Source organism: Pseudomonas frederiksbergensis (assembly GCF_001952935.1).
Taxonomy (GTDB): domain Bacteria; phylum Pseudomonadota; class Gammaproteobacteria; order Pseudomonadales; family Pseudomonadaceae; genus Aquipseudomonas; species Aquipseudomonas frederiksbergensis.
Window position 1 is genome coordinate 4,163,614 of sequence record NZ_CP018319.1, and the last position, 57,050, is coordinate 4,220,663.

Genomic DNA, 57,050 nt, shown 5'->3' on the forward strand with positions numbered 1-57,050 from the left:
GCGAGTGGACCTGGCCCCCGAGCTGAAAGCCAAGGTTCAGCCGGGCGACAGCGTCTTCATCTTCGCCCGCGCCACCGCAGGGCCTCCTGCGCCATTGGCCGTCAAGCGCTTGACCGTGGCCGACTTGCCGGCGACCGTCGAGCTGGGCGACGCCGATGCAATGATGCCGCAGTTGAAACTGTCGAACTTCCCTGAAGTCCAACTGGTTGCGCGCATCTCCCGCGCCGGCCAACCCACTGCCGGTGAATGGATCGGTCGCAGCCAGCCTCTGGCGAGCAGCACCACAGCGCAGCAAACACTGACCATCGACAGCCCGGACAAATGACAGGAATCGCCACTATGACCACCATCGCTCGTATCTCCCTGCTCAGTATGGTTTTGGGGTTAAGCGCTTGCGTGGTCCAGCCACAGCAGCCTGAACGGCTGCCACCGATCCCACCGTCGCAGCCACGCCCGACTCCGTCCCCGACTCCGAGCAAACCGAACATTCCGGCCAAGCCCGCCAAACCGCTGCCACGCACCTCCGCCAGCTTCGCGCCGCCACCGGGTGGCAACAGCCATTGGGACGCCAAGCTCGGCGTGTACGTTCTCGATGATCAGACCAACACCTTCTACCGCCAGCGCACGTATTACCGCTGGAATAACGGCTGGAGCCGGTCGATCAGCCCGAACGGGCCATGGGAAGAGACCGACATCCAGGGCGTGCCGGGCGGGTTGGGACGACAATTCGGGCAGTAAACAGAAACGGCGATCCTTGGATCGCCGTTTTGTTTTTTGGAATCTGTGATAGTCGTTTAGAGAATGGCGCGGTACTTGGTCAATGCCTTGCTCGACTGAACCAGGCCTTGGCGCAATAGAAGATCAAGATAGCTGCTGACATTCATCGGTGGCATTTTCAATTGCTTGCGTTGGCGTTGCGCCGCAGTGACCACTGCTGAAGGATCAAGGTTGAAGAGGTTGTCGACGAACTCGTCAGGATGCTGAGCCTCGATACCGAAAGGGCCCAATGCTTCGCTGGGGAAGTCTTTCTGATTGAACGTGACGATGACGCTGGCGTTACAGCGAATGGCGGCTGCCAGTACATGTCGATCATCGATGTCTGGCAGCTTCAACCCTTCGACCAGGTCTTCGTAACCCGTTACACAAGCGTCGGGTAAGGCCTGATCCATCAGCCCGGATGTGCGATCCAGTTGCTCAACGGTCAGATCCGGACGATTTCTCAGCAGATTGCGTTTCCATTCGTTGTGTATCTCCAGGACCATTTCGCTCTGAAACGCCCGGAGAGCGCGAGCCACATCAGAAAATCTCTCAAGGGCGCGGGGTACAACACACATGCATCATATACAGCGGTAAAAGAGGATTGCCTCACTCGTATCCTGTCCTTAACGCTTGTGCCTGCTCGGCGAGAAGCGTCATTGCTTGCTCGCTGGCATTGTCGCGCCGGTTTTTATAGTCCATCAAATCGGCAAAGCGCACACGTCGGTGCTTGCCGGTTTTGTGGTAGGACAAATCGCCAGATTCCAGCAGTTTGATCAGGTGCGGGCGTGAGACGTTTAGCAGGTCGGCGGCTTCCTGGGTGGTCAATTCGGCGTGAACCGGGACCACTTTGACGGCGTTGCCCGCTGCTAGCTCAGCCAGAATGTCGACCAGCAACCTGAGGGCTGAGGTGGGCAATTCGACAGTGTGAGCTTCATTCTGCTCGTCGAAAATCTGGATGTGCTGAGTTTCGAATTGAGTTGCAAGATAAGCCGCCAAGGCGCGTTGCCCCTCGATGGCAGCTTGTACTTCGTGCTCCATAGGCAAGGTGATCGACGGGTGTACGACAGGCGACATGGCAGTTTCCAATATTCTGAATAATCGAAGCTGGCAGGCTATTCGAATTAATCGAAAATCGCAATAAACGAAATAATCGAAACATCAGGTCTCTTTCGTCAGCAACCCCTGCACATACTCCACAAACGCCCGAGCCTTTGCGCTGGCCATTCTGCCCGTGGGAAACACCGCCGAAAGGTCCTGATTCGGCAACGTCCAATCCTTCATTACCTCCCTTACCGCGCCGTTGGCCAGTTCCGGGGCAAACATCCATTCGGATGCCATGGTCAGCCCTTGATGGGCGAGCACGGCTGCACGCAGACCTTCGGCGGCGTTGACGCTGATTCGGCCGTTGATGATCACTGCTTGTTCTTCCAACGCCTTGCGCAACTGCCAATGGGCACCACCGCCCAAGGTGTAGATGACTGCTTGGTGTTTACTCAGATCGGCAGGGCAGGTGGGCTCGCCGTGTTTTTCGAAATAGGCGGGCGTGCCCAGCACCACGCGCCGACACTCGGCGATCTTGCGGGCGGTGAGGCCGGAGTCGCTCAAATCGCCCATGCGCAAGGCGATGTCGACGCCTTCTTCCACCAGATTGACGTTGCGATCGTCCAGCATCAAATCTATGTTCAGGCCCGGGTTCTGATCGAGAAATGGCCCCAAGTGCGGAACGATGTGCAGCCGGCCGAAGGTCACGGCGGCGCAGATGCGCAGGCTGCCGGTCAGGCCGCTGGCGGCACCGCGAGCGGCATTGTCGGCCTCGTTTGCTTCTTCGATGGCGCGCTTGGACCGTTCGAAAAAGGCCAGGCCAGCTTCGGTGGGTGTCAGGCCACGGGTCGAGCGCAACAGCAGCCTGACCGCGAGGCGCGCCTCCAACTGCGCGATGGCTTTCGAGACGGCGGGCTGGCCGATATTCAAGCGCCGGGCGGCGGCGGAAAACGAGCCGGTTTCCACCACGTAGACGAAGGTTTCCATTGCGGCGAGACGGTCCATCCGAAGTCCTTCTACAATTCTGAACATTGTCGGAGATTCAGTGTGGGAGTGAGCCTGCTCGCGATGAAGGCGCTGCGGGTTATCAGTAAAACTGCGTCATCGTTCATCGCGAGCAGGCTCGCTCCCACAGGGGATTTGGGTGGAAGGTACGTCGGGTCATTACACACTCCTTGAAAGAACATGCCGCGGCTCAGGCGGCATTTGATCGGTTCAGCCGCGAATCGCATCCAGCATCGCGCCAGGCTCAGGACGCTGAGTGTAATCCGGGTTGACCTCGGCGTAACGGATCAGGTGAGATCCTGATTCCTCTGGGAGCGTGGCTTGCCCGTGATGCTTTTAATGATTACGCCGTCGCCAACGAACGCTTTTGCGAAACACTCAAAAACCGAATCAACGCCAACAACGGAAAAGCGCTACCCACAATCACGATCCACAACCAGCCGCCGTGTTCATACACCGCACTGGCCACCGAAGAACCAAATGCGCCACCGATGAAAATGCTGGTCATGTACAGCGCATTCAGGCGGCTGCGGCTTTTGGCGTCGAGGGCGTAGACCGCGCGTTGGCCGAGGACCATGTTCATCTGCACGCAGAAGTCGAGCACCACGCCGGTGACCGCGAGGCCAATGACGCTGTAGACCGGATGGATGAAGGCGGGCAGAAAACTCAGGCTGGCGAACAGCAGGGCCAGCAGTGAGGCGATGCGGGTGTGGCCGGCATCAGCCAATCGACCGGCAATGGGGGCGGCGATGGCGCCGATGGCCCCGACCAGGGCGAAGATCGCGATCTGGGTTTGCGACAAGCCATGATTGCGCGCCAGTTCCAGTGGCACAGCGGTCCAGAACAGGCTGAAGCTGGCGAACATGCAGCCCTGGTAAAACGCCCGCTGGCGCAACACCGGTTGTTGCCGCAACAGGGTCCACAAAGACCCCAGCAACTGACCATAAGAAGCGCTGTGATCAGGCTGACGCTTGGGAATCGTCAGCGCCAATACCAGGCTGATCGCCGCCATCAATACCGCTGCAATCACAAACATCGCACGCCAGCCAAAATGGTCGGCCACCACGCTCGACACCGGTCGCGCCAACAGAATCCCCAACAGCAAACCGCCCATGATCCCGCCGACCACACGGCCCCGAGATTCTTCCGGGGCTAAATGTGCAGCCAGTGGAATCAGGATCTGCACCGACACCGAACTGAACCCCACCAGCAGCGAGATCAGCAAAAACACGTTTGGCTGATCGGTGAACGCTGCACCCAACAGACTGGCAATTGCCACTACGGTGGTGATGATCATCAAGCGGCGGTTTTCCAGCAAATCACCCAGCGGCACCAGGAAGAACAGACCCAATGCGTAACCGATCTGAGTCAACGAAACGATCAGGCTGGCCATGGTGCTGGTCAGACCGATGTCCGGCGTGATCAGGCCAATGATCGGTTGGGCGTAGTAGATGTTGGCAACGATGGCGCCGCAGCAGAAGGCAAACAACAGCACCATGCCTCGGGTCATTGTCGCGGTGCCGTGGGGCACTGGGTTGGCTGGATTCATAACGGGTCTCGCTGAGCAAAAGGGAATGCGCGCAGGCTAAAGGGCTGACGGGTACGGCGGAAGAGGGTTTGGAGTGATAGCAATTATTCCGTTGCGGAATGAGCGACAGAGGAAGTGCTGCAAGTTCGTGACGTTTGCCGCCGATGTAACTGCTTGGCGCAAACCCTGTGGGAGTGAGCCTGCTCGCGATAGCGGCGTGTCAGGCAACACATTTATCGAATGGATTAATGTCATCGCGAGCAGGCTAACTCCCACAGTTCGCCCACAAAAAAGGCGCCCTTCCCAGGACGCCTTTTTCATTGGCTTCAGCAGTTACTGGCCGCTGTAGATCTGATCAAAAACCCCGCCATCATTGAAGTGAGTCTTCTGCACCGTTCGCCAGTCACCAAAGGTCTTCTCCACCGACAGGAAATCCACTTTCGGGAAACGATCGGTGTATTTGGCCAGCACCGCCGGATCACGCGGGCGCAGATAGTTCGCCGCAGCAATCTCCTGGCCTTGCGGCGACCACAGGTACTTCAAATATTCCTCGGCAGCTGCGCGAGTGCCTTTCTTGTCGACGGTTTTGTCGACCACCGACACGGGCGGCTCGGCTTCGGCGGAGACGCTTGGGTAGATGACTTCGAACTGATCACGACCAAATTCACGGGCAATCATTTCCGCTTCGTTTTCGAAGGTCACCAGCACGTCACCCAGCTGGTTGGTCATGAAGGTCGTCGTGGCGGCGCGGCCACCGGTGTCGAGCACTGGCGCTTGTTTGAACAGCTTGCCGACGAAGTCTTTGGCTTTGCTTTCGTCACCACCGTTTTTCAGCACATAACCCCAGGCCGAGAGGTAGGTGTAGCGGCCGTTACCCGAAGTTTTCGGGTTTGGCACGATCACCTGCACGCCGTCCTTGAGCAGGTCAGGCCAGTCTTTCAGGGCTTTCGGGTTGCCTTTGCGGACGATGAACACGGTAGCCGAGGTGAATGGCGCGCTGTTGTTCGGCAGGCGTGTGACCCAGTTATCCGGGACCAGTTTGCCGTTGTCCGCCAGGGCGTTGATGTCGGTGGCCATATTCATGGTGATGACGTCAGCCGGCAGACCATCGATCACTGAACGCGCCTGTTTGCTGGAGCCGCCGAAGGACATCTGCAGGGTGATGTTTTCGTTGTGCTCGGCTTGCCAGTGTTTCTGAAAGGCAGCGTTGTAGTCCTTGTAGAAGTCGCGCATTACGTCGTAGGAAACGTTAAGCAGGGTCGGTGCGGCCTGGGCCACGCTGGACAAAGCCAGGCCAGCAGCAAGAAGTGAGGCGCCAAAGAGTTTTTTCACTGCGCAGTCCTTGTTTTATAAAGAGTGTTCAAGGTTTTTATTTAAAAGAGGCAATTTGCCAGCGACTATAACGGGGCTCGCATAGTCCTTTAAAGATTAAAAAGTGCTTTGCTTATTCCGTTTTCTTAAACAACGCATTCCCGCATCGGGAGCAGAACGCCGCCCCATGTTCGTGGTTGTTTTTCTTGCACACCGGGCAGTCATGTTGCAGTTGTTCGCCGCGCATCGCGTTGGCCAGTTCGGCGGTGAAAATTCCCGTCGGCACGGCGATGATCGAGTAACCGGTGATCATCACCAGCGACGAAATCACCTGGCCCAGCGGCGTTTTCGGCACGATGTCGCCGAAGCCTACGGTGGTCAGCGTGACGATAGCCCAATAGATGCCTTTGGGAATGCTGGTGAAGCCGTGCTCCGGACCTTCGATCACGTACATCAGCGTACCGAACACCGTCACCAGGGTGCAGACGCTGAGCAGAAACACCACGATCTTCTGCTTGCTGCCGCGCAATGCGGACAACAGATAGTTGGCTTGCTTGAGGTACGGGCTGAGCTTGAGCACGCGGAAAATCCGCAGCATCCGAATGATCCGGATAATCAGCAGGTACTGGGCATCGGCGTAATACAGCGCAAGAATGCCGGGCACGATCGCCAGCAAATCCACCAGTCCATAGAAGCTGAATGCGTAGCGCAGTGGCTTGGGCGAACAATACAGTCGCAGGCCGTATTCGATGGCGAAGATGACCGTGAAGCCCCACTCGATGTACGCCAGCAGGTCGGCGTAGTTCTGGTGAACCGCGTCGATGCTGTCGAGCATCACGATCACAATGCTGGCGAGAATGATCAACAGCAGGATGCCGTCGAAGCGCCGCCCAGCCACTGTGTCGCTCTGGAAAATCATGACGTAAAGCTCTTCACGCCAGTTTCTGTTGCTGTCCATGGATACCGCCTGAACCGATGATCAGCGAAGCCTAGGTTGATTCTCCTCCAGAGTGCAAGGCGCACGGGTGACAGGGGGCTTGCCGAGCATTTGAACCACCGTGCGGATCAGCCAGCAGGAAAGGATGAACGGCGCGGTCAGCGTTGGCAGACCGATGGCGGCAAACACCGGCGTCAGCAACAGCGCTGAGGCTATACCGGCCAGCGGCAGCCAAGGCTTCTGGCACTGCGAGCTGAAAGCGAGGGCGGCGAGTACGGCGTTATAGCCACCGAGGCCGATCAATGCGGTGTAGAAGTCGTGAGTCAGCATGCTCCAGCCCATGCCGGCGACAGACGCCAAAAACGCCCAGCAGAATGCGCGGCGATCAGCGATCAGCAAACCGGTGGCAATCATCGCACCGGCCAGTGGATGACCGAGGAACATCACCTGGCCGAGGCCTTTCAGTGGTGCGGCGAGCATGTTCAGCGTATTGATTTCGATCACGTGCGCAGTTGTCGAGGGCGTGGCGAAGCACAGCAACAACCAGCCCAGGCCCACGAAAGGTGCCGTATAGGCAGGCAGGTATTGGCTGATCCGCACGCGTTTGAGCCACTGTTGAGTGACCATCGCGCTCAGGCCGCCCGCGGCGATGATCAGCGGCGGTAACACCGCGGACCAGGGAAAGTAGAGGCTCAGCAGCAAACCGAGCAAAACACCGTTGTAACTGAAGAGCCCGGCCTGTCGATCGGCCTTGGCATAGCCGCGTCGTTGCGCGGTGAGCAACCCGGCGACACCGCCCAGCAATGCACCGCCGAGCAGGGCGGGCGCGGTGAACAGAATGGCCAACAGGCACAGCAGACCGCACAGCGGATGGCGCTGGAGGAAGATCTGACTGAAACCGTTGAGCAGGGCAGTGGCCCAGTCGGGGCAGTGGGTGTTGAAGTGGTTGGCAGGCATGATGAAGTCTAGCGGCAGAGGAAAATCCAAGGTCTTGCACAAATTCTGTGGCGAGGGAGCTTGCTCCCGCTGGGTCGCGAAGCGGCCCCAAATTCAGCGAATGCGGTCTTTCTGTTGGAACCGTCATGCCAAAGCGACGACTGCTTCGCAGCCGAGCGGGAGCAAGCTCCCTCGCCACAGGGGGTCTTTAGATCAGAGTTTCTATTCGCAAGGAGTTAGTCGACCCCGGCTGCCCAAACGGCACACCCGCGGTGATCAATAAGGTGTCGCCACGCTTGGCCATACCCTGCGCCTGGGCAATCTCCAGTGCCGTCGAGCACACCTCATCCACCTGCCGCAGCCGATCATTGACCACCGAGTGCACGCCCCACGCGACGGTCAACCGGCGAGCGGTTTGCAGGTTCGGCGTCAGGTTGAGGATCGGCACCGTTGGCCGCTCCCGCGCCGCCCGCAAACTCGACGTGCCGGATTCGCTGTAATTCACCAGTACCGCCACTGGCAACACATTGCTGATGCGACGAATCGCGCAGCTGATCGCATCGGAAACCGTCGCCTCGGCCTTGGGCCGGCTGACGTCAAGTTGCGCCTGATAGTCCGGGCCATTTTCCACCTGGCGAATGATCTTGCTCATCATCTGCACGGCCTCCAGCGGGTACTCACCGGACGCGGTTTCCGCCGACAGCATCACCGCATCCGCACCTTCGGCCACGGCGTTGGCGACATCGGTCACCTCGGCACGGGTCGGGGCAGGGGAGAAGCGCATCGACTCGAGCATCTGCGTCGCCACCACCACCGGTTTGCCGAGCTGACGGCAGATGCTGATGATGTTTTTCTGAATCTGCGGCACGCTTTCGGCCGGCACTTCCACGCCCAGGTCACCGCGAGCAACCATGATCGCATCGCTCAATTCGGCGATCTCGCGCAGTTGCGTCACGGCCGAAGGCTTCTCGATCTTGGCCATCAAAAACGCTTTGTCGCCGATCAGCTCACGCGCCTCGCGGATGTCCTGCGGGCGCTGCACAAACGACAGCGCCACCCAGTCCACACCCAGCTCCAGACCGAAGCTCAAATCGCGACGGTCCTTGGCGGTCAGCGGGCTCAGTTCCAGCACCGCTTGCGGCACGTTCACGCCTTTGCGATCCGAGAGTTCACCGCCATTGAGCACCGTGGTGTCGATGGCGTCGGAGTACTTGGTCACCACGCGAAGACGCAGCTTGCCGTCATCCAGCAGCAGGTCCATGCCCGGTTCGAGTGCGGCGATGATTTCCGGGTGAGGCAAGTTGACCCGGCGCTCATCCCCCGGTGTCGGGTCCAGGTCCAGACGCAGCGCCTGACCGCGATGCAATTGCACCTTGCCCTCGGCGAACTTGCCGACCCGCAGTTTCGGGCCTTGCAGGTCCATCAGAATGCCCAGCGGATAATTCAGCTGGCGCTCGACTTCACGAATCCACTGATAGCGCTGAGCGTGGTCGGCGTGATCGCCGTGGCTGAAGTTCAGGCGAAAGATATTGACCCCGGCCTGCACCAGCTCACGGATGTCGTCGATCCCGTGAGTGGCAGGCCCGAGGGTAGCGAGGATTTTTACCTTCTTGTCAGGCGTCATTTTTAGGGCTCTCGAGAATCAGGATGGCACGGAAGTCGTTGACGTTGGTGCGGGTCGGTTCAGTGACGATCAGCGCGTCCAGCGCCTCGAAATAGCCGTAGCCATTGTTGTTGTCCAACTCGTCGCTGGCGTTCAGGCCGAGGGCGGCGGCGCGGGCGTAGCTGTCCGGGGTCATGATTGCGCCGGCGTTGTCTTCGGAGCCGTCGATGCCATCGGTGTCGCCGGCCAGCGCGTAGACTCCCGGCAGGCCTTTGAGGCTGTCGGTCAGGCTCAGCAGGAATTCGGCGTTGCGTCCGCCGCGACCATTGCCGCGTACGGTGACCGTGGTTTCACCGCCCGAGAGAATCACGCAGGGCGCCGCCAATGGTTGACCGTGCAGCACGACCTGACGGGCGATGCCGGCGTGAACCTTGGCCACTTCGCGGGATTCGCCTTCCAGGTCGCCGAGGATCAGCGGGCTGAAGCCGGCCTGACGCGCTTTCACCGCAGCGGCTTCAAGCGACTGTTGTGGACGGGCGATCAGCTGAAAGTGACTGCGCGCCAGGCTCGGGTCACCGGGTTTGACTGTCTCCGATTCCGGGCTCTGCAGCCAGTTGCGCACCGAGGCCGGGACTTCAATCGCGTAACGCTTGAGGATCGCCAGGGCTTCGCCGGAAGTGCTCGGGTCGGCCACGGTGGGGCCGGAGGCGATGACCGTGGCGAGGTCGCCCGGTACATCGGAAATCGCATAGGTATAAACAGTGGCAGGCCAGCAGGCTTTGCCGAGGCGGCCGCCCTTGATCGCCGAGAGGTGCTTGCGCACGCAATTCATCTCGCCGATGGTGGCGCCGGATTTGAGCAGGGCTTTGTTGATCGACTGCTTGTCGGCGAGGGTGATACCGGCTGCGGGCAACGCCAGCAGGGCAGAGCCGCCGCCCGAGAGCAGGAAGATCACACGGTCGTCTTCAGTCAGGTTGCTGACCAGTTCCAGCACGCGTTTGGCCACCGCCAGACCGGCAGCGTCAGGCACCGGATGAGCGGCTTCGACCACTTCGATTTTTTCACAGGGGGCGCCGTGACCGTAACGCGTCACTACTAAACCTGACACTTCACCCTGCCAGCAACGCTCCACCACTTGAGCCATGGCCGCGGCGGCTTTGCCGGCGCCGATGACGATCACCCGACCGCTGCGATCTTTGGGCAAATGGGCTTCGAGGACTTGCTGCGGATGGGCCGCGTCGATGGCTGTGGCAAACAGCTCGCGCAGGAATTGTTGCGGATTGACCGACATGGCGGGCTCCCAATCTTTTTGTTCTTGGTTTACGCAGATGATCGTTCCCACGCTCTGCGTGGGAATGCCTCAATGGACGCTCCGCGTCCGCTTCGGCAGGGACGCGGAGCGTCCCGGGCTGCATTCCCACGCGGAGCGTGGGAACGATCAGCACAGGCGGGTGTTACTTATCGCGAATCGAGAAATTCGCCATGTGTTCCAGGCCCTTGATCAGCGCCGAGTGGTCCCAATTGCTGCCACCGATGGCTGCGCAGGTGCTGAACACTTGCTGGGTGTTGGCGGTGTTGGGCAGGTTGATGCCCAGCTCTTTGGCGCCTTGCAGGGCCAGGTTCAGGTCCTTCTGGTGCAGGCTGATGCGGAAGCCTGGGTCGAAGGTGCCTTTGATCATGCGCTCGCCGTGCACTTCGAGGATCTTCGAGGACGCGAAACCGCCCATCAACGCTTCACGGACCTTGGCTGGATCGGCACCGTTTTTCGAAGCAAACAGCAGGGCTTCGGCCACGGCCTGGATGTTCAGCGCCACGATGATCTGGTTCGCCACTTTGGCGGTCTGACCGTCGCCGTTGCCGCCCACCAGGGTGATGTTCTTGCCCATCGCCTGGAACAGCGGCAGGGCGCGTTCGAAGGCATCGGCATCGCCGCCGACCATGATGCTCAGGGTCGCAGCCTTGGCGCCGACTTCACCGCCGGACACCGGCGCGTCGAGGTACTGAGCGCCTTTTTCATTGATTTTGACAGCGAAGGCTTTGGTGGCGGTTGGCGAGATCGAGCTCATGTCGATCACGACTTTGCCTTTGCCAACACCGGCCGCAACACCGTCGGCGCGGAACAGCACGTCATCGACCTGCGGGGTATCCGGCACCATGACGATGATGAATTCGGCTTCTTGCGCGACTTCTTTCGGGTTCGCCAGGGCGACGGCGCCACCGGCAATCAGGTCAGCCGGTGCAGTGTCGTGGTGCGCCGACAGGAACAGGCTGTGACCGGCCTTCTGCAGGTTCAACGCCATTGGGTGGCCCATGATGCCGGTGCCGATAAATCCGATTTTAGCCATGAGAAAGTCCTCTTGTTTTTGTGTGGCTCCCGGCGCTGGACCGATGAGCTCTTTGTGGCGAGGGGGCTTGCCCCCGTTGGGTCGCGAAGCGGCCCCAATTGTTTTTTCGCGGTCGGTCAGATAGAACGCATTTGCTGGTTTTACGACTGCTTCGCAGCCGAACGGGGCGGTGCGACGATTCGATGAATCCCCTCACCACAAAAGCCCGCTCCCACAGGGATCTGCGTCAGATTGCGTTGTGGGTTTTGAGCCAGCCCAGGCCCGCTTCAGTGGTGGTCAGCGGCTTGTATTCGCAGCCAACCCAACCCTCATAACCGATGCGGTCCAGGTGTTCGAACAGGAAGCGGTAGTTGATCTCACCGGTGCCCGGTTCGTTGCGCCCAGGGTTATCGGCCAACTGGATGTGGTTGATCTCGCCCAGGTGCGCAGCCATGGTGCGGGCCAGGTCGCCCTCCATGATTTGCATGTGGTAGATGTCGTATTGCAGGAACAGATTGGCGCTGCCGACCTGTTCGCGAATCGACAGGGCTTGCGCCGTGTTGTTCAGGTAGAAACCCGGGATGTCGCGGGTGTTGATCGCTTCCATCACCAGTTTGATGCCCGCCGCTTGCAGCTTGTCGGCCGCGTACTTGAGGTTGGCGACGAAGGTTTTTTCCACGGTGGCATCGTCGACGCCTTGTGGACGAATACCGGCCAGGCAGTTGACCTGGGTGTTGCCCAACACTTTCGCGTAGGCAATCGCCAGATCGACACCGGCGCGGAACTCTTCAACCCGGTCCGGCAGGCACGCGATACCGCGTTCGCCCTTGGCCCAGTCACCGGCCGGCAGGTTGAACAGCACCTGGGTCAAGCCATTGGCATCGAGCTTGGCTTTGATCTCGGCAGAGCTGAAGTCGTAAGGGAACAGGTATTCGACACCACTGAAGCCGGCCTTGGCGGCAGCTTCAAAACGGGCAAGAAAATCCTGCTCGGTGAACAGCATGGACAAGTTGGCTGCGAAACGCGGCATGGTGGTCTCCCGTTCTAAGTTCTCGTTCCCACGCTCTGCGTGGGAATGCATCTATGGACGCTCTGCGTCCGCTTTGGGACGCGGAGCGTCCCGGGCTGCATTCCCACGCGGAGCGTGGGAACGATCAGCGGTCGTACAGATCAATCAAGCAACGAAATCGCCGTTGGCGCATCGTTGCCGACCAGCGCCAGGTCTTCGAATTCGTTGACGGCGTTGATCTCGGTGCCCATGGAAATATTGGTCACACGCTCCAGAATAATCTCTACGATCACCGGTACCTTGAACTCTTCGATCAGCTCCTGAGCCCTGCGCAGGGCAGGCTGGATCTGGCTCGGTTCGAATACACGCAGCGCCTTGCAGCCCAGGCCTTCGGCGACCGCGACGTGGTCGACACCGTAACCGTTGAGTTCCGGAGCGTTCAAGTTGTCGAAGGACAGCTGCACGCAGTAGTCCATGTCGAAACCGCGCTGCGCCTGACGAATCAGCCCCAGGTACGAGTTGTTCACCACTACGTGGATGTACGGCAGCTTGAACTGCGCGCCCACCGCCAGTTCTTCGATCATGAACTGGAAGTCATAGTCGCCAGACAGTGCCACAACTTTACGGGTCGGATCAGCCTTGACCACACCCAGCGCTGCTGGAATGGTCCAGCCCAACGGACCGGCCTGTCCACAGTTGATCCAGTGACGCGGTTTGTAGACGTGCAGGAACTGCGCGCCGGCAATCTGCGACAGGCCGATGGTGCTGACGTAGCACGTCTCTTTGCCGAACACCTGGTTCATCTCTTCGTAAACGCGCTGCGGCTTGACCGGCACGTTGTCGAAGTGAGTCTTGCGCTGCAAGCTGGATTTGCGCTGCTGGCAGTCTTGCAGCCAGGCGCTGCGGTTTTTCAGTTTGCCGGCGGCTTGCCATTCGCGAGCGACTTCGATGAACACGGTCAGGGCGGCAGCGGCATCGGAAACGATGCCCAGGTCCGGGGTGAACACGCGGCCGATCTGGGTCGGTTCGATGTCAACGTGGATGAACTTGCGGCCTTCGGTGTAAACGTCGATCGAACCGGTGTGACGGTTGGCCCAACGGTTACCGACACCCAGCACCAGGTCGGATTTGAGCATCGTCGCGTTGCCGTAGCGGTGCGAGGTTTGCAGACCGACCATGCCGACCATCAACGGGTGATCATCCGGGATGGTGCCCCAGCCCATCAAAGTCGGAACCACCGGAATACCGGTCAGCTCGGCAAATTCCACCAGCAATTCGCTGGCGTCGGCGTTGATGATGCCGCCGCCGGCCACCAGCAACGGACGCTCGGCCTGATCGAGCATGGCCAGGGCCTTCTCGATTTGCACGCGGTTCGCGGTTGGCTTGGCCAGCGGCAGTGGTTCATAGGCGTCGATGTCGAATTCGATTTCAGCCATCTGCACGTCGAACGGCAGATCGATCAGCACCGGGCCTGGACGGCCGGAGCGCATTTCGTAGAAGGCTTTCTGGAACGCGTAAGGCACCTGGCCCGGTTCCATGACGGTGGTTGCCCATTTGGTCACTGGCTTGACGATCGAGGTAATGTCGACGGCCTGGAAGTCTTCCTTGTGCATCCGAGCGCGGGGAGCCTGGCCGGTAATGCAAAGAATCGGGATCGAGTCGGCCGAGGCACTGTAGAGCCCGGTGACCATGTCGGTACCGGCAGGTCCCGAAGTGCCGATGCACACGCCGATGTTGCCGGCCTTGGTGCGGGTGTAGCCCTCGGCCATGTGCGAGGCGCCTTCAACGTGGCGAGCGAGGACGTGATCGATGCCACCGACCTTCTGCAAGGCGGAGTACAGCGGGTTGATCGCGGCGCCCGGGATGCCAAAAGCGGTATCAACCCCTTCACGGCGCATCACCAGAACGGCGGCTTCGATTGCTCTCATTTTGCTCATGGTTTTGGTGCCTCTTACGTTTTGTAATTGTATACAAGTGGCTTTGTGCAGAGTGTATTCACGGCGGACGGCACAGGTCAATCCATTTTCTCAAGCGGCCGTTTCATTCGTCGGAAGCCCAATCTACTGTGGCTTTTCGTCGCATTTGGCGTTTTTCGAGAATTATTGTATACAAAAAAATAACTCATTGTGTTCTATTTGTTGCATCGGACTGTCGAACAAAACGCAGTCCAGCAGCTTTCCCTATAACAAAATGAGGACGGCACCATGAGCGCTTTAACCTTGAAAGTCGCAGTCAACCTGGCCAATCAGGCTATTTCCGCAGGGCGTGCAATCTCGGCGGCTCCATTGACCATCGCGGTACTGGATGCGGGTGGACACTTGGTCACCCTGCAGCGTGAAGACGGCGCCAGCCTGCTGCGCCCGCAGATCGCCATCGGCAAAGCCTGGGGCGCCATTGCCCTGGGTAAAGGCTCACGCCTGCTGGCACTGGACGCACAACAACGACCGGCGTTTATCGCCGCTTTGAACAGTCTGGGGCAGGGCAGTGTGGTGCCGGCACCGGGTGGGGTGTTGATTCGGGATCAGGACGGGAACGTGCTGGGGGCTGTCGGTATCAGCGGGGATCTTTCGGATGTTGATGAGCAATGTGCGATCACTGCGATCGAGGCGGCGGGGTTGCGGGCGGATGCGGGGGTGACTGCTTGATTGTGTGTTGACTGATCTAACGCCTTCGCGAGCAAGCCCGCTCCCACACTGGTTCGTCGGTGGACACAAATTGTGTGAACACCACAAATCCCAATGTGGGAGCGGGCTTGCTCGCGAAGGCGATCCTTCAGACACATCCAGCTAAAAGTCCGCCCCTCAGTTCCCGGTTCGCTGATCTAGCCTTTTCTTGATTTCATCCATGAAAGAGGCAAAGGAATGCCTGAGCTATCAGCTTCACACCGCTTGCGCATCGGCCGCTATGCCGAGCAAAACCGCATTTATCTTCTGACTGCCAACACCCTCAAGCGAGAGCCTGTTTTCAGGGATTACACGTTGGGCAGGATGGTCGTCCACCAATTCAAACAAGCACAGGATCACGGGTTTGCCGACACCTTGGCCTTTGTGGTCATGCCCGATCACTTTCACTGGCTGATCCAGTTGCAAAAAGGGTCATTGGGCCAATTGATGTGTCAGGCCAAATCGTTGAGTGCCCGAACAATCAATGCTGAGACTGGAAGAATGGGCAGCCTTTGGCAGCAGAGTTTTCATGATCGTGCTTTGCGACGAGATGAGGATTTGGTGAAACTCGCCCGATATGTTGTCGCCAACCCATTGCGGGCGGGGGTGGTTGGGAAGCTTGGCGACTATCCGTTGTGGGATGCTATTTGGCTTTAGTCTTTGGATCGAGTTGCCCCCTTCGCGAGCCCGCTCCCACAGGGGATCTTCGGTGTTGCGGAGATCGAGTGTGGGAGCGGGCTTGCTCGCGAAGGGCGCGCTGCGGTGTATCAGTCCGGCTCACACCCCTTCAACACCAACCGGATAATCGTCTGCGCCGCCGCCTCGTAATCCGCCTCATCCAGCTTCGCTTTACCGGTTACCGCGGAAATCTGCCAATCAAAGTCGGCATAGGTCTGGGTCGCGGCCCAGATGCTGAACATCAGGTGGTTGGGGTCGATCGGGGCGATCTGGCCGCGGTCGATCCAGGTCTGGATGCAGTCGATGTTGTGCTTGGCCTGGCCGTTGAGTCGTTCAACCAGATCAGCGCTCAGGTGCGGGGCGCCGTGCATGATTTCGCTGGCGAACACCTTGGAGGCGAAGGGCAGGTCGCGGGAGATGCGGATTTTCGAGCGGATGTAGCCGCTCAGCACTTCACTGGGCACGCCGTCGGCATTGAACGGTGTCGAGGCCTGCAGAATCGGTTCGATGATGCTTTCCAGGACCTCGCGGTAGAGGTTTTCCTTGGATTTGAAGTAGTAGTAGACGTTGGGCTTGGGCAATCCCGCCTTGGCTGCGATGTCACTGGTTTTGGTCGCAGCGAAGCCCTTGTCGGCAAATTCTTCGCTGGCGGCACGCAGGATCAGTTCTTTGTTGCGCTCGCGGATAGTGCTCATAAACCAGGTGGTTCCTTGCCTGTGCTGGCGGTTGCGCATGGTAGCACCGGCCTCGCGCGGCGCTCAAGAATGCCCCGCAGCACGTTCGGCCGCGCTATGCTGCGCAGCATTCACTATTCGAAGGAAACCTGATTCATGGCAGGAAGCAGTTTGCTGTTGCTGATCGACGACATTGCCGCGGTACTCGACGACGTGGCATTGATGACCAAAATGGCCGCCAAGAAGACCGCCGGCGTGCTCGGCGACGATCTGGCGCTCAATGCCCAGCAGGTTTCCGGCGTGCGTGCCGAGCGGGAAATCCCGGTGGTATGGGCGGTGGCCAAGGGCTCGTTTCTGAACAAGCTGATCCTGGTGCCCTCGGCCCTGGCCATCAGTGCGTTCATTCCGTGGCTGGTCACGCCGCTATTGATGGTCGGTGGCGCCTACCTGTGTTTCGAAGGTTTCGAGAAGCTGGCGCACAAATTCCTGCACAGCAAGGCTGAAGATCAGGCCGAACATGCTGAGCTGGTCGAAGCCGTGGCTGATCCGGCGGTCGATCTGGTGGCGTTCGAGAAAGACAAGATCAAAGGTGCCATCCGCACTGACTTCATTCTGTCGGCGGAAATCATCGCCATCACTCTGGGTACCGTGGCGGATGCTTCGCTGACCCAGCAAGTCATCGTGCTGTCGGGCATTGCCATCGTCATGACCATCGGCGTGTATGGCCTGGTGGCGGGCATCGTCAAACTCGACGACCTCGGTTTGTGGCTGACCCAGAAGCCTGGCCAGATGGCCAAAAGCATCGGCGCCGGGATTCTGCGTGCGGCGCCGTACATGATGAAAAGCCTGTCGGTGATCGGCACGGCAGCGATGTTCCTGGTGGGTGGCGGGATTCTCACCCACGGCGTGCCGGTGGTTCATCACTGGATTGAGACCGTCAGCGCAGGGGCGGGCGGTGCCGGGTTTATCGTGCCGACGTTGCTGAACGCGGTGGCGGGGATTGTGGCGGGGGCGGTGGTGTTGGTAGGCGTCATGGCCGCGAGCAAAATCTGGAAAGCAGTGAAAGGCTAAACCTGTGGGTGTTTGATTGTTCCCACGCTCTGCGTGGGAATGCCTCAATTGGACGCTCTGCGTCCGCTTCCAGGTGTGACGCAGAGCGTCACGGGCTGCATTCCCACGCAGAGCGTGGGAACGATCAGGCCATTCGATTCGCATCGAATGGCCTTTTTTGTTGCCGATGAATTACTCGGCGATCTGCAACTTGCGCGACTCGGTGTACACGTAGCGCACTTTCTCGTACTCGAACGGCGAGTTCAGTTGGCCATAGCGGAAGCCGGTCTGATAGCGCTTGTCGATGGAACGCAGGAGCAAGACTTCAGGATGGTTGGAGCTGACCTCGGCGACGTTCAGGAAGTTGATTGCCGATTCTGCGCTGAAGTCCGCCACCAGGCCGCCAGTGTCGCGGATGTTCGATGGGCCGAGGATTGGCAACACGAAGTAGGCGCCGCCCGGTACACCGTAGAAGCCCAGCGTCTGGCCGAAGTCTTCGTTCTGGCGCGGCAGCCCCATGGCGGTGGCCGGGTCCCACAGGCCGGCGATGCCGACGGTGGTGTTGAGCAGCAGGCGCGCGGTGGTTTCCATCGAGCGCTGCCCCTTGAACTGCAGCAAGCTGTTCAACAGGTTCGGCACGTCACCAATGTTATTGAAGAAGTTGCTCACGCCAGTGCGCAGGAAACTCGGCGTGATGTAGCGATAGCCGTCGACCACTGGCAGGAACACCCATTGGTCGAAGCGGTAGTTGAAGTGGTAGACGCGGCGGTTCCACTCTTCCAACGGGTCGTAGACGTTCAGTGCGTTAAGCGTGGAGCGTTCGAACTCGCGTTGATCCAGTCCCGGGTTGAATTTGAGTTTGCTCAGCGGCTCCTTGAAGCCATCACTGTCAATCACAACCGGTGCGTTGGCTTTGCTGTTGTCGGCATTGGCGACGCCTGCGCAGAGTAGCGCTGCGATAAGCAGGAGGTATTTAGCCACGGAAAAACTCCAGCATGGCGTCGCTGTTGACGCGGTAATTAAGGTTGCCGCAATGGCCGCCCAGTGGGTAAACGGTCAAGCGATCACCAAAAGTCTTGCGCAGGAAACCCAGGTCGCCAGGGCCGAGAATCACGTCGTCGGCGTTGTGCATGACGGCGATTTTCGGACTGTCGCGCAGGTAATCCTTGAGTGCATACAAACTGACCTGGTCGATCAGTTGCAGCAGGCTCCCGCCGTCGGTACGGGCGCGCCACATAGGGATGACTTGCTCGGTGATGTAGCAATCGAAGTCGCACTGCAGCGCGCGCTTGAGGAACGGCGTGAGGGTGGTGCCTTCGGTGATCGGGAATTTCTGTGGAATGATCAGGCCGCGACGGTTGATCAGGTCCGAGGTGAAGGCAATGTCGGCTGCCGAGAAGCGGAACGAAGTGCCGATCAGCATGGCCATCTGTTCGTTGCTCAGGTGCTGCTTGGACTGCTGGAAGTCGTAGAGCAGCGCATCGTTGAGGTCGATGTAGCCTTTCTGCTGGAAGTAGCGGGTCAGTTTATCCAGCACCAGCTCATAGAACGTGGTGCTGTTGTTGATGCCCTTGACCTCGGTCTGGACCAGCTTGTCCAGGTTGGTAATCGAGGTGTAGAGGTTGACCGGCGGGTTGAGCAGCAAGACTTTCTTGAAGTTGAAGCTGCGACGGGTTTCATCCAGGTGCGCGACGAACGCTGCGTCCAGGGCACCCAGGCTGTAGCCGGTCAGGTAGTAATCGGTAACGTCCACATTCGGGTTTTGTGCCCGCACGGCCTGCATCACCCGATACATGTCTTCGGCATCTTCCTTGGTGATACCGGGTGTGGCAAAGCGTGAGGCGGCGCTCATGAAGTCGAAGCTGGTGGGCGACGACAGTTGCACCACGTGGTAGCCGGCCTTGTAGTAGAGCTTCTTCAGGTATTCGTTATGGGTGCTGTCATAGCGCGCGCCGGTGCCGGCGATCAGGAAAATCAGCGGAGCGGCTTTATCCTGGGTGGCGATGCGGTAGGTGAGTTTCTTCACCGGCCAGAAGTTGTCCGGCAAATCGAATTCACGCTCCGGGCGCAACCTGACGCTGCGGGTTTGCTGATCGATGTCATCGTCCAGCGGCAACTCCGGACGCAAGTCCGGCGGTGTCGTTGCGATGGTCGCCTCGAACGGGTTGGTCAAGGGGTAGCCATAACTGGCGGCGTCGATGTCCACCGCCAGTGCGGACGCACTCAAAATAAGGCCGCCAAACAAGGCGGCGAAGCGCAAGGAACGGAGCATGACTAGATCCCTTAGAGAAAGGTGCCGAATGAAGTTCGCAGGCTATGACCACGGGGGTTGCGCCAAAGTGCCATGAGTCGGCACCAATCAGGCCTAATTTCGGAGTAATAGTAGCTGGACGATACACTTTGCAGTGATTCCGTGACCAATTATCTGTCACATGCGCTTGCTTAGCGCTGGCGGGAGATTAAGCTGGCCGCCGATTTCGTTGATTGGAGTGCTTCATGTCCCGCCGTCTGCCTGTGATTCTGCTGCTCGTTCTCCTGCCGTTATGGCTGGCCGCCAGTTATGGCGCGCGGTATGGCTTCATGGAGGATGCTCAATGGGTCGGCATCTGCGTGGACGAAGCGAGCCGCTGGGAATGCCAGGTTCGTTCGAGCCTGGGCTTGATGATTCACTTCAAGGTATTGGGCTTCGCGGCATTGGCGGCAGCCGTTATCGGGTTTGTGCTGCCGGGCCGGGCAGGGTGGTGGTTGGCGGTGCTGGCGCTGGTGTTCGGGTTGCCGGCGTTGGCGTTGTACAACACGACGTTGGCTGTTTTTGCGGTGGTGCTTGCTGGATTGCGTCTGGTCCGGGCTTCCCGCAGCGTCTGATGGTCAGTCTTCGCGAGCAAGCCCGCTCCCACATTTGACCGAGTTCTTCAGGATAAACGCGGTCAAATGTGGGAGCGGGCTTGCTCGCGAAGAGGCCGGCAGATGCGCCGAAGACTAAGCCCTGCGAACCCGCAAACTGCGCCACAATGCTGCAACCATCAATACACTCACCAGCGCCCAACCCCAGGCCTGCTGGTTCTGCAAGCCTTCACGGTAAAGCTGCGGCGCAATGCCGGCACCGATGATGAAGGTCAACAGGGCAATCTCCCGACGCGGCACACTGACCGGGCGGCACAGATAAACCAGCGCCGGAAGGATGAACGCGACGCTCGGGAAGCTGCGATAGCGCGGATCGAACACCAGCTCCAGCATGGTCACTGCAGCGGCAAACCCGGCCACCGCGAGCAACCAGCCCGCCCGACGTTCCAGCGCATTGAACGTCCGTCCGCGCCAACCGGCCCGAGGGCTCAGGGTCAGTGCCGCATGGGCCAGCACCAACACATTCAACGCCGTCAGCAAAGCGACCCACAACCATTCACTGGTAAACCGCGTGGTGACACGGGCCAGATCACCCCAGGCGCCAATCGAGCAAGCGGCCAGCGCACCGAGCAACGGTAGAACCAGCGCGGCGCGAGTGCTGCGTACACGGCCGCCGAGGATCAACGTGCCAAGGAAAATCAAACCACCCACCGCCAGCCACTGCGTCCAGAAAGGTACGTTCGACACCGGACCGGCAAGCACGCCCTTGTCCTGACGATCGGCATCGAACAGCCCCCAGTAACCACCGACCGCACCTTCGCTGGCGCGTTTCCACGGCTGGTCGAAGGCTTCGATCAGGTTGTAATGCCAGCCTTGCTGCTCCGCCATGATGACAAAAGCACGAATGAACCTGGCTTCATTGACTCGGCTTGGCAGGGCTGTTTCACGCTGGCGGCCTTCGCTGGGCCAGCCGGTTTCACCAATCATCACGTCCTTGGGGGCGAACTTGTTGCCAAACACCTGACGTACTTCGGCCACATGCTGCAGGGCCGCGTCGATATTCGAAGGGTCATCTTCCCAGTACGGCAACAAATGGATAGTCAGGAAATCCACCGCCGGGGCGATTTCCGGGTGCTTGAGCCAGAACTCCCAGACGTCGGCGTAAGTGACGGGTTGCTTGACCTGGCTTTTGACTTTACTGATGAGCTTGACCAGTTGCGCGCCCGTGACTTCCTTGCGCAACAGGGTTTCATTGCCGACGATCACCGAGGTCACCACGTCCGCGTTGGCGTTGGCCGAGGCGATCAGCAAGTCGACTTCCTTGGCGGTGTCCACCGCGTTGCTGTTGACCCAGGCGCCGATCATCAGCTTCAGCCCGTGCTTGCGCGCCAGGTCGGGCAGCGCCTCGAGGCCGGTCATGGAGTAGGTGCGGATGCATTCGAAGCTTTTGGCCAGCAGTGCGAGGTCGGCGTCCATGCGCTCGGGGCGCAGCTTGAACGGCTGATCGAACGGCGATTGGTCCTTGTCGAACGGGGTGTAGGAGGCGCATTGCAGCTTGTGCGTCGCACTGGCCACGTCTGGCAGCACCACCGGTTTACCGAGGCCATACCAGAAACCACCCAGGGCAAAAAGCCCCAGCAGGCAGGCGAATAGATAAGCAAAAAAAGGAAAGCGGGATGTCGCGGGCATGGTCAGGCCGTCTGGGAGCAAAGCCGCGCATGTTACCTTCATTTGCCGCATGGCTGGTGGCCTGCATACTTTTGACATGCAAAGTTTGGGCGGATTGGCGGGCGGACTTTCGGTGGTCTAGATTAATGGCGTTCTGATGTCGTTTCTCGATGCCTTGAGGTCGCTGGCAGAGAAGGTCGTCATTGTCCTGAGGTTGATTATCGACGCGTCAGTGCTCTCATAGATAAATCGCGCTGATGTTCGGATGAGTTTGCGGTGGGCGTGATGGGCGCGCTGTGCACTATAACAATACGTTGACGCGACTCGGCATCCGTCGAGTGCAGCACTTTCGGGGAAGTAACGATGAAGATGCGACGACTCTTGGGCGCAGGTGCCGCTTTGGTGCTGGCGATCAGCTCTACTTTGGCCAGCGCCGAAGGCAAGGCAGTGACTATCGGTTATGTCGACGGCTGGTCGGACAGTGTTGCCACGACCAACGTGGCTGCTGAAGTGATCAGGCAGAAACTTGGTTATGACGTGAAACTGCAAGCAGTTGCCACCGGGATCATGTGGCAGGGTGTGGCCACTGGCAAACTCGATGCCATGATGTCTGCGTGGCTGCCTGTGACTCATGGTGAATACTGGACCAAGAACAAGGACCAGGTCGTCGATTACGGTCCGAACTTCAAGGACGCAAGAATTGGCCTGATCGTGCCGGAGTACGTCAAAGCCAAAAGTATTGCCGATCTGAAAACCGACGACAGCTTCAAAAATCGCATCGTCGGCATCGACGCCGGTTCGGGCGTAATGATCAAGTCCGAACAGGCCATCAAGGACTACGATCTCACCGGTTACCAACTCAAGGCCAGTTCCGGCGCCGGCATGATTGCCGAGCTGACCCGTGCCGAGAAGAAAAACGAATCCATTGCTGTTACCGGTTGGGTGCCGCACTGGATGTTCGCCAAGTGGAAACTGCGCTTCCTGGACGACCCGAAAGGCGTTTATGGCGCGGCTGAAACTGTAAACAACATCGGCAGCAAAGAACTGGCAACCAAGGCTCCGGAAGTTGCCAAGTTCCTGAAGAACTTCCAGTGGGCGTCGAAAGACGAAATCGGCGAAGTCATGTTGGCCATTCAGGATGGTGCCAAACCTGAAGCCGCCGCGAAGGATTGGGTCGCCAAGCACCCGGAACGCGTTGCAGATTGGACTAAATGATTTGAGCTGACGCGTCTGGTCAGCACTTCTCAAGGCCGCTTGGCATAACCGCCAAGCGGCCTTTTGCTTCACTTGTGGGAGCGAGCCTGCTCGCGATAGCAGTGTATCAGTCGAAATTGCTGTTGACTGACACACCGCTATCGCGAGCAGGCTCGCTCCCACATTGGTTTCAGCGTCTGCTGGAAAATGGCAATTCTGTCATGTCGTTCTAATACTAAGGTCGTCTGGAACCAGTTCCGTAGCCGCATAGAGTGGATAACGTTCCAACTTCATCTGTGCTGCGAGGATAAAAACAATGAACGACAGCATTTACCTCTCGATTCAAAACAGCCCGCGCTTCAAGGAGCTGGTTAGTAAGCGAGAAAGGTTCGCCTGGATTCTTTCGGCGATCATGCTTGGGCTTTACTCCGGATTCATCCTTTTGATTGCTTACGGGCCGCATATTCTGGGGGCAAAAATCAGCCCCGAGTCTTCGATTACCTGGGGAATACCGATTGGTGTCGGGCTGATTCTCTCGGCCTTTATCCTGACTGCAATCTACGTACGACGCGCCAATGGCGAATTCGACGACCTGAACAATGCGATTCTCAAGGAGGCTCAGCAATGATCCGGCGTCTAATGGCTCTATTGAGCATCGCAGCCTTTGCACCTGGCGCCTGGGCAGGTGAAGCCCTGACCGGCGAAGTGCACAAACAACCGCTCAACGTTTCCGCGATCCTGATGTTCGTCGCGTTCGTTGGCCTGACCCTGTGCATCACCTACTGGGCTTCCAAGCGCAACAATTCGGCGGCTGACTACTATGCGGCAGGTGGCAAGATCACCGGCTTCCAGAACGGTCTGGCGATTGCCGGTGACTACATGTCGGCGGCGTCCTTCCTGGGTATTTCCGCTCTGGTGTTCACTTCCGGTTACGACGGCCTGATCTACTCGATCGGCTTCCTGGTGGGCTGGCCGATCATTCTGTTCCTGATCGCCGAGCGCCTGCGCAACCTGGGTAAGTACACCTTTGCCGACGTGGCGTCCTACCGCCTTGGGCAGACCCAGATCCGCACGCTGTCTGCTTGCGGTTCGCTGGTGGTGGTGGCGTTCTACCTGATCGCGCAAATGGTTGGTGCCGGCAAGCTGATCCAGCTGCTGTTCGGTCTCGACTACTACGTTGCCGTGATCCTGGTCGGTATCCTGATGTGCATGTATGTGTTGTTCGGCGGCATGCTGGCGACCACCTGGGTGCAGATCATCAAGGCCGTGTTGCTGCTCTCCGGTGCTTCGTTCATGGCGCTGATGGTCATGAAACACGTCAACTTCGACTTCAGCTTGCTGTTTTCCGAGGCGATCAAGGTTCACCCTAAAGGTGAAGCCATCATGAGCCCGGGCGGGCTGGTGAAAGACCCGGTCTCGGCATTCTCCCTTGGTCTGGCGCTGATGTTCGGTACCGCTGGCCTGCCGCACATTCTGATGCGCTTCTTCACCGTGAGTGACGCGAAAGAAGCTCGCAAGAGCGTGCTGTATGCAACCGGCTTCATCGGCTACTTCTACATTCTGACGTTCATCATCGGCTTCGGCGCGATCTTGCTGGTCAGCACCAACCCTGCCTTTAAAGATGCTGCTGGCGCGCTGTTGGGCGGCAACAACATGGCGGCGGTGCACCTGGCTAACGCGGTGGGCGGCAGTATCTTCCTGGGCTTCATCTCGGCTGTAGCGTTCGCAACCATCCTGGCTGTAGTGGCTGGTTTGACGCTCGCCGGCGCTACGGCTGTGTCTCACGACCTTTATGCCAGCGTGATCAAGAAGGGCAAGGCCAACGACAAGGACGAGATTCGCGTTTCGAAAATCACCACCGTCTGCCTGGGTGTGTTGGCAATCGGCTTGGGCATTCTGTTCGAAAGCCAGAACATCGCGTTCATGGTGGGCCTGGCGTTCTCCATCGCGGCGAGCTGTAACTTCCCGGTGCTGCTGCTTTCGATGTACTGGAAGAAGCTGACCACACGTGGTGCGATGATCGGTGGCTGGTTGGGGCTGATCAGTGCCGTTGGTTTGATGGTCCTTGGGCCAACCATTTGGGTGCAGATCCTGCATCACGAGAAGGCTATCTTCCCGTATGAGTACCCGGCGCTGTTCTCCATGGCCATTGCGTTTGTCGGGATCTGGTTCTTCTCGATCACTGACAAGTCGACGGCCGGCGTTAATGAGCGGGCGCTGTTCTTCCCTCAGTTCGTTCGTTCGCAGACGGGCTTGGGCGCGAGTGGGGCGGTTTCGCACTAAGGCTTCAGGCTTGGATATATAAGCTGCGTTAAATAGAAATGCCCCGGTCGAGAGATCGGGGTATTTTTTTGGGCGGTTATCGGTCCTTGTGGGAGCGGGCTTGCTCGCGAAGGCTGTTTCGCGGGACGGGATCAACTTGATAGAGGCTCAGGGTGTGAAGGGGCGAAAGATCAAAAGCAGGATCAACATACAAAGCCAAAGCCAGATCAACAGCCTGCCGCTCACTGATCGTTCCCACGCTCTGCGTGGGAATGCCGCCGGGGACGCTCCGCGTTCCGCTCTCGACGCCAAACTAGTGTCCTGCGCAATGGTGACGCGGAAAGTCACGGAATGCATTCCCACGCAGAGCGTAGGAACGATCAGGTTCATCGCACAAACAAAAACGGCCTCTATATAAATAGAGGCCGTTCCCGGTGCAACTTTAAGACGTTATCGCAAGACAGGTCTTATTTGCGGTCTTCCAGCTTGGTGATGTCACGCGACTCGTAGCCGGTGTACAGCTGGCGCGGGCGGCCAATCTTGTACGGGCTGGAGAGCATTTCTTTCCAGTGGGAGATCCAGCCGACAGTCCGCGCCAAAGCGAAGATCACGGTGAACATGCTGGTTGGAATGCCGATCGCCTTGAGGATGATCCCCGAGTAGAAGTCGACGTTCGGGTACAGCGAGCGTTCGATGAAGTACGGGTCGGTCAGGGCGATCTCTTCCAGGCGCATGGCCAGTTCGAGTTGCGGATCGTTGGTGATGCCCAGTTCCTTCAGTACTTCGTCGCAGGTCTGCTTCATCACTGTTGCGCGTGGGTCGCGGTTTTTGTAAACCCGGTGACCGAAGCCCATCAGTTTGAACGGATCGTTCTTGTCCTTGGCCTTGGCGATGTACTTGTCGATGTTCGACACATCGCCAATTTCATCGAGCATGGTCAGAACGGCTTCGTTCGCGCCGCCGTGGGCAGGGCCCCACAGTGCAGCGATACCGGCGGCGATACAGGCGAACGGGTTGGCACCCGAAGAGCCGGCCAAGCGTACGGTGGAAGTCGATGCGTTCTGCTCGTGGTCGGCATGGAGGATGAAGATCTTGTCCATGGCGTTGGCGAGTACCGGGCTGATCGGTTTGATCTCGCACGGGGTGTTGAACATCATGTGCAGGAAGTTTTCCGCGTACGTCAGGTCGTTGCGCGGGTACATCATGGGTTGCCCCATCGAGTACTTGTAAACCATCGCTGCCAGGGTCGGCATCTTGGCAACCAGGCGGATCGCGGAGATCTCGCGATGCTGCGGGTTATTGATGTCCAGGGAGTCGTGGTAGAAGGCCGAGAGGGCGCCGACTACACCGCACATGACGGCCATTGGGTGGGCGTCGCGACGGAAACCGTTGAAGAACGTCTTCAGCTGCTCGTGAACCATGGTGTGGTTCTTTACGGTGCTGACGAACTGGGCCTTCTGTTCTGCAGTCGGCAATTCGCCGTTGAGCAGCAGATAGCAGGTTTCCAGGTAGTCCGACTTTTCAGCCAGCTGTTCGATCGGGTAGCCGCGGTGCAGCAGGATGCCGTTGTCGCCGTCGATATAGGTGATCTTCGACTCGCAGGAAGCTGTCGACATGAAACCAGGGTCAAAGGTGAAACGGCCCGTGGCCGTCAGGCCCCGAACATCGATAACATCGGGACCAACGGTGCCGGTTAAAATGGGCAGCTCGACGGGGGCTGCGCCCTCGATGATCAACTGCGCTTTTTTGTCAGCCATGTGGCCTCCTATTTATGCTTGAAATCATCAGACAGACCCCCCACGCAGGGCCCGCACCACTATAGTGAGATAAATTCGAATGTCAATTTGCCTAAAGTCTTGCTCCAGAAGGCTTTAACCGGACTTTTTCCTCGAAATTGCCTGCCATTTACGCCTTTTATCCGACTTGTGCAATGCGCTATTAGGGGAAGGTGAACGCGTTGTCATTAGTAGCCTAACTGTCTATACTCGGCCACCGACCGCCAGGGGCTTTTGGGCCTGCTTTATTGGGGGTCGCATCCCTGGGTGGTGGTTACCTGACCAGTGCACTCCCCAACAACTTTGCCCTGATTGTTAGGGGCTCTTCAGTGTGAAAAAAAAGCCGTGAAAAGCCAACGACCTGTAAACCTAGACCTAAGGACCATCAAACTCCCCATCACCGGCGTTACGTCGTTTCTTCACCGTGTTTCCGGCATCATTCTCTTTCTGGGCCTTGGCTTCATGCTTTATGCATTGGGCAAGTCTCTGGATTCCGAGGAAGGTTTTGCCGAGGTGAAGGCATGCTTGACCAGCCCGCTGGCCAAGTTCGTAGCATGGGGCCTCCTGTCCGCTCTTCTGTATCACCTGGTAGCCGGTGTGCGCCACTTGATCATGGACATGGGCATCGGTGAGACGCTGGAAGGCGGCCGCCTGGGCTCGAAAATTATCATCGCCGTTTCCGTGGTGCTGATCGTTCTGGCAGGAGTTTGGATATGGTAACCAGCGTTACGAACCTTTCGCGTTCCGGTCTTTATGACTGGATGGCGCAACGTGTGTCTGCGGTCGTTCTCGCGGCTTATTTCATCTTCCTGATCGGATACCTTGTAGCGAATCCGGGCATTGGCTATGACCAATGGCATGGCCTGTTCGCCCACAACGGGATGCGTATCTTCAGTCTGCTGGCCCTTGTGGCCCTGGGCGCTCACGCCTGGGTCGGCATGTGGACCATCGCGACCGACTACCTGACGCCAATGGCGCTGGGCAAGTCCGCGACTGCAGTACGTTTCCTTTTCCAGGCAGTATGCGGCGTTGCGATGTTCGCTTACTTCGTCTGGGGTGTGCAGATTCTCTGGGGTATCTGATTCATGGCTAACATTCCAACGATTTCTTTCGACGCCATCATTATTGGTGGTGGCGGTGCCGGCATGCGCGCAGCGCTGCAACTGGCACAGGGCGGTCACAAGACTGCCGTAATCACCAAGGTTTTCCCTACCCGTTCGCACACTGTGTCCGCTCAGGGTGGCATTACCTGCGCCATCGCTTCGGCTGATCCGAACGATGACTGGCGCTGGCACATGTACGATACCGTCAAGGGTTCCGACTATATCGGTGACCAGGACGCTATCGAATACATGTGTCAGGAAGGCCCGGCCGCGGTGTTCGAACTGGACCACATGGGTCTGCCGTTCTCGCGTACCGAACAAGGTCGTATCTACCAGCGTCCATTCGGCGGTCAGTCGAAGGATTACGGTAAGGGTGGCCAGGCTGCCCGTACCTGCGCCGCCTCCGACCGTACCGGTCACGCGCTGCTGCACACGCTTTATCAGGGCAACCTGAAAGCCGGCACCACGTTCCTGAACGAGTACTACGCTGTTGATCTGGTGAAAAACCAGGACGGCGCATTCGTCGGTGTGATCGCCATCTGCATCGAAACCGGTGAAACCAGCTACATTCGCGCCAAGGCCACCGTTCTGGCCACTGGCGGTGCCGGTCGTATCTACTCGTCCACCACCAACGCCTTGATCAACACCGGTGACGGCGTCGGCATGGCTCTGCGTGCTGGCGTGCCGGTGCAAGACATCGAAATGTGGCAGTTCCACCCGACCGGCATCGCCGGCGCTGGTGTACTGGTTACTGAAGGCTGCCGTGGTGAAGGTGGTTACCTCATCAACAAGCACGGCGAGCGTTTCATGGAGCGCTACGCTCCGAACGCCAAGGACCTTGCCGGTCGTGACGTTGTTGCCCGCTCGATGGTTAAAGAAATCATCGCCGGTAACGGTTGCGGTCCGGATGGCGACCACGTACTGCTCAAGCTCGATCACCTGGGCGAGGAAGTGCTGCACAGCCGTCTGCCAGGCATCTGCGAACTGTCCAAGACGTTTGCTCACGTTGACCCGGTGGTTGCTCCGGTTCCGGTCGTTCCGACTTGCCACTATATGATGGGCGGCGTTCCGACCAACATTCACGGCCAGGCGATCACTCAGGATGCCGACGGCGTCGACACCATCATCCCTGGCCTGTTCGCAGTGGGTGAAGTTGCGTGCGTATCGGTTCACGGTGCCAACCGTCTGGGCGGCAACTCGTTGCTCGACCTGGTTGTGTTCGGCCGTGCGGCTGGTCTGCACCTGGAAAAAGCGCTGACTGAAGGCATCGAATACGACGACGCCACCGACGCCAACATTGAAACGGCCCTGGCCCGTCTGTCCGCTCTGAACTCGCGTACCGAAGGCGAAGACGTCGCCACCCTGCGTAAAGAACTGCAAAGCTGCATGCAGAACTACTTCGGTGTGTTCCGTACCGGCGAATACATGCAGAAGGGTATTGCTCAACTGGCTGATCTTCGTGGCCGTATCGCCAACGTCAAGATCAACGACAAGAGCCAGGCGTTCAACACCGCTCGTATCGAAGCGCTGGAATTGCAGAACCTGCTGGAAGTGGCCGAAGCTACCGCCATCGCCGCTGAGATCCGCAAAGAGTCCCGCGGCGCTCACGCCCGTGAAGACTACGAAGATCGCGACGACGAAAACTGGCTGTGCCACACCCTGTACTTCCCGGGTGACAAGCGCGTAACCAAGCGTGCTGTGAACTTCTCGCCGAAGACTGTTCCGACTTTTGAACCTAAGATTCGGACTTATTAAGGGTGGCCGCCATGTTGAAAGTCAGTGTTTATCGCTACAACCCTGATCAGGACGCTGCGCCGTTCATGCAGGAATTTTCGGTCGATACCGGTGGTAAAGACCTGATGGTGCTGGATGTGCTGGCCCTGATCAAAGAGCAGGACGAAGGTTTCTCCTATCGTCGCTCTTGCCGTGAAGGTGTTTGCGGTTCCGACGGCATGAACATCAACGGCAAAAACGGTCTGGCCTGCGTCACGCCGCTGTCTGCTGTCGTAAAAGGTAACAAGCTGATCGTTCGTCCTCTGCCAGGTTTGCCGGTTATCCGTGACCTGGTCGTCGATATGAGCATCTTCTACAAGCAATACGAAAAGGTTAAGCCATACCTGCAGAACGACACGCCGGCTCCGGCCATCGAACGTCTGCAGACCCCTGAAGAGCGTGAAAAGCTCGACGGTCTGTACGAGTGCATCCTGTGCGCTTGCTGCTCGACCTCTTGCCCGTCCTTCTGGTGGAACCCGGACAAGTTCCTGGGTCCAGCTGCTCTGCTGCAAGCGTATCGCTTCCTGGCAGACAGCCGCGACACCAAGACTGCCGAGCGTCTGGCTTCGCTGGATGACCCGTTCAGCGTATTCCGCTGCCGCGGGATCATGAACTGCGTCAACGTTTGCCCGAAAGGCCTGAACCCGACTAAGGCCATCGGTCACATTCGTAACATGCTTCTGCAAAGCGGCGTGTGATTCAGCTGTAGTACCCGCAAGACCGCTGTACCCGTAGATGCTACGGCGCAGGCTTCAACCGGCGCCGTAGTCTTAACCTGAGCAGCAGCTTATAAGGCTGCGGCTCTTATTTTGAAGAAATGAGACAAGCAGGGGCATCCGGGCTGGTACCCGGACTATCAGCGTGATCCTAAGTGGCTTGTTTTAGTCGCTGCATTCGGACTTCTGCAAGCGTGCTCGGTGTCGACGCCGGTGGTGTTCCCCTAACCGAGGGTGACCAAGCATGCAAGAAAGCGTGATGCAGCGCATGTGGAACAGCGCCTACCTATCCGGTAGTAACGCTGCCTATGTGGAAGAGCTCTATGAGCTCTACCTGCACGACCCTAACGCTGTGCCAGAAGAGTGGCGCACCTACTTCCAGAAGTTGCCTGCTGACGGCAACCCTGCCACCGATGTTTCGCACTCCACAATTCGCGATCATTTCGTCTTGCTGGCAAAGAACCAGCGCCGCGCCCAACCGGTTTCCGCCGGTAGCGTGAGCAGTGAGCACGAGAAGAAGCAAGTTGAAGTGCTGCGATTGATCCAGGCCTACCGTATGCGTGGCCACCAGGCAGCCCAGCTTGACCCGCTGGGGCTGTGGCAGCGTCCTGCACCTGCAGACCTGTCGATCAATCATTACGGCTTGACCAATGCCGATCTTGATACGACCTTCCGTGCCGGCGACCTGTTCATCGGCAAAGAGGAGGCGAGCCTACGCGAAATTCACGAAGCGTTGCAGCAGACATATTGCCGCACCATCGGCGCTGAATTTACGCACATCACCGATTCCGAGCAGCGCCAGTGGTTTCAGCAGCGTCTGGAAAGCGTGCGTGGCCGTCCGACGTACTCCGCCGACATCAAGAGCCACCTGCTCGAGCGCGTCACCGCCGGCGAAGGTCTGGAAAAATACCTGGGTACCAAATACCCGGGTACCAAGCGTTTCGGTCTGGAAGGCGGCGAGAGCCTGATTCCGATGCTCGACGAGCTGATCCAGCGTTCCGGTTCCTACGGCACCAAGGAAATCGTGATCGGCATGGCCCACCGTGGTCGTCTGAACGTGCTGGTCAACACCTTCGGCAAGAACCCGCGCGAGCTGTTCGACGAGTTCGAAGGCAAGAAGAAGGTCGAGCTGGGTTCCGGTGACGTGAAGTATCACCAGGGCTTCTCGTCCAACGTGATGACCACCGGCGGTGAAGTTCACCTGGCGATGGCATTCAACCCGTCCCACCTGGAAATCGTTTCTCCAGTGGTTGAGGGTTCGGTTCGCGCCCGTCAGGATCGTCGTAACGACCCTACCGGCGAGAAGGTCCTGCCGATCTCCATCCACGGTGACGCGGCATTCGCCGGTCAAGGCGTGGTGATGGAAACCTTCCAGATGTCGCAGACCCGCGGTTTCAAGACCGGCGGCACCGTGCACATCGTGATCAACAACCAGGTCGGTTTCACCATCAGCAACCCGCTGGACTCGCGCTCCACCGAGTACGCGACCGACGTTGCGAAGATGATCCAGGCGCCGATCCTCCATGTGAATGGTGATGATCCGGAAGCCGTATTGTTCGTGACCCAGCTGGCCATCGACTACCGCATGCAGTTCAAGCGTGACGTGGTGATCGACCTGGTCTGCTACCGTCGTCGTGGCCACAACGAGGCCGACGAGCCAAGCGGCACACAGCCAATCATGTATCAGCAGATCACCAAGCAGCGCACCACCCGTGAGCTGTATGCCGATCGTCTGACCCAGGGCGGTGTGCTGGACGCAGAGCGTGTTCAGGCGAAAGTCGATGAATACCGCAACGCGCTGGACAACGGTCTGCATGTTGTAAAAAGCCTGGTCAAAGAGCCGAACAAAGAGTTGTTCGTGGACTGGCGTCCGTATCTGGGCCACGCCTGGACCGCACGTCACGACACTCGCTTCGATCTGAAAACCTTGCAGGAACTGTCCGCCAAGCTGCTGGAAATTCCGGAAGGCTTCGTGGTTCAGCGCCAGGTCTCGAAAATCTACGAAGACCGTCAGAAAATGCAAGCCGGCGGCCTGCCGATCAACTGGGGTTACGCCGAAACCATGGCGTACGCGACCCTGGCGTTCGAAGGTCACCCGATTCGCATGACGGGTCAGGACATCGGTCGCGGTACGTTCTCGCACCGTCACGCTGTCTTGCACAACCAGAAAGACGCGGGCACCTACATCCCGCTGCAAAACCTGTACAAAGGCCAGCCACGTTTCGACCTGTACGATTCGTTCCTGTCCGAAGAAGCCGTGCTGGCGTTCGAATACGGTTACTCGACCACCACGCCTGAGGCGCTGGTGATCTGGGAAGCCCAGTTCGGCGACTTCGCCAACGGTGCCCAGGTGGTAATCGACCAGTTCATCACCAGTGGCGAGCACAAGTGGGGCCGTCTCTGCGGTCTGACCATGCTGCTGCCGCACGGTTACGAAGGTCAGGGTCCGGAGCACTCTTCGGCTCGTCTGGAGCGTTACCTGCAGCTGTGCGCCGAGCACAACATTCAGGTGGCGGTACCGACTACGCCGGCCCAGATCTACCACTTGCTGCGTCGTCAGGTGATTCGCCCACTGCGCAAGCCATTGATAGTCCTGACGCCGAAGTCGCTGCTGCGTCATAAACTGGCGATCTCGACCCTGGAAGATCTGGCTGAAGGTTCGTTCCAGACCGTTATCCCGGAAATCGATACCCTGGACCCGAAAAAGGTCGAGCGCGTTGTTCTGTGTAGCGGCAAGGTCTATTACGACCTGCTGGAAAAACGTCGTGCCGAAGGTCGTGATGACATCGCCATCGTGCGTATCGAGCAGCTGTACCCATTCCCTGAGGACGACTTGAACGAAGTCCTGGCTCCGTACACCAACCTCAAACATATCGTTTGGTGTCAGGAAGAGCCGATGAACCAGGGTGCCTGGTACTGCAGCCAGCACCACATGCGCCGCATCGTTGGCAATCACAACAAAGCACTCTTCCTCGAGTACGCCGGTCGTGATGCTTCTGCTGCACCTGCTTGTGGTTATGCATCGATGCACGCTGAGCAGCAGGAAAAACTGCTGCAAGACGCCTTTACTGTTTAACGCCTTCGCGCACCTGAAACCGAATTTAAGGACCCACAGATAATGGCTATCGAAATCAAAGCCCCCACTTTCCCGGAATCGGTTGCCGATGGCACCGTTGCCACCTGGCACAAACAGCCGGGCGACGCTGTCAAGCGCGATGACCTGATCGTCGACATCGAAACTGACAAAGTCGTATTGGAAGTGTTGGCTACCGCTGATGGCGTGCTGGGCGCTATCGTCAAGAACGAAGGCGACACCGTTCTGTCCGACGAAGTCCTGGGCTCCATCGAAGCGGGCGGCGCTGCTTCCGCTCCAGCTGCTGCCGCTGCTCCTGCCGCTGCACAAGCTGCTGCTCCAGCCGCTGAAGGCGAAGATGATCCTGTTGCTGCACCGGCTGCTCGCAAGCTGGCTGAAGAAAACGCTATCAACATCGCTTCCGTTGCCGGCACTGGCAAAGGCGGTCGTGTGACCAAGGAAGACGTTGTTGCCGCTGTAGCTGCCAAGAAAGCCGCTCCGGCTGCCGCGCCTGCCAAGGCTGCTGCGCCTGCCGCTGCTGCTCCGGTGTTCGCTGCCGGCGATCGCATCGAGAAGCGCGTACCGATGACCCGCGTACGGGCCACTGTCGCCAAGCGTCTGGTTGAAGCTCAATCGAACATGGCGATGCTGACCACTTTCAACGAAGTCGACATGACCGAAGTCATGGCCCTGCGTTCGAAGTACAAGGATCTGTTCGAGAAATCCCACAACGGCGTGCGCCTGGGCTTCATGTCGTTCTTCGTCAAGGCGGCCACCGAAGCGCTGAAACGCTTCCCGGCTGTCAACGCGTCGATCGACGGTGCTGACATCGTTTACCACGGCTACGCTGACGTCGGTGTTGCTGTTTCCAGCGACCGCGGCCTGGTTGTTCCGGTTCTGCGTAACGCCGAACTGATGAGCCTGGCTGAAATCGAAGGCGGCATCGCCACCTTCGGCAAGAAGGCTCGCGACGGCAAACTGTCGATGGACGAGATGACCGGCGGTACGTTCACCATCACCAACGGTGGTACTTTCGGTTCGATGATGTCGACTCCGATCGTCAACCCGCCGCAAGCGGCCATCCTGGGCATGCACAACATTCTGCAGCGTCCTATGGCGATCAACGGTCAGGTTGTTATCCGTCCGATGATGTACCTGGCTCTGTCCTACGATCACCGTCTGATCGATGGCAAAGAAGCTGTGACCTTCCTGGTTACCATCAAGAACCTGCTGGAAGACCCGGCTCGTTTGCTGCTGGATATCTGATTTCGTTGCACGGGCCGTCCAGTGATGGACGGTCCTCCTGTAATGACCAGCTTCGTCCCACGACAGTCCCCAAAAGGGACTGTCCGGTTTGATTCGAGAAGGAATGACACATGACTCAGAAATTCGACCTGGTAGTGATTGGCGCGGGCCCTGGCGGTTACGTGGCTGCCATTAAAGCAGCGCAACTGGGCCTCTCCACTGCCTGCATCGAGAAATACACCGACAAGGAAGGCAAACTGGCCCTCGGCGGTACTTGCCTGAACGTCGGCTGCATTCCATCCAAGGCGCTGCTGGACAGCTCCTGGAAATTCCACGAAGCCCAGGACGGCTTCGCGATCCACGGTATCAACCACGCTGGCGTGACCATGGACGTGCCAGCAATGGTCGGCCGTAAAGCCAACATCGTCAAAGGCCTGACTTCGGGTGTTGCCACCCTGTTCAAAGCCAACGGTGTGACCTCGATCCAGGGCCACGGCAAACTGCTGGCCGGCAAGAAAGTCGAAGTCACCAAGCCAGACGGTTCGGTAGAAATCATTGAAGCCGAGAACGTGATTCTGGCTCCGGGCTCGCGTCCGATCGACATTCCGCCAGCTCCGGTTGACCAGAATGTGATCGTCGATTCGACTGGCGCGCTGGAATTCCAATCCGTACCTAAACGTCTGGGCGTGATCGGCGCTGGCGTGATCGGTCTGGAACTGGGTTCGGTCTGGTCCCGTCTGGGCGCAGAAGTAACCGTTCTTGAAGCGCTGGACACCTTCCTGATGGCCGCTGACGCTGCCGTTTCCAAGGAAGCGCTGAAAACCCTGACCAAACAAGGTCTGGACATCAAGCTGGGCGCTCGTGTTACCGGTTCCAAAGTGAACGGCAACGAAGTAGTCGTGAACTACACCGATGCCAACGGCGAACAGAACATCACTTTCGACAAGCTGATCGTAGCCGTTGGTCGCCGTCCGGTGACCACTGATCTGCTGTCCGCTGATTGCGGCGTGACCCTGGACGAGCGCGGTTTCGTGCACGTTGACGATCACTGCGCCACCACCGTACCGGGCGTTTACGCGATCGGCGACGTGGTTCGCGGCATGATGCTGGCACACAAGGCCTCGGAAGAGGGCATCATGGTCGTCGAGCGCATCAAGGGCCACAAAGCCCAGATGAACTATGACTTGATCCCGTCGGTTATTTATACTCACCCGGAAATCGCGTGGGTCGGCAAAACCGAGCAGGCCTTGAAGGCTGAAGGCGTTGAAGTTAACGTTGGCACCTTCCCGTTCGCAGCCAGTGGCCGTGCCATGGCAGCCAACGACACCGGCGGTTTCGTGAAAGTCATTGCCGATGCCAAGACTGACCGCGTATTGGGCGTCCACGTGATTGGCCCGAGCGCTGCAGAACTGGTTCAGCAGGGCGCGATCGGTATGGAATTCGGCACCAGCGCGGAAGACCTGGGCATGATGGTTTTCTCCCATCCGACCCTGTCCGAAGCCTTGCACGAAGCAGCTCTGGCTGTGAATGGCGGCGCCATCCACATCGCCAACCGCAAGAAGCGTTAAGACAAGACAATAAGAAACCACGGCGGAAGGCCCGTCGTGAGCCTTGCGTGCAAGACTCACCGCGGAATGTCCGCCGGACGCAGCCTTGCGTAGTCTCACCGGTTATCCGGAACACCTACGCAAGCAGCAGTCACAGGTGGTGCGGCACTTGAACAAGTGCAGCACCGAATGCGCAGTACCTAACGAAGACGGTAATAAGCATGAATCTTCACGAGTATCAGGGTAAGCAGCTGTTCGCTGAATACGGCCTGCCAGTATCCCAGGGTTTCGCCGTAGACACCCCGGAAGCAGCAGCAGAAGCGTGCGACAAGATCGGCGGGACCGAATGGGTTGTCAAAGCCCAGGTTCACGCAGGTGGTCGCGGTAAAGCGGGCGGCGTTAAGCTGGTTCGCAGCAAAGAAGACGCCAAAGCATTCGCTCAACAGTGGTTGGGCAAGCGTCTGGTGACTTACCAGACTGATGCCAATGGTCAGCCAGTCACCAAGATCCTGGTTGAATCGTGCACTGATATCGCTAAAGAGCTGTACCTGGGCGCTGTCGTTGACCGTTCGAGCCGTCGCATCGTGTTCATGGCTTCCACCGAAGGTGGCGTGGACATCGAGAAAATCGCTCACGACACCCCTGAGAAAATCCTCAAGGCCACTATCGATCCACTGGTTGGCGCTCAGCCATTCCAGGGTCGCGAGCTGGCATTCCAGCTGGGTCTGGAAGGCAAGCAAGTTGCTCAGTTCGCCAAGATCTTCGTAGGTCTGGCCAAGCTGTTCAAGGATCACGACCTGGCTCTGCTGGAAGTGAACCCGCTGGTGATCAAGGCTGACGGCGATCTGCATTGCCTCGACGCCAAGATCAACATCGACGCCAACGCCATGTACCGTCAGCCTAAGCTGAAGACTTTCCACGATCCGTCGCAAGACGATCCGCGCGAAGCGCACGCTGCCAAGTTCGAACTGAACTACGTAGCACTGGAAGGCAACATCGGTTGCATGGTCAACGGTGCTGGCCTGGCCATGGGTACCATGGACATCGTCAACCTGCATGGCGGCAAACCAGCCAACTTCCTCGACGTGGGCGGCGGTGCTACCAAAGAACGCGTTACCGAAGCGTTCAAGATCATCCTGTCCGACACTAACGTCGCTGCAGTATTGGTCAACATCTTCGGCGGCATCGTTCGTTGCGACATGATTGCCGAAGGCATCATCGGCGCTGTGAAAGAAGTCGGCGTGAAAATCCCGGTTGTTGTTCGCCTTGAAGGCAACAACGCTGAGCTGGGCGCTAAAGTACTGGCAGAAAGCGGTTTGAACATCATCGCTGCTACCAGCCTGACCGACGCTGCTCAACAAGTTGTCAAAGCTGCGGAGGGCAAATAATGAGCGTCCTGATCAATAAAGACACCAAAGTTATCTGCCAGGGTATTACCGGTTCGCAAGGTAGTTTCCACACCCAGCAAGCCATCGAATACGGCACCAAGATGGTAGGTGGCGTAACTCCTGGTAAAGGTGGCACCGAGCACCTGGGTCTGCCAGTGTTCAACACCGTGAAAGACGCTGTAGCTGCCACTGGCGCCACCGCCAGCGTGATCTACGTTCCAGCTCCTTTCTGCAAAGACTCCATCCTGGAAGCAGCATTCGGCGGCATCAAGCTGATCGTTTGCATCACTGAAGGCATTCCTACCCTGGACATGCTGGATGCCAAGGTCAAGTGCGACGAGCTGGGCGTAGTCCTGATCGGTCCTAACTGCCCAGGCGTGATCACTCCAGGCGAATGCAAGATCGGCATCATGCCAGGTCACATTCACTTGCCAGGCAAAGTCGGTATCGTTTCCCGTTCCGGCACCCTGACCTACGAAGCTGTGAAGCAAACTACTGACGCCGGTTTCGGTCAGTCGACTTGCGTCGGCATCGGCGGTGACCCGATCCCGGGCTCGAACTTCATCGACATCCTGAAGCTGTTCCAGGAAGACCCGAAGACCGAAGCGATCGTGATGATCGGTGAGATCGGCGGTTCGGCTGAAGAAGAAGCGGCTGCCTACATCAAGGCACACGTGACCAAGCCGGTTGTTTCCTACATCGCTGGTGTGACTGCCCCTGCGGGCAAGCGCATGGGCCATGCTGGCGCAATCATCTCTGGCGGCAAAGGCACTGCAGACGAGAAGTTTGCTGCCCTGGAAGACGCAGGCGTTAAAACCGTGCGTTCGCTGGCAGACATCGGCAAGGCATTGTCCGAGCTGACTGGTTGGGCAATCAAGTAAGCCTCGCGCTTATCTGACGCTTCACCAAACAAAGGCCACCTTCGGGTGGCCTTTGTCGTTTCCGGGATTTGTACCGGGCTTTTGTGGCGAGGGGATTTATCCCCGTTGGGTCGCGAAGCGATCCTAAAACCTGCATCCGAGGTGTATCAGATGCACCGCATGCGATGGTTTTACGACTGCTGCGCAGTCGAACGGGGATAAATCCCCTCGCCACAGGGTTCTTTGTAAGTAAATTAGATATGTAAACGCGACACGGAAATGTCGCGTATCGGATAGATCGCACCCTAACAGTGCGTTTGTTGGGCAAATTCGTTAGGCTAGCAGCCATTTTTGCGTCCGCGGCCCACAAGGTTGCTACGCGCTAAACGGGTCAGTCCTATACGGACCGACAGCATTTCCCTCACCCCTCAGGGAAATCCCTCTCTAAATTCCGATTCAGTAGTGTGGTATTTCCTTAATGAAAGTGTTGAAAGGCCAGGACATCCTGGCACTTGGTTTTATGACGTTTGCCCTGTTTGTCGGGGCTGGCAACATCATCTTCCCGCCTATCGTCGGTCTGCAATCCGGTCCACATGTCTGGCTGGCGGCGCTGGGCTTTCTGATCACTGCAGTCGGTCTGCCGGTGATCACCGTTGTTGCCCTGGCCAAGGTCGGTGGCGCCATGGATGCCTTGAGCAGCCCGATCGGGAAAGTCGCCGGTGGCCTGCTGGCGGCCGCGTGCTACCTCGCTGTCGGCCCGCTGTTCGCGACACCGCGCACCGCCACCGTGTCATTCGAAGTCGGCTTGGCGCCACTGACTGGCGAGAGCCCGTTGGCGCTGTTCCTCTACAGCTCGGTGTACTTCCTGCTGGTGTTTTTCATCTCGCTCTATCCGGGCCGGCTGCTGGATACCGTAGGACGTTTCCTCGCACCGCTGAAGATCATAGCCCTGGCCGCGCTCGGCATCGCCGCGTTTGCATTGCCGGCCGGTGATGTCGGCGTGGCCACCCCGGAATACGTGGCAGCGCCGTTCTCCCAAGGCTTCATCAACGGTTACCTGACCATGGATACCTTGGGTGCGCTGGTGTTTGGCATTGTCATTGTCAACGCAATCCGCTCCCGTGGCGTCGAGTCGCCGGTGTTGATTACCCGTTATGCGATCATCGCCGGGCTGATTGCCGGCGTGGGCCTGGCGCTGGTTTACGTCAGCCTGTTCCGTCTCGGTTCGGGCAGCCATGAAGTGGCCGCGGGTGCCACCAACGGCGCGGCGGTGTTGCACGCTTACGTACAACACACCTTCGGTTCTTTGGGCAGCGGTTTTCTGGCGGTGCTGATCTCCCTGGCTTGCCTGGTGACGGCGGTGGGTCTGACCTGCGCCTGCGCCGAATACTTCAGTCGTGTGCTGCCGCTGTCCTACAAGACGTTGGTCATCATCCTGGCGGTGTTCTCGCTGTTTGTGTCCAACCTGGGCCTGACCAAGCTGATTGCTTTCTCGATCCCGGTGCTGACCGCGATCTACCCGCCGTGCATCGCCTTGGTCGCCCTGAGCTTCTGCAAGGATTTCTGGCATGAGCAGGGCCGCATCGTCGGTCCGGTGATGCTGGTGTCGTTTATCTTCGGTTTGATCGACGCCCTCAAGGGCGCGGGTCTGGCGGACTGGATGCCGACTCAGTTGTCCCACCTGCCGCTGAGCGAGCAAGGCCTGGCCTGGCTGGTACCGTCGGTCATGACCCTGGTCGTCGCGGTGGTTTGCGATCGCCTGCTGGGCAAGCGCGAAGAAGCACTGGCTTAAGCCGCTTCATGGCCTGCCACAAGCGGGTCGTGAACACACAAGGAAATGCCCCGTATCAATCGATACGGGGCATTTTTTTTGGAGGGGGGCAGTGTCTTTTTCCTTGAGCTAACGTCGAAGCATTGCCAAATCTAATGTGGGAGCGAGCCCGCTCGCGATGGCGGCTTTACATTCAATAGATATGTTGGCTGATCTACCGCCATCGCGAGCAGGCTCGCTCCCACAGGTTTCAGTTCTCCGAATACACACCACAAGGACCTGCATGTCGTTCATCCACGCCAACATGATCCACATCCTCGCCGCGCTCTGGTTCGCCATCTGCTGGGGCGGCTACACCCGTTATGCGACGTGGAAGGGCCGCGACACTGCGTGCCTGGCCAGCGTGCTGCACCTTTATCGCGAAGACTGGATGCGCCGCATGCTGTTGCGCGACAACCGCATCGCTGACGCCAGCGTGATCGGTAATCTGGAGCGCAACGCCTCGTTCTTCGCCTCCAGCACACTGATTATCCTGGCCGGCATTCTCACGGTGCTCGGAGCTTCCGAACGGGCAGTGTCGTTGTTGGCGGATATCCCGATGGTGCAGCAGGCATCCCAGGGGATGTCGGAGATCAAGTTGCTGTGTCTGGCGCTGGTGTTTGTCTATGCGTTCTTTACGTTCAGCTGGTGCATGCGCCAGTACAACTTTGCGGCCATTCTGGTGGGCTCGGCGCCTATGGTCGGTGAGCGTCACGTATCCGAACAAGAACGCAAAGCCTTCGCTGCCCGGGCGGCCCGCGTCATTTCCATGGCCGCCAACCAGTTCAACTTCGGACTCCGCTCCTACTACTTCGGCATGACCATGCTGGCCTGGTTCGTCAGCCCGTGGTTGTTCATGTTGATGAGTACCGGTGTGGTGCTGGTGTTGTATCGCCGGGAGTTTCATTCCGACGTTCTTGACGTGATGGTCTATACACCTACAGAGGCGCCATTGCCCGAGGCGATTAAAGAGGCTGTTTGATGAGTATTCCGTTCTGGTGTGTGTTTATCAGTGCCTTGCTGATTTTTGTAGCAAAGATTCCCGTGGCCAAAGCGATGAATGACCTGGGTGGTTATGACAACCATCTGCCGCGTCAGCAACAGGCGCAACTGACTGGCTTTGGTGCCCGTGCGTTGGCCGCTCATCAAAACTGTTTTGAGGCGTTCATTCTGTTCGCGGTGGGGGTGCTGATGGCGTATACCACGCAGACAGCGGGGTGGCTGATCGACTTGCTGGCAATCATCTTCGTGATTACGCGAATCATTTATTTGCTGTGCTATTGGGTTGATCTGGCCTGGCAGCGCAGCCTGGTATGGGGTATTGGACTATTGTGTTCGTTGCTATTGATGATTAGTCCGACTTTTAGAACGATTTTGCTGTAACGCCTGCCAGGCAAACAAAAAACAGGCAAAAGAAAACCCGCACTTGGCGGGTTTTCTTTATCACGCTAAAAACTGTTTTAGTTTTTAGGTGCTTCTTTTGCTGCCGCTGCATCCGATTCAGCCTGAGCTTTGGCGGCTTCGGCGTTTTCTTTCGCTGCGTCGTTCACTTTATCCTGAGCTTTGCTCATGTCTTGCTGAGCTTGCTCGGCATGTTTTTCGGCATCTTGAGCTTTGTCCTCGGATTTTTTATCGCAAGCAGCGAGACCGAGGGAAGCGGTCAACATCAAGGCAATAGCTAAAGTCTTACGCATGGGGTGTTTCTCCTTATGGAAAATATCTACTGGCCTTTCGAGCACAGCGCATAGCGTTAAGTTCCTCAATTCATACAGATATATAAGTTTATTCCGACGGGAACTTTTACTAAAACACCTGCTGTGTCGCCCGGACACTAAGAAGAGTTTATCAAAATGGCCGAAAACCCCGTTTTTGAGCGTGCTACACGGTTTCTATCGGCGCTGCGACATTGTCAGGTACTGGGGCTGCGCGTTCACAGCGCCAGCAGCGAAGGATTGACGGTTATCCTGCCGTACAGTCCGCAAATTGTGGGCAACCCGCAAACCGGTGTGATTCATGGCGGGGCGCTGACCTCGCTGATGGACACGGCCTGCGGCATGGCCACCCTCTGCGTGCTGCCCGAGTTCGAAGTTTGTCCGACCCTCGACCTGCGCATCGACTACATGCACGCCGCCGAGCCGCATAAGGATGTCTACGGTTTTGCCCAGTGCTACCGGGTGACCACGGATGTGATCTTTGCTCGCGGTTTCGCCTATCAGGACGACCCCGAGCAGCCCATCGCCCATGTGGTAGGCACTTTCATGCGCATGGGTAAAGCCATCAAGGGCACCAAAGGCTTTGGCGGCGCTATCGCCGGAGGTGCGAAATGACCGATTCCTTCAAGGAACAACTTCAGCTGGCACATGAGCAGGGCGACTATGCCTCGCTGCTGCACTTGATCCCCTACGCCAAACTGATCGGCGTCGAATGTTCGCGGGTGGGGGATGATCTGCTGTTTCGCTTGCCGGCCAACAAGGACAACATTGGTAACCCTTTATTGCCGGCGATTCATGGTGGTGTGATCGCCGGGTTCATGGAGCTGTCCGCGGCGCTGCACCTGCTGATTTTCACCGGTTCGCCGGGAGTCCCGAAGATCATCGATTTCTCCCTCGACTACTTGCGTGCCGGGCAGTTTCGCGACACCTGGGCCAGATGCCAGGTTTGCCGGCAGGGCCGCCGAGTGGCCAACGTCGCGATTACGGCCTGGCAAAGCACTGAAGCCGAACCGATTGCCACCGCCCGCGCCCATTTCAAAATTGAATAGCCCTTGAAATCCTGAACTGAGCCCCCAACTTTGATGACAACCCGCCGCCGACCCTTCAGGTCGCGGCCACTGCCATCTGATTGGAGTTTGATGACCATGAGTGTGGAAACTCAAAAGGAAACCCTGGGCTTCCAGACCGAGGTGAAGCAACTGCTGCACCTCATGATCCATTCGCTGTATTCCAACAAGGAAATTTTCCTTCGCGAATTGATCTCTAACGCCTCTGACGCTGTCGACAAATTACGCTTCGAAGCCCTGTCCAAGCCCGAGTTGCTGGAAGGTGGCGCCGAACTGAAAATCCGTGTGAGCTTCGACAAGGACGCTAAAACCGTCACCCTCGAAGACAACGGCATTGGCATGAGTCGTGAAGATGCGATCACCCACCTGGGGACCATCGCCAAATCCGGCACTGCCGATTTCATGAAACATCTTTCCGGCGATCAGAAAAAAGACTCGCACCTGATCGGTCAATTCGGTGTGGGTTTCTACTCTGCATTCATCGTCGCCGATAAAGTCGACGTGTTCAGCCGTCGTGCCGGTGCTGCTGCCAGCGAAGGCGTGCACTGGTCGTCCAAGGGTGAAGGCGATTTTGAAGTTGCCACCGTCGATAAAGCCGAGCGCGGCACTCGTATCGTCCTGCACCTGAAAGCCGGTGAAGACGAATTCGCCGATGGCTGGCGTCTGCGCAACATCATCAAGAAGTACTCCGACCACATCGCTCTGCCGATCGAATTGCCGAAAGAAGTGGCGGCCGTTGAAGGCGAAGAACAACCGGCCGTTGAATGGGAAACTGTCAACCGCGCCAGCGCCCTGTGGACTCGTCCGCGTACCGAGATCAAGGACGAGGAATACCAGGAGTTCTACAAACACGTCGCTCATGACTTCGAGAACCCGCTGAGCTGGAGCCACAACAAGGTCGAAGGCAAGCTTGAATACAGCTCGCTGCTCTACGTGCCGGCCCGTGCTCCATTCGATCTGTACCAGCGTGAAGCGCCGAAAGGCCTGAAGCTGTACGTGCAGCGCGTGTTCGTGATGGATCAGGCGGAGTCGTTCCTGCCGCTGTACCTGCGCTTCATCAAAGGCGTGGTCGATTCCAACGACCTGTCGCTGAACGTGTCGCGGGAAATCCTGCAGAAAGACCCGATCATCGATTCGATGAAGTCGGCGCTGACCAAGCGCGTTCTCGACATGCTGGAAAAGCTGGCGAAGAACGAGCCTGAGCAATACAAGAGCTTCTGGAAAAACTTTGGCCAGGTCATGAAAGAAGGCCCGGCAGAAGACTTCGCCAACAAAGAGAAAATCGCTGGCCTGCTGCGTTTCGCATCGACCAACGGTGATGAAGGCGAACAAGTGGTGGGTCTGGCCGAATACCTGGCTCGCGCCAAGGAAGGTCAGGACAAGATTTACTACCTGACCGGCGAGACCTACGCGCAAGTCAAGAACAGCCCGCACCTGGAAGTCTTCCGCAAGAAAGGCATCGAAGTGCTGCTGCTGACCGACCGCATCGACGAATGGCTGATGAGCTACCTCAGCGACTTCGACGGCAAGAGCTTTGTCGACGTGGCGCGTGGTGACCTGGACCTCGGCAATCTGGATTCGGAAGAAGACAAGAAAGCTGCGGAAGAAGTCGCCAAGTCCAAGGAAGGTCTGGTTGAGCGTCTGAAAACTGCACTGGGCGATTCCGTCGCTGAAGTTCGGGTTTCCCACCGCCTGACCGATTCCCCGGCGATTCTGGCCATTGGCGAGCAGGACCTGGGCATGCAGATGCGTCAGATCCTCGAAGCCAGCGGTCAGAAGGTTCCGGATTCGAAGCCTATTTTCGAATTCAACCCGGCTCACCCGCTGATCGAGAAGCTCGACAACGAGCAGAGCGACGAACGCTTCGGCGACCTGTCGCACATCCTCTTCGATCAGGCGGCACTGGCCGCTGGCGACAGCTTGAAAGACCCGGCCGCGTACGTGCGCCGTCTCAACAAGCTGTTGGTTGAGCTGTCGGTTTAACCGCGTTGTAAAAAAACCCGCTTCGGCGGGTTTTTTTTTGATCGTTACAGCGGGGTTGGCTCGCTTCGTCCTTTTGGCAGTTCGATTCGCTCACTTTCCCCCGGCACCGTCGGCCAATCCCCGGCCGCCCAGCGTCGCCGTGCTTCATCGATCAACGCCGGATCGCTCGCCACGAAGTTCCAGTTGATCCGCCGCGGCCCATCCAGCGGTGCACCACCAAACAGCACGGCATGACAGTCGCTTTCCGCGAACAGTGTCATCTCTTCCCCGACCGGCAATACCACCAGCGAATGCGGTTCTATCAGCTCGCCATCCAGTTGCACCTCGCCGTCCAGCACATACAACGCCCGCTCTTCGTGCTCGGCAGGAATCAGCAAGGTGGTCGCCGTTTGCAGGTTCAATTCGGCATACAGCGTAGGAGAAAGCACCGGGACCGGTGATTCCAGGCAAAAGCCTGACCCGGCAATCATGCGGATTTTCACCCCCAGGTTATCGCTGACCGGCAGGGTGGCCGCGGGATGGTGGCTGTAGTGTCCGGGGCCGTGCTCTTTTTCTTTCGGTGAGGCCAGCCAGATCTGCAAACCATGCATCGTGAAGCCGCTGTCCTTCAACGCCTCGGGCGTGCGCTCGACGTGGGCGATCGCGCTGCCCGCCGTCATCCAGCTGACATCACCGGCCTCCACGACCTGGTCGGAGCCGAGGCTGTCCTTGTGCTGGATTTTTCCTTCGAACAAGTAGGTGAGGGTCGACAGGCCAATGTGCGGATGCTGACGGATGTTCATGCCTTTTCCCGCCTCATAACGGGTTTGAAGCATGTGGTCGAAAAACACGAAAGGCCCGACGCTGCGGCATTTGGCTGACGGCAGTGGGCGAAGAATGGGTTGGCCTTCGACATCTTCGGCGCGGGGGCGGATCACGAGCGGAGTGTTCATGCTGCATTCCAGGCTGAGCGGGTAATGCGTGGAGCATAACCCGCTTGCGCAGCCCTTGCCGCTATTGGCTGAAGGCACCTTCTGACAGGTGCGTTTCGATGCTGACGTCAGTGGTGGTCATCAACTTGTGGACTGGGCAACGGTCGGCGACGCGGTGCAGCTCGTCGCGCTGAGCGTCGGAGAGCACACCTTTGAGTGTCAGTTTGACGTGCAGGGCATATTTACCTTTCTGCTCTTCGCTGTTGTCACGTTTGACTTCGACAGTGACACCGGTCAGCGGGATGTCTTTCTTCTTCGCGTACATCTTCAGGGTCAGGGCCTTGCAGGCACCCAGGGCCGCGTCGAAGTAATCGTGTGGCTCGGGTGCCGAGCCTTCGCCGCCGGCGAGTGTCGGTACGTCGGCAAACAGTTCATGGTCATCGATTTGGACGCTGTGACGATAACCTTCGGTGGAAACGGTATTGACGGTGACAGTCATGGGAAACCTCGTGGGCAGCTGGAAAAGTCATTCGAGCAAAAAACACCTTGAAGGTATAGAGCACTCTTCCAGTGACGCGTTCCACTTTCTAGCTCGCCCATTCCCGAACGCTGAACCGTTACCGCCCGGTGATCGAAGCAGTTAAGGCGTTTTGATATCACGTTTTCGTCTTACGCAAAATTTCTCCGGGCCGATACCTTCTTAAGCAGCCCGCTGCAGGGTTGATGCAGCGCTTTTGGAAGGAACCAGAGCAATGAGTATCAGAAGTCTCAATATTGCGCCGCGCGCGGGCCTGGGTTTTGGCCTGCTGGCGTTAATGGTGTTTGGATTGGGGGCGTTCGCCCTGCTGCAAATGTCGAACATGCGCGCGCAGTCCGATCAGGTCGATGACAACTGGCTGCCCAGCGTGATGGCGGTCGGGGAGATGAATCAGGACATGCTGCGGCTGCGGGCATTGACCATGCGCCTGCTGATCAATCGGGACCCGCAGGCGCTGGCGCAAAACGTCAGCAAACTCAACGAGCTCAAAGGCATCCTGGATGAACCTCGGCAGCGCTATGACGCGCTGATCGTGCTGCCCGAAGAGCGTGTGCTGTTCGATCGCTTCAAAGCCTCGGAGCAACAATACCTGCAGTTCCAGACTCAGGTGATGACGCTGTCTGCTCAGGGACGGGTGGAGGAGGCGGCCGCTGTCCTCAATGGCGAGATGAGCCCGTTGGCCGATGAAATCGCCGCCACCCTCAAGGCATTGGTCGAACTGAACAAGCACAACGCTAACCTGGCGACGCAGGCCGCGCGCCAGGTGTTCAGCCATGCGCGTGTCTGGGTCGGGGTGATGATCGGCCTGACAGCGCTGATGACCATCGGGCTGGCGCTGCTGCTGACCCGCAGCATTGTCCTGCCGCTTTCCCAATCGTTGAGGGTGGCTGAAGGGGTGGCTGGCGGCGATCTCACCGGTGATATCAGCATCAGCGGCAAGGACGAGCCGGCGCGGCTGTTGCACGCCCTCAAGAGCATGCAGGGGAGTTTGCGCGAAACCCTGCGGCGTATTTCCGACTCATCCAGCCAATTGGCCTCGGCCTCGGAAGAGCTCAGTTGTGTGACCGAAGAGGCCACCCGGGGCCTGCATCAACAGAGCCTGGAAATCGACCAGGCCGCCACGGCGGTGAATCAGATGACCGCGGCGGTGGAGGAGGTCGCGAGCAATGCGGTGGCCACGTCCGAAGCGTCTCGGGAATCCGACCGGATCGCCCAGCACGGTCGCGAGCAGGTGCATCAGACCGTGTTGTCCATCGAATCCCTGGCCGACGATGTCACCGCCAACGCCACCCAGGTCGAGGACCTGGCGCAGAAAGTTTATGTCATCAGCAAAGTCCTGGATGTGATTCGCTCGATTGCCGAGCAGACGAACTTGCTGGCCCTGAACGCGGCCATCGAAGCGGCGCGGGCCGGGAGTGCCGGGCGCGGCTTTGCGGTTGTGGCCGATGAAGTGCGGGCGCTGGCGCACCGGACGCAGCAATCGACCCAGGAAATCGAGCAGATGATTTCCGGCATCCAGAAAGGCACCGATGCCGCGGTCAGCTCGATGCAGCAGAGCAACACGCGTGCGCGTTCGACTCTGGAAGTGGCGAAAGCGGCGGGCACGGCGCTGGAGGAAATCGCCACGGCGTTTACCCTGATCAATGAGCGCAACCTGGTGATCGCCAGCGCCTCGGAGGAACAAGCGGCTGTCGCGCGCGAGGTGGATCGCAACCTGATGAACATTCGCGATCTGGCGTTACAGACGTCGGCCGGGGCCAATCAAACCAGTGCCGCGAGCCAGGAGCTGTCTCGGTTGGCGGTCGATCTGAATACGATGGTGGCGCGGTTCTCGGTCTGAACGCGCAGCGGTTTTGTCGTTCCGGCGGCGCTACCGGCTGGCTGTGCAAGGTTGCGGGTGGCGCCATCCCGGCCTATGGTCCAAACGATACTTTACTTGCGACTGGCGCGTGATGACTCGCCGTCGGTTGCTGTCCATCCAGTGCTGATTTGCGTAGCGAGGTGACGACATGCCCACCGACTCCCGACCCGCCGTGCTCGAACTGATCGGCAACACGCCGCTGGTGCGCGTCAGCCGTTTCGATACCGGCCCGTGCACGCTGTTCCTCAAGCTCGAATCGCAGAACCCCGGCGGTTCGATCAAGGATCGCATCGGTCTGGCGATGATCGACACGGCCGAACGCGATGGCAGCCTGCGCCCTGGCGGCACCATCGTCGAGGCCACCGCTGGCAACACCGGCCTGGGCCTGGCCTTGGTCGGTCGTGCCAAGGGTTACCGAGTGGTGTTGGTGGTGCCGGACAAGATGTCCACCGAGAAGGTCTTGCACCTCAAGGCGATGGGCGCTGAGGTGCACATCACTCGCTCCGATGTCGGCAAGGGCCATCCCGATTACTACCAGGACGTTGCGGCGCGGCTGGCGCTGGAAATCCCCGACGCATTCTTCGCCGATCAATTCAACAACCCGGCCAACCCGCTGGCCCATGAATGCAGCACCGCGCCGGAAATCTGGGCGCAGACTCAGCATGACGTGGACGCGATCGTCGTCGGCGTCGGCTCGGCCGGTACCCTGACCGGGCTGACTCGTTTCTTTCGCCGCGTGCAACCGGACCTGGTCATGGTGCTGGCCGATCCGGTCGGCTCGGTGATGGCCGAATACAGCCGCAGCGGCACCATGAACACACCCGGCTCCTGGGCGGTGGAGGGCATCGGCGAGGACTTCATTCCGTCGATTGCCGACCTGTCCAGCGTGCGCCACGCCTATTCGATCAGCGACGAGGAAAGCTTCGATCATGCCCGCCAGCTGTTGCGCGCCGAAGGCATACTCGGCGGCTCTTCGACCGGCACCCTGCTGGCGGCGGCGTTGCGTTATTGCCGCGAGCAGACGGAGCCGAAGCGGGTCGTCAGCTTCGTCTGCGACACCGGCACACGCTATCTGTCGAAGGTCTACAACGACCAGTGGATGAACGACCAGGGCCTGTTGCAATACAAACATTATGGCGATCTGCGCGACCTGATCTCGCGGCGTTTCGAGGATGGCCGGGTGATCAGCGTAGGCCCGGACGACACACTGCTCACCGCGTTCCAGCGCATGCGTCTGGCGGATGTGTCGCAACTGCCGGTGCTGGAGGGCGGGAAGCGGCTGGTCGGCGTGATCGACGAGTCCGACATTCTGCTTGGCCTGCAGGAAGATGCTTCGCACTTTCGCATGAGTGTGGCCAGCGCGATGACCGACAAGCTGCAAACCCTGCCGCCCAGCGCCAGTCTGGCGGAACTGCGAGCGGAGCTCGACCGTGGGCTGGTGGCGATCATCGCCGACGCTTCGGGCTTCTACGGCTTGATTACTCGAGTCGACATGCTCATTCACCTACGGAGATCCCTTACATGAGTCAACACGACGAAAACGCAGTACCACGCGCCTTCGCCACCCGTGTGATCCATGCCGGGCAAACGCCCGACCCTTCCACCGGTGCGCTGATGCCGCCGATTTATGCCAACTCCACCTATTTGCAGCAGAGCCCCGGTGTGCACAAAGGCTTCGACTACGGGCGCTCGCACAACCCGACGCGCTTTGCGCTGGAGCGTTGCGTTGCAGACCTCGAGGGCGGCACCCGAGCCTTCGCGTTCGCGTCGGGGCTGGCTGCGATTTCCACCGTGCTCGAATTGCTCGACGCGGGCTCGCACATCGTCTCCGGCAATGATTTGTACGGCGGCACCTTTCGGCTGTTCGACAAGGTGCGCAAACGCAGCGCCGGGCATCGCTTCAGCTTCGTCGATCTGACTGACCCGGAGGGATTCGAAGCGGCACTGCAGCCCGACACGAAGATGGTTTGGGTCGAGACGCCAAGCAATCCCTTGCTGAGCCTGACGGACCTCGCCGCCGTCGGACGCATCTGTCGCTCGCGAGGCATCATTTGTGTGGCCGACAACACCTTTGCCAGCCCGTGGATACAGCGCCCGCTGGAGCAGGGCTTCGACATCGTGCTGCACTCGACCACCAAGTACCTGAACGGCCACTCCGACGTGATCGGCGGCATCGCGGTGGTTGGACAAAACGCGGACCTGGCGGAGCGTCTGGGCTTCCTGCAGAACTCGGTAGGCGCGATCGCCGGGCCGTTCGACGCTTTCCTCACCCTGCGCGGCGTGAAGACCCTGGCGCTGCGCATGGAGCGCCACTGCAACAACGCGCTGGACCTGGCGCAATGGCTGGAGCGTCAGCCGCAAGTGGCGCGCGTCTATTATCCGGGCCTGCCGTCGCACCCGCAGCACGTACTGGCGCAGCGGCAGATGCGTGGTTTCGGCGGGATGATCTCCCTCGACCTGAACAGCGACCTGGCCGGTGCCACGCGCTTCCTCGAGAGTGTGCGGATTTTCGCCTTGGCCGAGAGCCTGGGCGGGGTGGAAAGCCTGATCGAGCACCCGGCGATCATGACCCACGCCAGCATCCCTCAAGAGACCCGTGCGCAACTCGGCATCGGTGATGCGTTGGTGCGGTTGTCCGTGGGGGTCGAGGATGTCGAAGACCTGCGCGACGACCTGGCACAGGCGCTGGCGCGGATCTGAAAATCAGCAGGCAAAAAAAATCCGGAACCCTTATCGGATTCCGGATTTTGGAGTCGAGCCGGATCAGCTGCCTTTGACAGCCTTGCCGTTGACCGTACCGTCGAGGAGCATGATGTTGTACTCCTTGCCGTCGGTTTCAACCTGTTGCAGACGAACCAGCAGGTAATCCCAATCCTTGGCGAACCACAGGACGGTGATGCGCTTGCTTTGTGTCGGGTCGCGCACGCGCTCGACCTTGATTGCTTCGATCTGGCCAGCCTTGGTGTCGACCTTTTCCGAACCCAGCACGCGGAAATCATAGGTATCGACTTCACCATCGTCGACGACCTGATAGCTCATGCTTTTCTTGCCAGCGGCCACGTCGTGCTGCAGGGCGAGCTGATAAGTGGACTTGTCGACCATACCGCGGTTGAGCGGGATCTTGACCGGGTCACCGCGATCAGTGCCGGTGACCATTTTGTTGGTCCAGTCGAAATCCAGGTCAGCCTTCTTGGCTTTACCCAGGCCGCCACGTTCGAAGTGGTAGGACTGCGGCAGCAAGGTGTCCTTGTCCAGCGTCAGGGTGCTTTCTTCGGTCAGGCTGGCGATCATCATCGAGGCCTTGAAGCTGAGCTTCCAGGCGCCGTTGGCTTGTTTGGTCAGGCTGCGTTCAGCGGTGCCGCTCATGGGCAACTGCTTCCAGTCAGCGGTGTAGCTGGCGGAGAAAGGTTGAAGTTCTGCAGCCTGCGCAAAGGGCAGTGCGAACAGAGCGCAAGCGAAGAGCAGGGCGCGACGCATAAAATCTCCTAGGTTCGAATCAAGTGACCGCTGGCCGCGAGCAACTTTCCATCCAGTAAAGCACCTTGCTCGCCGAGTGATAAACGACCTTCGGCAAACCAGCGTACAGCCAACGGGTAGATCAGGTGTTCCTGGGTATGGACTCGCTGCGCCAGACTCTGCGGCGAATCGTGCAACTCTACCGGTATTACTGCCTGTACGACCAGTGGTCCGCCATCGAGTTCCTCGGTGACGAAGTGCACGGAGCAGCCGTGCTCGGTGTCGCCGGCTTCCAGCGCGCGCTGATGAGTGTGTAACCCTTTGTATTTGGGCAGCAGCGAGGGATGGATGTTGAGCAGGCGACCCGCGTAGTGGCGCACGAAGTCAGCGCTGAGAATGCGCATGAACCCGGCCAGTACCACGAGTTTGGGATTGAACGCATCGATCAGTTCGATCAGCGCGGCATCGAAGGCCTCGCGGCCTTCGAAAGCCTTGTGATCCAGGGTGCGGGTGTCGATACCCGCGTCCCTGGCGCGTTGCAGGCCGTAGGCGTCGGCGCGGTTGGAAATCACCGCAGCGATGCGGGCCGGGCTGTCGCCGGTCCGCGTGCTGTCGATCAAGGCCTGCAAGTTACTGCCGGTGCCGGACAACAGCACCACCACATCACAGGTCTGGGACATCCGCTCTTGCATCAGTGTGCCTTGAGGTTCTTCAGTTCAACCGAAGCCGCGCCTTCGGCAGCGGTGGAGATCTGACCGATGACCCAAGGCTGCTCGCCGGCTTCACGCAATACGTTCAGCGCGGTTTCAACATGCTCTTGAGCAACGCAGATGACCATGCCAACGCCGCAGTTCAGCACGCGGTGCATTTCGTTTTCGTCGACGTTGCCTTTCTCTTGCAGCCAGTCGAACACCGCAGGACGGGTCCAGCTCGCGACGTCAACCACCGCTTGTGCGCCTTTTGGCAGAACGCGCGGGATGTTGTCCAGCAGGCCACCACCAGTGATGTGGGCCATGGCTTTGACCGCGCCGGTTTCCTTGATCAGCTTCAGCAGCGGCTTCACGTAGATGCGGGTCGGGGCCATCAGCAGGTCGGTCAGCGGTTTGCCGTCGAGCTGGATGTTTTCGATGTCGGCACCGGACACTTCGATGATCTTGCGGATCAGCGAGTAGCCGTTGGAGTGCGGGCCGGAAGACGGCAGGGCGAGCAGGGCATCGCCGGCAGCGACTTTGGAACCGTCGATGATTTCGGATTTTTCCACGACGCCGACGCAGAAGCCGGCCAGGTCGTAGTCTTCACCTTCGTACATGCCTGGCATTTCAGCGGTTTCGCCGCCAACCAGGGAGCAGCCGGACAATTCACAGCCAGCGCCAATGCCGGTCACGACCTGGGTCGCGGTTTCGACGTTGAGTTTGCCGGTGGCATAGTAGTCGAGGAAGAACAGCGGCTCGGCGCCGCAGACCACCAGGTCGTTCACGCACATGGCAACCAGGTCGATGCCGATGCTGTCGTGCTTGTTCAGGTTCAGTGCCAGACGCAGCTTGGTGCCGACGCCGTCAGTACCGGAAACCAGCACTGGCTGTTTGTAGCCGGCCGGGATTTCGCAGAGGGCGCCGAAACCGCCCAGGCCGCCCATGACTTCCGGGCGCGCAGTGCGCTTGGCGACGCTCTTGATGCGTTCGACCAATGCTTCACCGGCGTCGATGTCTACACCGGCGTCCTTGTAGCTCAGGGAGGGTTGCTTGCTCATGATCCAGGCCTTTAGGGGGGATTCAGGGGTAACGACCGAGTCCAGTGGGACCACCGAAACTGAAGAAGGCGATTGCCATCCGCGAATTTCAGGGTGCCCGGCTGTTGCCGGTCTGCGAAGGCGCGCGATTTTATCAGGCTTGAGGGGCAGCGGCCATCCTCAGGCCGACAGCAGGGGCATATCCGCTTAAAAAAACCTTCATTGCCCGTGTTGGTCGCCTCCTTCATGGCTGTATAAGGTATCGCTATTAACCGTCTATCGTTAGGACAGTGCAAAAACTTACCAGGGTCAGGTGAATGTTTTGCTGGGGGGCGTGGTCACAGCCTTGCTCAATCCGGTTCACGCGGCCTGTTCCAGCCGCTCTTGTCGTCAGGAATCCGCCATGCGTTTTTTTTCTAGATTTTTGTTTGCGGGCTGTATGTCATTGGTCAGCCTGGCGAGTCATGCCGAAACCGTAAAAAATCTGTATCAGGTGCGTCAGCCTGTCAGTGGTCAAACCCCGGAAGTGCGCGATCAAGCGACCCAGCAAGCGCTGGAGACGCTGGTGTTGCGGCTGACCGGCGATCCCAAGGCTGCGCAAAGTCCGGGGTTGGCGGCACTGCGCAAGGATCCGCAGCAAATTATCAGTCAGTACGGCTTTGACGCCGGCCCGCCGGAAGTGCTGAAGGTCGATTTCGACCCGGCCTCCACCGAGCAGGCATTGCGCCGTGCCGGGCTGTCGTTGTGGGGGGCGAACCGGCCTTCGATCCTCGGCTGGTGGTTGAACGATTCCACCGAGGGTTCGAGCCTGGTCGGCGATGGCCAGGCCAGTGCTGCGCCGTTGCGTCGAGCCGCGCAACACCGTGGCTTGCCGCTGCGTTTGCCGCTGGCCGATCTGAGCGAGCAGATCGTCGCCACCGCACCGAATCTGGAAGGTACGGACGCGACGCCACTGCGCGGGGCATCGGAGCGTTACAACGCGGATGCCTTGCTCGCGGTGCATGCGCGTGAAGAGGGCGGGCAGTGGCAGGCCAAGTGGAATTTGTGGCTCGGCGATAAAAAGGAGGCGGGCAGCGTGCAGGGCGCGGATCAGGCCGCGGTGGCCGATGCGGTGATGCTGGCGGTCAGTCAGCGGCTGGCACCGCGGTTTGTCGTCAAACCGGGGGCTTCGGGCGAACAATTGCTCGAAGTGCAGGGCATGAATCTGGAACATTACGCGGCGCTTGGGCGCTTGCTGGAACCGTTTGGTGCGCGCCTGCAAAGTGTCGACGGCGACCGGATTCTTTATCGGGTCAACGGCAGTGCCGAACAGTTGAAGGCGCAATTGTCGCTGGCCAGGTTGCAGGAAGTTCCAGCGGGTGAGGCACCAGCCCCCGCCACCCCCGTTCAACCGGCCGTCGGTTCGACACCGGCCGTAGCGCCAACGCCGGCACCGACGCCGCAGCTGCGTTTCCGTTGGTAAGTTTTCTTTCTTTATATAGATGCATATGGAGTGGTACATGGCCGATACGCGGCGTTGGTTCTGGTTGGGTGGGGTGGTTCTGCTCTGCGTGTTTGTCTGGTTGTTGCATCCGATCCTGACCCCGTTCCTGATCGCATTGCTGCTGGCCTATCTGTTCGACCCGCTGGTGGATCGGCTGGAGAAGGCCGGCCTGTCCCGGACCTGGGGCGTGGTGGCGGTGTTTACGCTGTTTACCTTGATCTTCACGGCATTGCTGTTGGTGTTGATACCCATGCTCGCCAAGCAGTTGTTTCGCTTGTATGAGCTGACGCCGCAGATGCTCGATTGGTTGCAGCACACTGCATTGCCATGGGCGCAATCGAAATTCGGACTGTCGGATAATTTCTGGAAGTTCGACAAGCTCAAGGCTGCGATCAGTGAGCACATGGGCCAGACCACTGACATCGTCGGAGTGGTGCTGAGTCAGGCAACGGCCTCCGGCCTTGCATTGATTGGCTTGCTGGCGAATCTGGTGCTGATCCCGGTAGTAGTCTTCTATCTGCTGCGGGACTGGGACCTGATGATGGCCAAGATCCGCAGCCTGCTGCCCCGTGACCGCGAAGAGCGGGTTATGACCCTGGCAGGTGAATGCCATGAAGTGCTCGGTGCGTTCGTGCGCGGGCAGTTGCTGGTGATGGTGGCGTTGGGCGTGATCTACGCGGCCGGCCTGATGTTGATCGGGCTGGAGCTGGGGCTGTTGATCGGGTTGATTGCCGGTCTGGCGGCGATCGTGCCGTACATGGGGTTCGTCATCGGGATCGGCGCGGCCTTGATTGCCGGTCTGTTCCAGTTCGGCGGCGATCTGTATCCCCTGTTCGGTATCGTCGCGGTGTTTATGGTGGGGCAGGCGCTGGAAGGCATGGTGCTCACGCCATTGTTGGTGGGGGACAAGATCGGTCTGCACCCGGTGGCGGTGATCTTCGCGATTCTGGCTGGGGGCGAGCTGTTCGGATTTACCGGCGTGCTGCTGGCGCTGCCGGTGGCGGCTGTGATCATGGTGCTGGTGCGCCATATGCATGATTTGTATAAAGATTCTGATATGTACAGCGGTGTTGATGAGTCCGGGATTTAAGAGCGGCTGATCAACCATCGCGGCCAGCCTGGTGCATTGCCGGGCTGGCCCGAATCCCTCGCGCGGCTGTCACCTGCGCCGCCAAAGAAACTGTCATAAAACCAGGGTGTTAACGCAAACCTTTGATTTTGCTTGTGGTCTGTCGCATTGTGCGACCCGCCTCACGGGTATAAACTTCGCAAACTTTACACAGAGGCCACTAACGGTTCCTTTGGAACTGTTCAGTCAGCATGAAACCGATTCAGCTGCCCCTAGGTGTGCGTCTGCGTGATGACGCTACCTTTATCAATTACTATCCAGGCGCCAATGCCGCTGCACTCGGCTATGTCGAGCGGCTATGCGAAGCCGACGCCGGCTGGACCGAAAGCCTGATTTATCTCTGGGGCAAGGACGGGGTAGGGCGTACGCACTTGTTGCAGGCGGCCTGCCTGCGCTTCGAGCAAC

At 58.8% G+C, this 57,050-nt stretch carries 51 protein-coding genes and 3 pseudogenes (2 of these 54 only partly in view); 31 read left to right on the forward strand and 23 right to left on the reverse strand.

From position 1 onward, the window contains the following. Both ccmI and PFAS1_RS19475 read left to right on the forward strand, forming a co-directional pair. Positions 1-325 carry the end of a c-type cytochrome biogenesis protein CcmI gene (ccmI, locus tag PFAS1_RS19470; RefSeq protein ID WP_076030186.1) on the forward strand. 878 nt of this gene lie to the left of the window's left edge, so only the last 325 of its 1,203 coding nucleotides appear in the window; the start codon falls outside the window, past its left edge; it ends in the stop codon at positions 323-325. A 14-nt stretch (positions 326-339) separates the two neighbouring features. Continuing rightward, entirely contained in the window at positions 340-738 is a 399-nt protein-coding gene (locus PFAS1_RS19475; protein WP_076030187.1) for a hypothetical protein, read from the forward strand. Positions 739-794: 56 nt separating this feature from the next. Here the strand turns inward: PFAS1_RS19475 and PFAS1_RS19480 are convergent. The 12 genes and pseudogenes from PFAS1_RS19480 to gcl all read right to left on the reverse strand — a co-directional run bounded on the left by PFAS1_RS19480 (position 795) and on the right by gcl (position 14,390). Further along, positions 795-1,369: pseudogene (locus PFAS1_RS19480) on the reverse strand (PIN domain-containing protein). After that, complete coding sequence (locus tag PFAS1_RS19485) at positions 1,366-1,833, reverse strand: helix-turn-helix domain-containing protein (RefSeq protein WP_076030189.1); 468 nt, start codon at positions 1,831-1,833, stop codon at positions 1,366-1,368. Before PFAS1_RS19485 ends, PFAS1_RS19480 begins: the two are co-directional and overlap by 4 nt. A gap of 84 nt (positions 1,834-1,917) precedes the next feature. Beyond that, positions 1,918-2,805, reverse strand: a complete 888-nt coding sequence (locus PFAS1_RS19490; protein WP_076030190.1) for a LysR family transcriptional regulator — start codon at positions 2,803-2,805, stop codon at positions 1,918-1,920. A 343-nt stretch (positions 2,806-3,148) separates the two neighbouring features. After that, the gene (locus PFAS1_RS19495) at positions 3,149-4,354 is read right to left on the reverse strand and encodes an MFS transporter (protein ID WP_076030191.1); all 1,206 of its coding nucleotides are present in this window, start codon (positions 4,352-4,354) and stop codon (positions 3,149-3,151) included. 312 nt (positions 4,355-4,666) lie between these two features. After that, positions 4,667-5,665: a sulfate ABC transporter substrate-binding protein gene (locus PFAS1_RS19500; RefSeq protein ID WP_076030192.1), complete on the reverse strand. Its 999-nt coding sequence runs from the start codon at positions 5,663-5,665 to the stop codon at positions 4,667-4,669. Positions 5,666-5,777: 112 nt separating this feature from the next. Then, the gene (locus tag PFAS1_RS19505; RefSeq protein ID WP_076030193.1) at positions 5,778-6,602 is read right to left on the reverse strand and encodes an ion transporter; all 825 of its coding nucleotides are present in this window, start codon (positions 6,600-6,602) and stop codon (positions 5,778-5,780) included. A gap of 21 nt (positions 6,603-6,623) precedes the next feature. Further along, entirely contained in the window at positions 6,624-7,538 is a 915-nt protein-coding gene (locus tag PFAS1_RS19510; protein WP_076030194.1) for an urea transporter, read from the reverse strand. A 187-nt stretch (positions 7,539-7,725) separates the two neighbouring features. Continuing rightward, complete coding sequence (pyk, locus tag PFAS1_RS19515; protein ID WP_076030195.1) at positions 7,726-9,141, reverse strand: pyruvate kinase; 1,416 nt, start codon at positions 9,139-9,141, stop codon at positions 7,726-7,728. Next, a complete protein-coding gene (locus PFAS1_RS19520) occupies positions 9,131-10,411 on the reverse strand; it encodes a glycerate kinase type-2 family protein (protein WP_076030196.1) in 1,281 nt (426 codons plus the stop codon). Before PFAS1_RS19520 ends, pyk begins: the two co-directional genes overlap by 11 nt. 163 nt (positions 10,412-10,574) lie before the next feature. After that, positions 10,575-11,465 (reverse strand): 2-hydroxy-3-oxopropionate reductase, encoded by an 891-nt coding sequence (locus PFAS1_RS19525; protein ID WP_076030197.1) that lies wholly within the window; start codon positions 11,463-11,465, stop codon positions 10,575-10,577. Between the two features lie 226 nt (positions 11,466-11,691). Continuing rightward, positions 11,692-12,474, reverse strand: coding sequence for a hydroxypyruvate isomerase (gene hyi, locus PFAS1_RS19530; protein ID WP_076030198.1), 783 nt, complete (start codon positions 12,472-12,474; stop codon positions 11,692-11,694). A 140-nt stretch (positions 12,475-12,614) separates the two neighbouring features. Further along, the gene (gene gcl, locus PFAS1_RS19535; RefSeq protein ID WP_076030199.1) at positions 12,615-14,390 is read right to left on the reverse strand and encodes a glyoxylate carboligase; all 1,776 of its coding nucleotides are present in this window, start codon (positions 14,388-14,390) and stop codon (positions 12,615-12,617) included. A 267-nt stretch (positions 14,391-14,657) separates the two neighbouring features. Here gcl and PFAS1_RS19540 point away from each other — a divergent pair, with 267 nt between their 5' ends. Together PFAS1_RS19540 and PFAS1_RS19545 are read left to right on the forward strand one after the other, a co-directional pair. After that, positions 14,658-15,098, forward strand: a complete 441-nt coding sequence (locus PFAS1_RS19540) for a GlcG/HbpS family heme-binding protein (protein ID WP_076030200.1) — start codon at positions 14,658-14,660, stop codon at positions 15,096-15,098. Between the two features lie 216 nt (positions 15,099-15,314). After that, positions 15,315-15,773 carry an REP-associated tyrosine transposase gene (locus tag PFAS1_RS19545; protein WP_076030201.1) on the forward strand — a complete coding sequence of 153 codons (459 nt, stop codon included), beginning with the start codon at positions 15,315-15,317 and terminating at the stop codon, positions 15,771-15,773. Between the two features lie 110 nt (positions 15,774-15,883). Here PFAS1_RS19545 and PFAS1_RS19550 read toward each other — a convergent pair whose 3' ends face one another. Next, positions 15,884-16,489, reverse strand: a complete 606-nt coding sequence (locus PFAS1_RS19550) for a TetR/AcrR family transcriptional regulator (RefSeq protein ID WP_046046335.1) — start codon at positions 16,487-16,489, stop codon at positions 15,884-15,886. A 135-nt stretch (positions 16,490-16,624) separates the two neighbouring features. Between PFAS1_RS19550 and PFAS1_RS19555 the strand changes: the two genes are divergently transcribed. After that, positions 16,625-17,539, forward strand: a complete 915-nt coding sequence (locus PFAS1_RS19555; protein ID WP_076030202.1) for a DUF808 domain-containing protein — start codon at positions 16,625-16,627, stop codon at positions 17,537-17,539. 171 nt (positions 17,540-17,710) lie between these two features. Here PFAS1_RS19555 and PFAS1_RS19560 read toward each other — a convergent pair whose 3' ends face one another. Both PFAS1_RS19560 and PFAS1_RS19565 read right to left on the reverse strand, forming a co-directional pair. After that, positions 17,711-18,499 (reverse strand): MlaA family lipoprotein, encoded by a 789-nt coding sequence (locus PFAS1_RS19560; protein ID WP_076030203.1) that lies wholly within the window; start codon positions 18,497-18,499, stop codon positions 17,711-17,713. Beyond that, positions 18,492-19,790 carry a serine/threonine protein kinase gene (locus PFAS1_RS19565; RefSeq protein WP_074874647.1) on the reverse strand — a complete coding sequence of 433 codons (1,299 nt, stop codon included), beginning with the start codon at positions 19,788-19,790 and terminating at the stop codon, positions 18,492-18,494. Before PFAS1_RS19565 ends, PFAS1_RS19560 begins: the two co-directional genes overlap by 8 nt. Positions 19,791-20,014: 224 nt before the next feature. Here PFAS1_RS19565 and PFAS1_RS19570 point away from each other — a divergent pair, with 224 nt between their 5' ends. Further along, positions 20,015-20,383: a hypothetical protein gene (locus PFAS1_RS19570; RefSeq protein WP_074874648.1), complete on the forward strand. Its 369-nt coding sequence runs from the start codon at positions 20,015-20,017 to the stop codon at positions 20,381-20,383. 114 nt (positions 20,384-20,497) lie between these two features. Here PFAS1_RS19570 and PFAS1_RS19575 read toward each other — a convergent pair whose 3' ends face one another. After that, the gene (locus PFAS1_RS19575; RefSeq protein ID WP_076031553.1) at positions 20,498-22,093 is read right to left on the reverse strand and encodes a glycoside hydrolase family 17 protein; all 1,596 of its coding nucleotides are present in this window, start codon (positions 22,091-22,093) and stop codon (positions 20,498-20,500) included. Between the two features lie 300 nt (positions 22,094-22,393). Between PFAS1_RS19575 and PFAS1_RS19585 the strand changes: the two genes are divergently transcribed. From PFAS1_RS19585 to PFAS1_RS19595, 3 genes are all read left to right on the forward strand, one after another. After that, the gene (locus PFAS1_RS19585) at positions 22,394-23,245 is read left to right on the forward strand and encodes a glycine betaine ABC transporter substrate-binding protein (RefSeq protein ID WP_074874649.1); all 852 of its coding nucleotides are present in this window, start codon (positions 22,394-22,396) and stop codon (positions 23,243-23,245) included. Positions 23,246-23,540: 295 nt separating this feature from the next. Continuing rightward, positions 23,541-23,852, forward strand: a complete 312-nt coding sequence (locus PFAS1_RS19590; protein ID WP_017337238.1) for a DUF485 domain-containing protein — start codon at positions 23,541-23,543, stop codon at positions 23,850-23,852. Continuing rightward, positions 23,849-25,507 carry a cation acetate symporter gene (locus PFAS1_RS19595; protein ID WP_076030204.1) on the forward strand — a complete coding sequence of 553 codons (1,659 nt, stop codon included), beginning with the start codon at positions 23,849-23,851 and terminating at the stop codon, positions 25,505-25,507. Before PFAS1_RS19590 ends, PFAS1_RS19595 begins: the two co-directional genes overlap by 4 nt. Positions 25,508-25,953: 446 nt before the next feature. Here PFAS1_RS19595 and gltA read toward each other — a convergent pair whose 3' ends face one another. Further along, positions 25,954-27,243 (reverse strand): citrate synthase, encoded by a 1,290-nt coding sequence (gltA, locus tag PFAS1_RS19605; RefSeq protein ID WP_008148584.1) that lies wholly within the window; start codon positions 27,241-27,243, stop codon positions 25,954-25,956. A gap of 363 nt (positions 27,244-27,606) precedes the next feature. On the opposite strand from gltA, the gene sdhC reads away from it, so the two are divergent. From sdhC to PFAS1_RS19665, 12 genes are all read left to right on the forward strand, one after another. Continuing rightward, positions 27,607-27,981, forward strand: coding sequence for a succinate dehydrogenase, cytochrome b556 subunit (gene sdhC, locus PFAS1_RS19610; RefSeq protein ID WP_074874652.1), 375 nt, complete (start codon positions 27,607-27,609; stop codon positions 27,979-27,981). Further along, complete coding sequence (gene sdhD, locus PFAS1_RS19615; RefSeq protein WP_007959040.1) at positions 27,975-28,343, forward strand: succinate dehydrogenase, hydrophobic membrane anchor protein; 369 nt, start codon at positions 27,975-27,977, stop codon at positions 28,341-28,343. The genes sdhC and sdhD overlap by 7 nt, the downstream gene beginning before the upstream one ends. Positions 28,344-28,346: 3 nt before the next feature. After that, the gene (gene sdhA / locus PFAS1_RS19620) at positions 28,347-30,119 is read left to right on the forward strand and encodes a succinate dehydrogenase flavoprotein subunit (protein WP_074874654.1); all 1,773 of its coding nucleotides are present in this window, start codon (positions 28,347-28,349) and stop codon (positions 30,117-30,119) included. 11 nt (positions 30,120-30,130) lie between these two features. Continuing rightward, the gene (locus tag PFAS1_RS19625; protein WP_076031554.1) at positions 30,131-30,835 is read left to right on the forward strand and encodes a succinate dehydrogenase iron-sulfur subunit; all 705 of its coding nucleotides are present in this window, start codon (positions 30,131-30,133) and stop codon (positions 30,833-30,835) included. A 262-nt stretch (positions 30,836-31,097) separates the two neighbouring features. Then, positions 31,098-33,929, forward strand: coding sequence for a 2-oxoglutarate dehydrogenase E1 component (locus PFAS1_RS19630; protein WP_074874658.1), 2,832 nt, complete (start codon positions 31,098-31,100; stop codon positions 33,927-33,929). 42 nt (positions 33,930-33,971) lie between these two features. Beyond that, a complete protein-coding gene (gene odhB / locus PFAS1_RS19635; RefSeq protein WP_076030206.1) occupies positions 33,972-35,192 on the forward strand; it encodes a 2-oxoglutarate dehydrogenase complex dihydrolipoyllysine-residue succinyltransferase in 1,221 nt (406 codons plus the stop codon). A gap of 110 nt (positions 35,193-35,302) precedes the next feature. Beyond that, positions 35,303-36,739, forward strand: coding sequence for a dihydrolipoyl dehydrogenase (gene lpdA, locus PFAS1_RS19640; RefSeq protein ID WP_074874664.1), 1,437 nt, complete (start codon positions 35,303-35,305; stop codon positions 36,737-36,739). A 200-nt stretch (positions 36,740-36,939) separates the two neighbouring features. After that, on the forward strand, positions 36,940-38,106 hold the full coding sequence (gene sucC / locus PFAS1_RS19645; protein WP_008148602.1) for an ADP-forming succinate--CoA ligase subunit beta: 1,167 nt from the start codon (positions 36,940-36,942) through the stop codon (positions 38,104-38,106). After that, positions 38,106-38,987: a succinate--CoA ligase subunit alpha gene (gene sucD, locus PFAS1_RS19650; protein ID WP_008148605.1), complete on the forward strand. Its 882-nt coding sequence runs from the start codon at positions 38,106-38,108 to the stop codon at positions 38,985-38,987. Before sucC ends, sucD begins: the two co-directional genes overlap by 1 nt. 457 nt (positions 38,988-39,444) lie before the next feature. After that, positions 39,445-40,758, forward strand: a complete 1,314-nt coding sequence (gene brnQ, locus PFAS1_RS19655) for a branched-chain amino acid transport system II carrier protein (protein ID WP_076030207.1) — start codon at positions 39,445-39,447, stop codon at positions 40,756-40,758. A 262-nt stretch (positions 40,759-41,020) separates the two neighbouring features. Continuing rightward, complete coding sequence (locus PFAS1_RS19660; RefSeq protein ID WP_074874668.1) at positions 41,021-41,758, forward strand: DUF599 domain-containing protein; 738 nt, start codon at positions 41,021-41,023, stop codon at positions 41,756-41,758. Next, positions 41,758-42,159 (forward strand): MAPEG family protein, encoded by a 402-nt coding sequence (locus PFAS1_RS19665; RefSeq protein WP_076030208.1) that lies wholly within the window; start codon positions 41,758-41,760, stop codon positions 42,157-42,159. The genes PFAS1_RS19660 and PFAS1_RS19665 overlap by 1 nt, the downstream gene beginning before the upstream one ends. A gap of 77 nt (positions 42,160-42,236) precedes the next feature. On the opposite strand, the gene PFAS1_RS19670 is transcribed toward PFAS1_RS19665, so the two are convergent. Beyond that, positions 42,237-42,470 carry a hypothetical protein gene (locus tag PFAS1_RS19670; RefSeq protein ID WP_076030209.1) on the reverse strand — a complete coding sequence of 78 codons (234 nt, stop codon included), beginning with the start codon at positions 42,468-42,470 and terminating at the stop codon, positions 42,237-42,239. 156 nt (positions 42,471-42,626) lie between these two features. Here PFAS1_RS19670 and PFAS1_RS19675 point away from each other — a divergent pair, with 156 nt between their 5' ends. The 3 genes from PFAS1_RS19675 (at position 42,627) to htpG (ending at position 45,538) form a co-directional block, all read left to right on the forward strand. Further along, on the forward strand, positions 42,627-43,103 hold the full coding sequence (locus PFAS1_RS19675) for a PaaI family thioesterase (protein WP_074874671.1): 477 nt from the start codon (positions 42,627-42,629) through the stop codon (positions 43,101-43,103). Beyond that, a complete protein-coding gene (locus PFAS1_RS19680) occupies positions 43,100-43,537 on the forward strand; it encodes a PaaI family thioesterase (RefSeq protein ID WP_008148618.1) in 438 nt (145 codons plus the stop codon). Before PFAS1_RS19675 ends, PFAS1_RS19680 begins: the two co-directional genes overlap by 4 nt. Before the next feature lie 96 nt (positions 43,538-43,633). Beyond that, positions 43,634-45,538 (forward strand): molecular chaperone HtpG, encoded by a 1,905-nt coding sequence (htpG, locus tag PFAS1_RS19685; protein WP_076031555.1) that lies wholly within the window; start codon positions 43,634-43,636, stop codon positions 45,536-45,538. 44 nt (positions 45,539-45,582) lie between these two features. On the opposite strand, the gene PFAS1_RS19690 is transcribed toward htpG, so the two are convergent. Beyond that, on the reverse strand, positions 45,583-46,470 hold the full coding sequence (locus tag PFAS1_RS19690) for a pirin family protein (protein ID WP_076030210.1): 888 nt from the start codon (positions 46,468-46,470) through the stop codon (positions 45,583-45,585). Between the two features lie 61 nt (positions 46,471-46,531). Further along, positions 46,532-46,948, reverse strand: a complete 417-nt coding sequence (locus PFAS1_RS19695) for an OsmC family protein (protein WP_076030211.1) — start codon at positions 46,946-46,948, stop codon at positions 46,532-46,534. A gap of 316 nt (positions 46,949-47,264) precedes the next feature. Here PFAS1_RS19695 and PFAS1_RS30430 point away from each other — a divergent pair. The 4 genes and pseudogenes from PFAS1_RS30430 to PFAS1_RS19710 form a co-directional block, all read left to right on the forward strand. Continuing rightward, positions 47,265-47,924: pseudogene (locus PFAS1_RS30430) on the forward strand (MCP four helix bundle domain-containing protein); the annotation flags it as partial. A gap of 303 nt (positions 47,925-48,227) precedes the next feature. Further along, positions 48,228-48,827: pseudogene (locus tag PFAS1_RS30435) on the forward strand (methyl-accepting chemotaxis protein); the annotation flags it as partial. A 169-nt stretch (positions 48,828-48,996) separates the two neighbouring features. Further along, positions 48,997-50,373 carry a pyridoxal-phosphate dependent enzyme gene (locus tag PFAS1_RS19705; RefSeq protein WP_076030213.1) on the forward strand — a complete coding sequence of 459 codons (1,377 nt, stop codon included), beginning with the start codon at positions 48,997-48,999 and terminating at the stop codon, positions 50,371-50,373. Then, positions 50,370-51,548: a trans-sulfuration enzyme family protein gene (locus PFAS1_RS19710; RefSeq protein WP_076030214.1), complete on the forward strand. Its 1,179-nt coding sequence runs from the start codon at positions 50,370-50,372 to the stop codon at positions 51,546-51,548. Before PFAS1_RS19705 ends, PFAS1_RS19710 begins: the two co-directional genes overlap by 4 nt. A gap of 63 nt (positions 51,549-51,611) precedes the next feature. Here the strand turns inward: PFAS1_RS19710 and PFAS1_RS19715 are convergent, their stop codons facing one another. From PFAS1_RS19715 to purM, 3 genes are read right to left on the reverse strand one after another with little or no spacing between them, the layout of a single operon-like run. Next, the gene (locus PFAS1_RS19715; protein WP_076030215.1) at positions 51,612-52,325 is read right to left on the reverse strand and encodes a DUF3108 domain-containing protein; all 714 of its coding nucleotides are present in this window, start codon (positions 52,323-52,325) and stop codon (positions 51,612-51,614) included. Positions 52,326-52,333: 8 nt separating this feature from the next. Beyond that, positions 52,334-52,984 carry a phosphoribosylglycinamide formyltransferase gene (gene purN / locus PFAS1_RS19720; RefSeq protein ID WP_074880550.1) on the reverse strand — a complete coding sequence of 217 codons (651 nt, stop codon included), beginning with the start codon at positions 52,982-52,984 and terminating at the stop codon, positions 52,334-52,336. A gap of 11 nt (positions 52,985-52,995) precedes the next feature. Next, positions 52,996-54,054 (reverse strand): phosphoribosylformylglycinamidine cyclo-ligase, encoded by a 1,059-nt coding sequence (gene purM, locus PFAS1_RS19725; protein WP_076030216.1) that lies wholly within the window; start codon positions 54,052-54,054, stop codon positions 52,996-52,998. A gap of 382 nt (positions 54,055-54,436) precedes the next feature. Here purM and PFAS1_RS19730 point away from each other — a divergent pair, with 382 nt between their 5' ends. From PFAS1_RS19730 to hda, 3 genes are all read left to right on the forward strand, one after another. Beyond that, positions 54,437-55,495, forward strand: a complete 1,059-nt coding sequence (locus PFAS1_RS19730; protein ID WP_076030217.1) for a DUF2066 domain-containing protein — start codon at positions 54,437-54,439, stop codon at positions 55,493-55,495. A 37-nt stretch (positions 55,496-55,532) separates the two neighbouring features. Continuing rightward, positions 55,533-56,606: an AI-2E family transporter gene (locus PFAS1_RS19735; protein ID WP_076030218.1), complete on the forward strand. Its 1,074-nt coding sequence runs from the start codon at positions 55,533-55,535 to the stop codon at positions 56,604-56,606. A gap of 230 nt (positions 56,607-56,836) precedes the next feature. Next, a protein-coding gene (hda, locus tag PFAS1_RS19740; RefSeq protein ID WP_008148645.1) for a DnaA regulatory inactivator Hda crosses the window boundary here: on the forward strand, positions 56,837-57,050 show its start. The gene runs 491 nt beyond the window's last position; the window shows 214 of its 705 coding nt (coding positions 1-214); it begins with the start codon at positions 56,837-56,839; the stop codon falls past the right edge of the window.

Coding starts and splice junctions, on each gene's coding strand:
- sdhA (WP_074874654.1), top strand. CDS start 28,347: ATGGCTAACATTCCAACGATTTCTTTCGACGCCATCATTATTGGTGGT.
- pyk (WP_076030195.1), bottom strand. CDS start 9,141: ATGACGCCTGACAAGAAGGTAAAAATCCTCGCTACCCTCGGGCCTGCC.
- PFAS1_RS19575 (WP_076031553.1), bottom strand. CDS start 22,093: ATGAAGGTAACATGCGCGGCTTTGCTCCCAGACGGCCTGACCATGCCC.
- sdhD (WP_007959040.1), top strand. CDS start 27,975: ATGGTAACCAGCGTTACGAACCTTTCGCGTTCCGGTCTTTATGACTGG.
- PFAS1_RS19585 (WP_074874649.1), top strand. CDS start 22,394: ATGAAGATGCGACGACTCTTGGGCGCAGGTGCCGCTTTGGTGCTGGCG.
- sucD (WP_008148605.1), top strand. CDS start 38,106: ATGAGCGTCCTGATCAATAAAGACACCAAAGTTATCTGCCAGGGTATT.
- PFAS1_RS19520 (WP_076030196.1), bottom strand. CDS start 10,411: ATGTCGGTCAATCCGCAACAATTCCTGCGCGAGCTGTTTGCCACAGCC.
- PFAS1_RS19565 (WP_074874647.1), bottom strand. CDS start 19,790: ATGCTCCGTTCCTTGCGCTTCGCCGCCTTGTTTGGCGGCCTTATTTTG.
- PFAS1_RS19735 (WP_076030218.1), top strand. CDS start 55,533: ATGGCCGATACGCGGCGTTGGTTCTGGTTGGGTGGGGTGGTTCTGCTC.
- PFAS1_RS19590 (WP_017337238.1), top strand. CDS start 23,541: ATGAACGACAGCATTTACCTCTCGATTCAAAACAGCCCGCGCTTCAAG.
- PFAS1_RS19660 (WP_074874668.1), top strand. CDS start 41,021: ATGTCGTTCATCCACGCCAACATGATCCACATCCTCGCCGCGCTCTGG.
- htpG (WP_076031555.1), top strand. CDS start 43,634: ATGAGTGTGGAAACTCAAAAGGAAACCCTGGGCTTCCAGACCGAGGTG.
- PFAS1_RS19595 (WP_076030204.1), top strand. CDS start 23,849: ATGATCCGGCGTCTAATGGCTCTATTGAGCATCGCAGCCTTTGCACCT.
- PFAS1_RS19630 (WP_074874658.1), top strand. CDS start 31,098: ATGCAAGAAAGCGTGATGCAGCGCATGTGGAACAGCGCCTACCTATCC.
- PFAS1_RS19680 (WP_008148618.1), top strand. CDS start 43,100: ATGACCGATTCCTTCAAGGAACAACTTCAGCTGGCACATGAGCAGGGC.
- PFAS1_RS19625 (WP_076031554.1), top strand. CDS start 30,131: ATGTTGAAAGTCAGTGTTTATCGCTACAACCCTGATCAGGACGCTGCG.
- gcl (WP_076030199.1), bottom strand. CDS start 14,390: ATGAGCAAAATGAGAGCAATCGAAGCCGCCGTTCTGGTGATGCGCCGT.
- PFAS1_RS19705 (WP_076030213.1), top strand. CDS start 48,997: ATGCCCACCGACTCCCGACCCGCCGTGCTCGAACTGATCGGCAACACG.
- sucC (WP_008148602.1), top strand. CDS start 36,940: ATGAATCTTCACGAGTATCAGGGTAAGCAGCTGTTCGCTGAATACGGC.
- gltA (WP_008148584.1), bottom strand. CDS start 27,243: ATGGCTGACAAAAAAGCGCAGTTGATCATCGAGGGCGCAGCCCCCGTC.
- purN (WP_074880550.1), bottom strand. CDS start 52,984: ATGTCCCAGACCTGTGATGTGGTGGTGCTGTTGTCCGGCACCGGCAGT.
- PFAS1_RS19670 (WP_076030209.1), bottom strand. CDS start 42,470: ATGCGTAAGACTTTAGCTATTGCCTTGATGTTGACCGCTTCCCTCGGT.
- PFAS1_RS19675 (WP_074874671.1), top strand. CDS start 42,627: ATGGCCGAAAACCCCGTTTTTGAGCGTGCTACACGGTTTCTATCGGCG.
- lpdA (WP_074874664.1), top strand. CDS start 35,303: ATGACTCAGAAATTCGACCTGGTAGTGATTGGCGCGGGCCCTGGCGGT.
- PFAS1_RS19710 (WP_076030214.1), top strand. CDS start 50,370: ATGAGTCAACACGACGAAAACGCAGTACCACGCGCCTTCGCCACCCGT.
- PFAS1_RS19475 (WP_076030187.1), top strand. CDS start 340: ATGACCACCATCGCTCGTATCTCCCTGCTCAGTATGGTTTTGGGGTTA.
- PFAS1_RS19715 (WP_076030215.1), bottom strand. CDS start 52,325: ATGCGTCGCGCCCTGCTCTTCGCTTGCGCTCTGTTCGCACTGCCCTTT.
- PFAS1_RS19510 (WP_076030194.1), bottom strand. CDS start 7,538: ATGCCTGCCAACCACTTCAACACCCACTGCCCCGACTGGGCCACTGCC.
- PFAS1_RS19695 (WP_076030211.1), bottom strand. CDS start 46,948: ATGACTGTCACCGTCAATACCGTTTCCACCGAAGGTTATCGTCACAGC.
- PFAS1_RS19570 (WP_074874648.1), top strand. CDS start 20,015: ATGTCCCGCCGTCTGCCTGTGATTCTGCTGCTCGTTCTCCTGCCGTTA.
- odhB (WP_076030206.1), top strand. CDS start 33,972: ATGGCTATCGAAATCAAAGCCCCCACTTTCCCGGAATCGGTTGCCGAT.
- PFAS1_RS19730 (WP_076030217.1), top strand. CDS start 54,437: ATGCGTTTTTTTTCTAGATTTTTGTTTGCGGGCTGTATGTCATTGGTC.
- PFAS1_RS19545 (WP_076030201.1), top strand. CDS start 15,315: ATGCCTGAGCTATCAGCTTCACACCGCTTGCGCATCGGCCGCTATGCC.
- brnQ (WP_076030207.1), top strand. CDS start 39,445: ATGAAAGTGTTGAAAGGCCAGGACATCCTGGCACTTGGTTTTATGACG.
- PFAS1_RS19665 (WP_076030208.1), top strand. CDS start 41,758: ATGAGTATTCCGTTCTGGTGTGTGTTTATCAGTGCCTTGCTGATTTTT.
- PFAS1_RS19550 (WP_046046335.1), bottom strand. CDS start 16,489: ATGAGCACTATCCGCGAGCGCAACAAAGAACTGATCCTGCGTGCCGCC.
- PFAS1_RS19540 (WP_076030200.1), top strand. CDS start 14,658: ATGAGCGCTTTAACCTTGAAAGTCGCAGTCAACCTGGCCAATCAGGCT.
- PFAS1_RS19490 (WP_076030190.1), bottom strand. CDS start 2,805: ATGGACCGTCTCGCCGCAATGGAAACCTTCGTCTACGTGGTGGAAACC.
- PFAS1_RS19485 (WP_076030189.1), bottom strand. CDS start 1,833: ATGTCGCCTGTCGTACACCCGTCGATCACCTTGCCTATGGAGCACGAA.
- hyi (WP_076030198.1), bottom strand. CDS start 12,474: ATGCCGCGTTTCGCAGCCAACTTGTCCATGCTGTTCACCGAGCAGGAT.
- PFAS1_RS19690 (WP_076030210.1), bottom strand. CDS start 46,470: ATGAACACTCCGCTCGTGATCCGCCCCCGCGCCGAAGATGTCGAAGGC.
- PFAS1_RS19505 (WP_076030193.1), bottom strand. CDS start 6,602: ATGGACAGCAACAGAAACTGGCGTGAAGAGCTTTACGTCATGATTTTC.
- PFAS1_RS19495 (WP_076030191.1), bottom strand. CDS start 4,354: ATGAATCCAGCCAACCCAGTGCCCCACGGCACCGCGACAATGACCCGA.
- purM (WP_076030216.1), bottom strand. CDS start 54,054: ATGAGCAAGCAACCCTCCCTGAGCTACAAGGACGCCGGTGTAGACATC.
- PFAS1_RS19525 (WP_076030197.1), bottom strand. CDS start 11,465: ATGGCTAAAATCGGATTTATCGGCACCGGCATCATGGGCCACCCAATG.
- PFAS1_RS19555 (WP_076030202.1), top strand. CDS start 16,625: ATGGCAGGAAGCAGTTTGCTGTTGCTGATCGACGACATTGCCGCGGTA.